The organism is Pseudomonas sp. B329, from assembly GCF_023127835.1.
GTDB classification, from domain to species: domain Bacteria; phylum Pseudomonadota; class Gammaproteobacteria; order Pseudomonadales; family Pseudomonadaceae; genus Aquipseudomonas; species Aquipseudomonas synxantha_A.
This window is the reverse complement of sequence record NZ_SPKP01000011.1, coordinates 115,605-171,752: the sequence shown is the minus strand read 5'-3', so window position 1 is coordinate 171,752 and position 56,148 is coordinate 115,605. Positions and strand designations below refer to the sequence as shown.

The 56,148-nt window shown below is 61.1% G+C and carries 58 protein-coding genes (1 of these 58 cut by a window edge); 47 read left to right on the top strand and 11 right to left on the bottom strand.

Going from position 1 to position 56,148, the window contains the following annotated elements; translation table 11 throughout:
• The 43 genes from E4P00_RS07215 to yegS form a co-directional block, all read left to right on the top strand.
• Positions 1 to 1,329, top strand: the 3' portion of a protein-coding gene (locus tag E4P00_RS07215; RefSeq protein ID WP_078821975.1) for a flagellin. 384 nt of this gene lie to the left of the window's left edge; the window shows 1,329 of its 1,713 coding nt (coding positions 385-1,713); its start codon lies off the left edge, out of view; it ends in the stop codon at positions 1,327 to 1,329.
• Between the two features lie 76 nt (positions 1,330 to 1,405).
• Positions 1,406 to 1,753 (top strand): flagellar protein FlaG, encoded by a 348-nt coding sequence (locus E4P00_RS07210; RefSeq protein ID WP_248131045.1) that lies wholly within the window; start codon positions 1,406 to 1,408, stop codon positions 1,751 to 1,753.
• Positions 1,754 to 1,836: 83 nt separating this feature from the next.
• Entirely contained in the window at positions 1,837 to 3,204 is a 1,368-nt protein-coding gene (fliD, locus tag E4P00_RS07205) for a flagellar filament capping protein FliD (RefSeq protein WP_032880058.1), read from the top strand.
• Between the two features lie 128 nt (positions 3,205 to 3,332).
• Positions 3,333 to 3,722, top strand: a complete 390-nt coding sequence (fliS, locus tag E4P00_RS07200; RefSeq protein WP_248131043.1) for a flagellar export chaperone FliS — start codon at positions 3,333 to 3,335, stop codon at positions 3,720 to 3,722.
• Positions 3,723 to 3,747: 25 nt separating this feature from the next.
• Positions 3,748 to 4,044, top strand: a complete 297-nt coding sequence (locus E4P00_RS07195) for a hypothetical protein (protein WP_014719354.1) — start codon at positions 3,748 to 3,750, stop codon at positions 4,042 to 4,044.
• A 169-nt stretch (positions 4,045 to 4,213) separates the two neighbouring features.
• Positions 4,214 to 5,686, top strand: a complete 1,473-nt coding sequence (locus tag E4P00_RS07190; protein WP_122732108.1) for a sigma-54 dependent transcriptional regulator — start codon at positions 4,214 to 4,216, stop codon at positions 5,684 to 5,686.
• A gap of 110 nt (positions 5,687 to 5,796) precedes the next feature.
• Entirely contained in the window at positions 5,797 to 7,008 is a 1,212-nt protein-coding gene (locus E4P00_RS07185; RefSeq protein ID WP_005790086.1) for an ATP-binding protein, read from the top strand.
• A 7-nt stretch (positions 7,009 to 7,015) separates the two neighbouring features.
• Positions 7,016 to 8,392, top strand: a complete 1,377-nt coding sequence (locus tag E4P00_RS07180) for a sigma-54 dependent transcriptional regulator (RefSeq protein WP_005790084.1) — start codon at positions 7,016 to 7,018, stop codon at positions 8,390 to 8,392.
• A 131-nt stretch (positions 8,393 to 8,523) separates the two neighbouring features.
• A complete protein-coding gene (gene fliE, locus E4P00_RS07175) occupies positions 8,524 to 8,853 on the top strand; it encodes a flagellar hook-basal body complex protein FliE (RefSeq protein WP_005790083.1) in 330 nt (109 codons plus the stop codon).
• 16 nt (positions 8,854 to 8,869) lie between these two features.
• Positions 8,870 to 10,645, top strand: a complete 1,776-nt coding sequence (fliF, locus tag E4P00_RS07170) for a flagellar basal-body MS-ring/collar protein FliF (protein ID WP_248131041.1) — start codon at positions 8,870 to 8,872, stop codon at positions 10,643 to 10,645.
• Positions 10,638 to 11,654: a flagellar motor switch protein FliG gene (gene fliG, locus E4P00_RS07165; protein ID WP_003192957.1), complete on the top strand. Its 1,017-nt coding sequence runs from the start codon at positions 10,638 to 10,640 to the stop codon at positions 11,652 to 11,654. The genes fliF and fliG overlap by 8 nt, the downstream gene beginning before the upstream one ends.
• Positions 11,655 to 11,664: 10 nt before the next feature.
• Complete coding sequence (fliH, locus tag E4P00_RS07160) at positions 11,665 to 12,429, top strand: flagellar assembly protein FliH (protein WP_032880062.1); 765 nt, start codon at positions 11,665 to 11,667, stop codon at positions 12,427 to 12,429.
• On the top strand, positions 12,419 to 13,777 hold the full coding sequence (fliI, locus tag E4P00_RS07155) for a flagellar protein export ATPase FliI (RefSeq protein ID WP_005790078.1): 1,359 nt from the start codon (positions 12,419 to 12,421) through the stop codon (positions 13,775 to 13,777). Before fliH ends, fliI begins: the two co-directional genes overlap by 11 nt.
• A 3-nt stretch (positions 13,778 to 13,780) precedes the next feature.
• Positions 13,781 to 14,230: a flagellar export protein FliJ gene (gene fliJ, locus E4P00_RS07150; RefSeq protein WP_005790077.1), complete on the top strand. Its 450-nt coding sequence runs from the start codon at positions 13,781 to 13,783 to the stop codon at positions 14,228 to 14,230.
• Between the two features lie 185 nt (positions 14,231 to 14,415).
• Positions 14,416 to 14,721: an STAS domain-containing protein gene (locus tag E4P00_RS07145; protein WP_248131039.1), complete on the top strand. Its 306-nt coding sequence runs from the start codon at positions 14,416 to 14,418 to the stop codon at positions 14,719 to 14,721.
• Positions 14,718 to 16,436: a fused response regulator/phosphatase gene (locus tag E4P00_RS07140; protein ID WP_248131037.1), complete on the top strand. Its 1,719-nt coding sequence runs from the start codon at positions 14,718 to 14,720 to the stop codon at positions 16,434 to 16,436. Before E4P00_RS07145 ends, E4P00_RS07140 begins: the two co-directional genes overlap by 4 nt.
• 30 nt (positions 16,437 to 16,466) lie before the next feature.
• Entirely contained in the window at positions 16,467 to 16,823 is a 357-nt protein-coding gene (locus tag E4P00_RS07135; protein WP_078821970.1) for an Hpt domain-containing protein, read from the top strand.
• A 69-nt stretch (positions 16,824 to 16,892) separates the two neighbouring features.
• On the top strand, positions 16,893 to 18,191 hold the full coding sequence (locus E4P00_RS07130; protein WP_248131035.1) for a flagellar hook-length control protein FliK: 1,299 nt from the start codon (positions 16,893 to 16,895) through the stop codon (positions 18,189 to 18,191).
• A 210-nt stretch (positions 18,192 to 18,401) separates the two neighbouring features.
• Entirely contained in the window at positions 18,402 to 18,905 is a 504-nt protein-coding gene (gene fliL, locus E4P00_RS07125; RefSeq protein WP_005790069.1) for a flagellar basal body-associated protein FliL, read from the top strand.
• A gap of 9 nt (positions 18,906 to 18,914) precedes the next feature.
• The gene (fliM, locus tag E4P00_RS07120) at positions 18,915 to 19,883 is read left to right on the top strand and encodes a flagellar motor switch protein FliM (RefSeq protein ID WP_005790068.1); all 969 of its coding nucleotides are present in this window, start codon (positions 18,915 to 18,917) and stop codon (positions 19,881 to 19,883) included.
• 43 nt (positions 19,884 to 19,926) lie between these two features.
• Complete coding sequence (gene fliN / locus E4P00_RS07115; protein WP_005790067.1) at positions 19,927 to 20,394, top strand: flagellar motor switch protein FliN; 468 nt, start codon at positions 19,927 to 19,929, stop codon at positions 20,392 to 20,394.
• Between the two features lies 1 nt (position 20,395).
• Positions 20,396 to 20,830 carry a flagellar biosynthetic protein FliO gene (fliO, locus tag E4P00_RS07110; protein WP_148852731.1) on the top strand — a complete coding sequence of 145 codons (435 nt, stop codon included), beginning with the start codon at positions 20,396 to 20,398 and terminating at the stop codon, positions 20,828 to 20,830.
• On the top strand, positions 20,830 to 21,573 hold the full coding sequence (fliP, locus tag E4P00_RS07105; RefSeq protein ID WP_248131033.1) for a flagellar type III secretion system pore protein FliP: 744 nt from the start codon (positions 20,830 to 20,832) through the stop codon (positions 21,571 to 21,573). Before fliO ends, fliP begins: the two co-directional genes overlap by 1 nt.
• A 4-nt stretch (positions 21,574 to 21,577) precedes the next feature.
• Positions 21,578 to 21,847: a flagellar biosynthesis protein FliQ gene (fliQ, locus tag E4P00_RS07100; RefSeq protein WP_003192936.1), complete on the top strand. Its 270-nt coding sequence runs from the start codon at positions 21,578 to 21,580 to the stop codon at positions 21,845 to 21,847.
• A 4-nt stretch (positions 21,848 to 21,851) separates the two neighbouring features.
• On the top strand, positions 21,852 to 22,637 hold the full coding sequence (fliR, locus tag E4P00_RS07095) for a flagellar biosynthetic protein FliR (RefSeq protein WP_005790062.1): 786 nt from the start codon (positions 21,852 to 21,854) through the stop codon (positions 22,635 to 22,637).
• Positions 22,638 to 22,640: 3 nt separating this feature from the next.
• Positions 22,641 to 23,777, top strand: coding sequence for a flagellar biosynthesis protein FlhB (flhB, locus tag E4P00_RS07090; RefSeq protein ID WP_005790061.1), 1,137 nt, complete (start codon positions 22,641 to 22,643; stop codon positions 23,775 to 23,777).
• Between the two features lie 419 nt (positions 23,778 to 24,196).
• Positions 24,197 to 24,421, top strand: coding sequence for a hypothetical protein (locus tag E4P00_RS07085; protein ID WP_032880067.1), 225 nt, complete (start codon positions 24,197 to 24,199; stop codon positions 24,419 to 24,421).
• A gap of 18 nt (positions 24,422 to 24,439) precedes the next feature.
• Positions 24,440 to 24,643: a cold-shock protein gene (locus E4P00_RS07080; protein ID WP_032880068.1), complete on the top strand. Its 204-nt coding sequence runs from the start codon at positions 24,440 to 24,442 to the stop codon at positions 24,641 to 24,643.
• Positions 24,644 to 25,187: 544 nt separating this feature from the next.
• On the top strand, positions 25,188 to 27,302 hold the full coding sequence (gene flhA / locus E4P00_RS07075) for a flagellar biosynthesis protein FlhA (protein WP_032880069.1): 2,115 nt from the start codon (positions 25,188 to 25,190) through the stop codon (positions 27,300 to 27,302).
• Positions 27,303 to 27,313: 11 nt separating this feature from the next.
• Positions 27,314 to 28,630 (top strand): flagellar biosynthesis protein FlhF, encoded by a 1,317-nt coding sequence (flhF, locus tag E4P00_RS07070; protein WP_005790047.1) that lies wholly within the window; start codon positions 27,314 to 27,316, stop codon positions 28,628 to 28,630.
• Between the two features lie 105 nt (positions 28,631 to 28,735).
• Positions 28,736 to 29,569 (top strand): flagellar synthesis regulator FleN, encoded by an 834-nt coding sequence (gene fleN / locus E4P00_RS07065; protein ID WP_003192912.1) that lies wholly within the window; start codon positions 28,736 to 28,738, stop codon positions 29,567 to 29,569.
• Complete coding sequence (fliA, locus tag E4P00_RS07060; RefSeq protein ID WP_005790042.1) at positions 29,566 to 30,306, top strand: RNA polymerase sigma factor FliA; 741 nt, start codon at positions 29,566 to 29,568, stop codon at positions 30,304 to 30,306. Before fleN ends, fliA begins: the two co-directional genes overlap by 4 nt.
• 167 nt (positions 30,307 to 30,473) lie before the next feature.
• The gene (locus E4P00_RS07055; protein ID WP_005790040.1) at positions 30,474 to 30,848 is read left to right on the top strand and encodes a chemotaxis response regulator CheY; all 375 of its coding nucleotides are present in this window, start codon (positions 30,474 to 30,476) and stop codon (positions 30,846 to 30,848) included.
• An 18-nt stretch (positions 30,849 to 30,866) separates the two neighbouring features.
• Positions 30,867 to 31,655 (top strand): protein phosphatase CheZ, encoded by a 789-nt coding sequence (locus E4P00_RS07050; protein WP_032880071.1) that lies wholly within the window; start codon positions 30,867 to 30,869, stop codon positions 31,653 to 31,655.
• 11 nt (positions 31,656 to 31,666) lie between these two features.
• Positions 31,667 to 33,853, top strand: coding sequence for a chemotaxis protein CheA (locus E4P00_RS07045; protein WP_248131031.1), 2,187 nt, complete (start codon positions 31,667 to 31,669; stop codon positions 33,851 to 33,853).
• A 48-nt stretch (positions 33,854 to 33,901) separates the two neighbouring features.
• Entirely contained in the window at positions 33,902 to 35,032 is a 1,131-nt protein-coding gene (locus tag E4P00_RS07040) for a chemotaxis response regulator protein-glutamate methylesterase (protein ID WP_216091904.1), read from the top strand.
• Entirely contained in the window at positions 35,032 to 35,772 is a 741-nt protein-coding gene (locus E4P00_RS07035) for a flagellar motor protein (RefSeq protein ID WP_005790033.1), read from the top strand. The genes E4P00_RS07040 and E4P00_RS07035 overlap by 1 nt, the downstream gene beginning before the upstream one ends.
• Positions 35,773 to 35,788: 16 nt before the next feature.
• Entirely contained in the window at positions 35,789 to 36,676 is an 888-nt protein-coding gene (gene motD, locus E4P00_RS07030; RefSeq protein WP_248131029.1) for a flagellar motor protein MotD, read from the top strand.
• Positions 36,677 to 36,727: 51 nt separating this feature from the next.
• Positions 36,728 to 37,516 (top strand): ParA family protein, encoded by a 789-nt coding sequence (locus E4P00_RS07025; RefSeq protein ID WP_005790028.1) that lies wholly within the window; start codon positions 36,728 to 36,730, stop codon positions 37,514 to 37,516.
• Complete coding sequence (locus E4P00_RS07020; protein ID WP_248131027.1) at positions 37,516 to 38,307, top strand: CheW domain-containing protein; 792 nt, start codon at positions 37,516 to 37,518, stop codon at positions 38,305 to 38,307. The genes E4P00_RS07025 and E4P00_RS07020 overlap by 1 nt, the downstream gene beginning before the upstream one ends.
• Positions 38,308 to 38,386: 79 nt before the next feature.
• Positions 38,387 to 38,869 (top strand): chemotaxis protein CheW, encoded by a 483-nt coding sequence (locus tag E4P00_RS07015; protein WP_005790025.1) that lies wholly within the window; start codon positions 38,387 to 38,389, stop codon positions 38,867 to 38,869.
• A complete protein-coding gene (locus E4P00_RS07010; RefSeq protein WP_005790023.1) occupies positions 38,870 to 39,262 on the top strand; it encodes a DUF2802 domain-containing protein in 393 nt (130 codons plus the stop codon).
• 243 nt (positions 39,263 to 39,505) lie between these two features.
• Positions 39,506 to 40,426: a lipid kinase YegS gene (gene yegS, locus E4P00_RS07005; protein ID WP_032880078.1), complete on the top strand. Its 921-nt coding sequence runs from the start codon at positions 39,506 to 39,508 to the stop codon at positions 40,424 to 40,426.
• On the opposite strand, the gene E4P00_RS07000 is transcribed toward yegS, so the two are convergent.
• The 3 genes from E4P00_RS07000 to E4P00_RS06990 form a co-directional block, all read right to left on the bottom strand.
• Complete coding sequence (locus E4P00_RS07000) at positions 40,385 to 41,044, bottom strand: response regulator transcription factor (protein WP_005790019.1); 660 nt, start codon at positions 41,042 to 41,044, stop codon at positions 40,385 to 40,387. The two genes, yegS and E4P00_RS07000, sit on opposite strands and share 42 nt — an antisense overlap.
• The gene (locus E4P00_RS06995) at positions 41,041 to 41,934 is read right to left on the bottom strand and encodes a sensor histidine kinase (protein ID WP_248131189.1); all 894 of its coding nucleotides are present in this window, start codon (positions 41,932 to 41,934) and stop codon (positions 41,041 to 41,043) included. The genes E4P00_RS07000 and E4P00_RS06995 overlap by 4 nt, the downstream gene beginning before the upstream one ends.
• A gap of 325 nt (positions 41,935 to 42,259) precedes the next feature.
• Complete coding sequence (locus tag E4P00_RS06990) at positions 42,260 to 42,709, bottom strand: hypothetical protein (protein WP_103733692.1); 450 nt, start codon at positions 42,707 to 42,709, stop codon at positions 42,260 to 42,262.
• A gap of 548 nt (positions 42,710 to 43,257) precedes the next feature.
• On the opposite strand from E4P00_RS06990, the gene E4P00_RS06985 reads away from it, so the two are divergent.
• Both E4P00_RS06985 and E4P00_RS06980 read left to right on the top strand, forming a co-directional pair.
• Complete coding sequence (locus E4P00_RS06985) at positions 43,258 to 44,193, top strand: chemotaxis protein CheV (protein ID WP_005790014.1); 936 nt, start codon at positions 43,258 to 43,260, stop codon at positions 44,191 to 44,193.
• A 38-nt stretch (positions 44,194 to 44,231) separates the two neighbouring features.
• The gene (locus E4P00_RS06980; RefSeq protein ID WP_005790011.1) at positions 44,232 to 45,038 is read left to right on the top strand and encodes an MOSC domain-containing protein; all 807 of its coding nucleotides are present in this window, start codon (positions 44,232 to 44,234) and stop codon (positions 45,036 to 45,038) included.
• A gap of 48 nt (positions 45,039 to 45,086) precedes the next feature.
• Here E4P00_RS06980 and E4P00_RS06975 read toward each other — a convergent pair whose 3' ends face one another.
• The 8 genes from E4P00_RS06975 to E4P00_RS06940 form a co-directional block, all read right to left on the bottom strand.
• Positions 45,087 to 45,368 carry a pyrimidine/purine nucleoside phosphorylase gene (locus E4P00_RS06975; protein ID WP_032880083.1) on the bottom strand — a complete coding sequence of 94 codons (282 nt, stop codon included), beginning with the start codon at positions 45,366 to 45,368 and terminating at the stop codon, positions 45,087 to 45,089.
• 64 nt (positions 45,369 to 45,432) lie between these two features.
• Positions 45,433 to 45,975 carry an exonuclease domain-containing protein gene (locus E4P00_RS06970; RefSeq protein WP_005790007.1) on the bottom strand — a complete coding sequence of 181 codons (543 nt, stop codon included), beginning with the start codon at positions 45,973 to 45,975 and terminating at the stop codon, positions 45,433 to 45,435.
• Positions 45,976 to 46,049: 74 nt separating this feature from the next.
• Entirely contained in the window at positions 46,050 to 47,933 is a 1,884-nt protein-coding gene (locus E4P00_RS06965) for an acetyl/propionyl/methylcrotonyl-CoA carboxylase subunit alpha (RefSeq protein ID WP_248131025.1), read from the bottom strand.
• Positions 47,934 to 48,041: 108 nt separating this feature from the next.
• On the bottom strand, positions 48,042 to 48,803 hold the full coding sequence (locus tag E4P00_RS06960; protein ID WP_216091899.1) for an enoyl-CoA hydratase-related protein: 762 nt from the start codon (positions 48,801 to 48,803) through the stop codon (positions 48,042 to 48,044).
• On the bottom strand, positions 48,800 to 49,957 hold the full coding sequence (atuD, locus tag E4P00_RS06955; RefSeq protein WP_032880087.1) for a citronellyl-CoA dehydrogenase: 1,158 nt from the start codon (positions 49,955 to 49,957) through the stop codon (positions 48,800 to 48,802). Before atuD ends, E4P00_RS06960 begins: the two co-directional genes overlap by 4 nt.
• A gap of 17 nt (positions 49,958 to 49,974) precedes the next feature.
• Positions 49,975 to 51,591, bottom strand: coding sequence for an acyl-CoA carboxylase subunit beta (locus E4P00_RS06950; RefSeq protein WP_248131023.1), 1,617 nt, complete (start codon positions 51,589 to 51,591; stop codon positions 49,975 to 49,977).
• A gap of 4 nt (positions 51,592 to 51,595) precedes the next feature.
• Positions 51,596 to 52,468, bottom strand: a complete 873-nt coding sequence (locus E4P00_RS06945) for an SDR family oxidoreductase (RefSeq protein ID WP_103733698.1) — start codon at positions 52,466 to 52,468, stop codon at positions 51,596 to 51,598.
• A gap of 12 nt (positions 52,469 to 52,480) precedes the next feature.
• A complete protein-coding gene (locus E4P00_RS06940; protein ID WP_248131021.1) occupies positions 52,481 to 54,259 on the bottom strand; it encodes an acyclic terpene utilization AtuA family protein in 1,779 nt (592 codons plus the stop codon).
• 153 nt (positions 54,260 to 54,412) lie between these two features.
• Here E4P00_RS06940 and E4P00_RS06935 point away from each other — a divergent pair, with 153 nt between their 5' ends.
• The gene (locus E4P00_RS06935; protein WP_005789994.1) at positions 54,413 to 55,036 is read left to right on the top strand and encodes a TetR/AcrR family transcriptional regulator; all 624 of its coding nucleotides are present in this window, start codon (positions 54,413 to 54,415) and stop codon (positions 55,034 to 55,036) included.
• Between the two features lie 92 nt (positions 55,037 to 55,128).
• Positions 55,129 to 55,917, top strand: a complete 789-nt coding sequence (locus tag E4P00_RS06930) for a transporter substrate-binding domain-containing protein (protein WP_078821952.1) — start codon at positions 55,129 to 55,131, stop codon at positions 55,915 to 55,917.
• Positions 55,918 to 56,148 lie beyond the last annotated feature (231 nt).

Here is a 56,148-nt window from a genome sequence, read left to right as displayed (position 1 = left end):
ACCACCACCTTCGGTGGTCGTAACCTGCTCGACGGCTCGTTCAGCAACGTAGCCTTCCAGATCGGCGCCAACGCCAACGAGACTATCTCGTTCGGTATGACCGACATCAGCTCGACTGCGCTGAAGGGTAACTACAAAGAAGCTGCTGTCGACGGTGCTGCGATGACTGGCCTGGCTGCTACTGCTACCGGTTCCGTATTGGGCAATAGCGCCCAAAGAACTGGTACAGCCGCAGCAGGGGCGACTGTTGCTACCGACGCATTCACCATCAACGGCACTGAAATTGCCCTCGGTGTTGCCGCTGCCGGTGTTCCAGCAGCTACCGCTGCACTGAACGCCATCAACGCTCAAACCGCAACCACTGGCGTTACTGCTACTGCCGATGCTGCGGGCGTCGTAAGCCTGACCTCGAAAAATGCCATCGTTCTGGGCGCCTCGGCAACCGGTGGTGCAACAGACGGCTTGGCCAAGCTCAATCTGGGTGCAGCGGGCACCGTTGCTTCGAACAACAACCTCAAGTCTGCCGGTGCTGTCTCGGTTAATGGCACTGCCGTGACTTGGGCTGCTAACGACACCATGGCAGCTGTGCTGACCAAGCTAGAAAACGCGGCAGGCGGCGCAGCTGCTGGTGCTTCGGCCACTTTTACTGACGGCCGTGTCAAGCTGACTTCGGGTAATGGCGCAGACATTAAACTGTCCAACACCTCCAGTGGTTCTCTGACGCAGTTGGGTCTGTCGGCTGGTACTACTCAAGCCAAGTTGACCGCTGATACCTCTATTGACGTGAACGGCGTTGAAGTCAAGTTCAAGAAAGGTGACACCGCTGACGCGATCGTCTCTTCGATCAACAGCGCCAGCACCGGTGTTCAAGCCAGCAAAAACGCTGACGGCACCCTGAACCTGTTCGCTGACAAAGACATCACCATCAAGGATGGTAGCGCCGGTACTGGCCTGGCTGCACTGGGTCTGACCGCTGTTGCAGCGGCCGGCACCAAAACCGCCGTCACCATGGAAACCAGCGTTTCTGACCTGAACATCCTGACTGCCGCTGCTTCGCAGCAGGCTACCCAGGCTCTGGACGATGCCATGCAGCAGATCGACAGCCAGCGTTCGCAGCTGGGTGCCGTACAAAACCGCTTCACCAGCACCGTGGCCAACCTGCAGAGCATTTCGCAGAACTCCTCCGCTGCCAAAGGCCGCGTAGAAGACGCTGACTTCGCTTCTGAAGCCGCTGAGCTGACCAAGCAACAAACCCTGCAACAGGCTTCCACTGCGATCCTGTCCCAGGCCAACCAACTGCCATCCGCTGTACTGAAGCTGCTTCAGTAATAGCGCTAGCGGTTAAATAACGGGAGGGTGCGTTTAACGACGTGCCCTTCCGTTTTTTCAGTTTGGAGGTGGTGACATGGACATGAGCATCAAGCTGACCTCGTCTTACCCCGCAGCCACGGCTTCGGCCAACCTTGGCGCAGTGGTGACCCAGGCCAAGCCTGTGGCCAGCAATGAGCCGATCAAGAGTGAAGAGCCTCAGCGCGTGGCGCTGGAGAAGGCTGTTACCGATATGCGTGAGTTTGTGCAGGCTTCACAGCGCAACCTGGATTTTTCCATCGATGACTCTACCGGCAAGGTAGTGGTCAAGGTGATCGCCACCGACAGTGGCGAAGTGATTCGACAGATTCCATCGGAGACCGCGCTGAAATTGGCGCAGAGCCTGAGCGATGCCGGCAGCCTGTTGTTTGATAGCAAGGCTTGAGTTGGCACGAAACATGTTTCTGATTGCGGTCTAGGCGTTTAAGCGCCAAAAAAACGGCCGCCGCAGGACAAGGAGAATGAAAAATGGCTAGTTCAACGATTTCCGGCCCTGGTTCGGGCTACGACACGCAAGCTATCGTCAAGGCGTTGGTGGGGGCTGAACAAGCGCCTAAACAACAGCAGATCACCAACGAGCAGAAAACTGCCACCGTCCAGTTGTCGGCAGTTGGTTCGATCAAGACGGCGTTGGAGGCCTATCAGGCGGCGATCACCAAGTTGAATAACCCCTCCGCGTTCAATGGGCTGGCGGCAAGTTCTTCGGAAGAGAAAAACGCCAAGGTCACGTTGGGTGACGGAGCATCCAGTGGCAAGTACGTGTTGCAAGTCGATAACCTGGCAACCGCTTCAAAAGTTACCACTGCGGTGAATGCTGAGGGTGCCTCGGGCAAGGCCAACACTACAGACGAAGACCAGACGCTGACCATCAACCAGTCGGGTAAAAGCTTCGATGTGGTGATTCCAGGTGGCGCGACCCTGCAACAGGTGCGAGAGTCAATCAATACCCAGCTCTCGTCGCAGGGTATCAGTGCCAACGTATTGAGCGACTCCAATGGTGCGCGACTGGTACTGACCTCGACCAATATGGGCGAAGGCACCGACATCACCCTCAGCGGTGATTCGCAACTGGCCAGCGGGTATGACAAAGGCACGCCGCCGACCAACGCCAAGTACTCCATCGACGGCATTGCAATGTCATCCAGCAGCAACAAAATCACGTCGGCGATCAGTGGCGTCACGTTGGAGCTGTTGGACACCATTGATGTGAAAAAACCGACGACCATTACCGTGGCCAGTAACACTGACACGTTGAAAACCTCGGTACAGTCCTTCGTCAGTGCGTACAACACGCTGATGACCGCCATCAATACCCAGACCAAAGTTACTGCAACCGGTGACGCGTCGACTACCACCGCAGGTGCCTTGACCGGCGATGCGTCAATGCGCCAATTGGTGAACAGCCTGCGCTCCGAACTGGTCAACGGCTCCGGCGCGGGCACCATGACCAGCCTGGCCCAGATGGGTATCACCACCGATCAGAAAACCGGCCTGCTGAGCCTGGATGACAAGACGTGGGACAAGGCGGTAGTCAAAGGCGCTGGCGATATTGCCAAGCTGTTCACCGGCGACACTGGTTTGATCACGCGCATGAACAAGGCGACGAAGAGCTACGTGGGCACCACCGGCACCCTGGCAACCCGGGCGACGGATCTCAACAACAAGTTGACCGACTTGACCAAAGAGACGGCCGACCTGACACGACGTATGGACGCCTTGCAAAAATCCCTGACCGCCAAGTACACGGCCATGGACACCATGATCGCGCAGATCAACGCCAGCAGCTCCAGCATCCTGACCACCCTCAACTCGCTGAACAATCCGAAATCGAACTGATGGGCGGCGCGCTTTCAGGCCCTGATTCAGGGCCTTGGCGTATGGTTGGGAATTAAAGTTTTCGTCGCCACGGTCGAAAAACTGGTTAAGCAAACCTATTCGATTGTCGCCAGTTACGAGGTAGCAACATGAACCCGATGAGAGCCCTTCGCCAATACCAGAAGGTCAGTTCCCATGCCCAGGTCTCCGAAGCCAGCCCGCACCGCCTGGTGCAGATGCTGATGGAAGGAGGCCTTGATCGCATGGCGCAGGCCAAGGGCGCATTGAACCGTGGGGATATTGCCCAGAAAGGGCTGATGCTGGGCAAGGCGATTGAAATTATCTCTGGCCTGCGTGACGGCCTGGAGCCAGAAAAGGCCGAAGATCCGTCGGCAGTGCACCAGTTGGACGCCTTGTATGGCTATATGAGCAATCGTTTGGTCGAGGCCAACCAGGTGAATGACGCCGAGATAATCGACGAAGTCGCCCGCCTGCTGATCACCGTCAAGACCGGCTGGGATGCCATCGCTCCACAATAAGGCCGATCGCCTTGAGGGACACATCATGAGCCATGCACTGCAACGCATCGACGAAACCCGCGAAGCCCTTCTCGGCGCGCTGGCTGAGCGCAATTGGGAAGCCGTGGGCGAGTTGGACCTGGGTTGCCGCGCGGTGATTGATGAGGTGCTCAGCGAAGCGCCGGTGGACGAGGGCGCCTTGCGCGAGAAACTGGAAAGCCTGTTGGTGGTGTATCAGCAGTTGCTGGAGGTCACGACCGGCGAGCGCCAGGCGATTTTCGAAGAGATGTCGCAGATCAACCAAGCGAAAAATGCGTCAAAGGTTTACCATCTCTTCGGTTGAACGGGCGCAGTTAATCCGCACGGCGCGTCATATATTTGACTGTGCCAGCATTTTTGACTTAACTAGTGCTGTTTTCAGATTTCAGACGTCTAGTAGGTAACAAATCTTACAGGCGTCTTGATTGCCCTCATTCCGGGGCAGGAAGTTTTACTAGGGAAGTTGCTATTGCATGTGGCGTGAAACCAAAATTCTGCTGATCGATGACGATAGCGTCCGCCGCCGCGATTTAGCGGTGATTTTAAATTTTCTCGGTGAAGAAAATTTACCCTGCGCCAGCCACGATTGGCAGCAGGCAGTTAGCTCGTTGGCGTCGAGCCGTGAAGTCATCTGTGTATTGATCGGGACGGTAAACGCTCCTGGCGCAGTTCTGGGCCTGTTAAAGACACTGTCAACCTGGGATGAGTTCCTTCCGGTGTTGCTGATGGGCGATATTTCTTCTGTGGACCTGCCGGAAGACCAGCGCCGCCGCGTGCTTTCCACCCTGGAAATGCCGCCCAGCTACAGCAAATTGCTCGATTCGCTGCACCGCGCCCAGGTCTATCGCGAGATGTACGACCAGGCCCGCGAACGTGGCCGTCACCGTGAACCCAACCTGTTTCGCAGCCTCGTCGGCACCAGCCGGGCGATCCAGCACGTGCGTCAGATGATGCAGCAAGTGGCCGACACCGACGCCAGCGTGCTGATCCTCGGCGAGTCGGGCACCGGCAAGGAAGTGGTCGCACGTAACCTGCACTATCACTCCAAGCGTCGCGACGGGCCTTTTGTGCCGGTCAACTGCGGGGCGATCCCGGCAGAGCTGCTGGAAAGCGAGCTGTTCGGCCACGAGAAGGGCGCCTTTACCGGGGCGATCACCAGCCGTGCCGGGCGTTTCGAGCTGGCCAATGGCGGCACGCTGTTCCTTGATGAAATCGGCGACATGCCGTTGCCGATGCAGGTCAAGTTGCTGCGCGTATTGCAGGAGCGCACCTTTGAGCGCGTGGGCAGCAACAAGACCCAGAGCGTGGACGTGCGCATCATTGCCGCCACCCACAAGAACCTCGAAAGCATGATCGAGGTCGGCAGCTTCCGCGAAGACCTGTACTACCGCCTCAACGTATTCCCCATCGAGATGGCCCCGCTGCGCGAGCGCGTGGAAGACATTCCGTTGCTGATGAACGAGCTGATCTCGCGCATGGAGCACGAAAAACGCGGCTCCATTCGTTTCAACTCCGCTGCGATCATGTCCCTGTGCCGCCACGGCTGGCCGGGTAACGTGCGTGAGCTGGCCAACCTGGTGGAGCGCATGGCGATCATGCATCCGTACGGGGTGATCGGCGTGGTCGAGTTGCCGAAGAAATTCCGCTACGTCGATGATGAAGACGAGCAGATGGACAGCCTGCGCAGTGACATGGAAGAGCGCGTGGCCATCAACGGTCATACCCCGGACTTCGGTGCCACCGCCATGCTGCCGCCCGAAGGTCTTGACCTCAAGGACTACCTCGGCAACCTGGAACAAGGGTTGATCCAGCAGGCTCTGGACGATGCGCATGGCATCGTTGCCCGCGCCGCCGAGCGTCTGCGCATCCGCCGCACCACCCTGGTGGAGAAGATGCGCAAGTACGGTATGAGCCGCAAAGAAGGTGATGAACAGGCGGATGATTGACGCCTGTTTTTCAACTAGCTGATTTATAGGTAGATTTTTTTCGGCACGGGTATTGCTACAGCCCTCGCAACGTTCCGTTTAACTGACGGTCAGCCAAGCGAGAGAGCATCATGCCCCACGCCGCCCAACTATCTTCGGCCCCTGCCATCCAGGGGCTGGTTTCGCCTGTAGAACCGCCGACCCGCCAGGGCCTGGAACAAGCGTTCTCGCAGTTCAACCAGATGTCGAGCCAACTGACCGACTCCTACAGTCTGCTTGAGGCGCGGGTGTCCGAGCTTAAAGGCGAGCTGGCGGTGGTCAGCGCCCAGCGCATGCAAGAGCTGGCGGAAAAAGAACGCCTGGCCAACCGTCTGCAAAATCTTCTGGACCTGTTGCCCGGTGGCGTGATCGTCATCGACGACCAGGGCCGTGTGCGCGAAGCCAACCCGGCGGCCTGCGACCTGCTGGGCCTGCCGCTGGAGGGCGAGCTGTGGCGCCATGTCATCACCCGCTGCTTTGCGCCGCGAGAAGACGACGGCCACGAAGTCTCCCTCAAGGACGGACGCCGCCTGTCTATCGCCACTCGCTCCCTGGATGCCGAGCCAGGCCAATTGGTGCTGCTCAATGACCTGACGCAAACCCGTCACCTGCAAGACCAGTTGGCCCGTCATGAGCGGCTGTCGTCGTTGGGCAGGATGGTCGCCTCGTTGGCGCATCAGATCCGCACGCCCTTGTCGGCGGCGTTGATCTACGCCAGTCATTTGACTGATGAGCAATTGCCTGTAGCCACTCAGCAACGATTTGCCGGGCGCCTCAAGGAGCGCTTGCATGAATTGGAGCACCAGGTGCGCGACATGCTGGTGTTTGCCCGCGGCGAATTGCCGCTGACCGACCGTGTCACGCCTGCCGGGTTGATGCAGGCCTTGCAAGCAGCGGCGGCGACCCATGTACAGGGCGCCAACCTGCGTTGGCAATGTGACAGCCACCAAGGCGAGTTGCTGTGCAACCGCGACACCCTGGTCGGCGCCTTGCTCAACCTGATCGAAAACGCCACTCAGGCCAGCGGCCCGGATGCACGCCTCAAAGTGCACCTCTACGCCCGCGAACAAACCCTGCGCCTGTGTATCAGCGACAGCGGCAGCGGCATCGACCCCCAGGTGCTGCAGCGCCTGGGCGAGCCGTTTTTTACCACCAAGACCAACGGCACTGGCCTGGGCCTGACCGTGGTCAAGGCAGTGGCACGCGCCCATCAGGGAGAATTGCAGTTGCGCTCCCGGTTGGGGCGCGGCACCTGTGCATTGATGACCTTGCCGCTGTTTTCCAGCGCGGCGAGCGCGGAGTAAAAGGATTATGGCTATCAAGGTTTTATTGGTGGAAGACGATCGCGCCCTGCGTGAAGCATTGGCTGACACGCTGCTGTTGGCGGGCCATGACTACCGGGCGGTCGGCTCTGCCGAGGAGGCCTTGGCGGCGGTCGAGCAGGAAGCCTTCAGCCTGGTGGTCAGCGATGTGAACATGCCCGGCATGGACGGCCACCAGTTGCTCGGCCTGCTGCGTGCGCGCCAGCCGCAGTTGCCGGTGCTGCTGATGACTGCCCATGGCGCCGTGGAGCGGGCGGTGGACGCCATGCGCCAGGGTGCGGCGGATTACCTGGTCAAACCGTTCGAGCCCAAGGCGTTGATCGAGCTGGTCGCCCGACATGCCCTGGGTGTGATGTCGGCGGGCGAGGGTGACGGCCCGATAGCCTTTGAACCGGCCAGCGCGCAATTGCTGGAACTGGCAGCGCGGGTGGCGCGCAGTGATTCCACTGTGCTGATTTCCGGCGAATCCGGCACCGGTAAAGAAGTGTTGGCACGCTACATCCACCAGCAGTCCAGCCGTGCCCAGCAACCGTTCATTGCGATCAACTGTGCGGCGATCCCCGACAACATGCTCGAAGCGACGTTGTTCGGCCATGAAAAGGGCTCGTTCACCGGCGCCATCGCGGCCCAGGCCGGCAAGTTCGAACAGGCCGACGGCGGTACCATCCTGCTCGACGAAATCTCGGAAATGCCCCTGGGCCTGCAAGCCAAGTTGCTGCGTGTGTTGCAGGAGCGTGAAGTGGAGCGCGTGGGGGCACGCAAGCCGATCCAGCTGGATATCCGCGTGGTTGCCACCACCAACCGCGATCTGGCGGGCGAAGTGGCAGCGGGGCGCTTCCGTGAAGACCTGTTCTACCGGCTGTCGGTGTTCCCGCTGGCCTGGCGCCCTTTGCGCGAGCGCCCGGCGGATATCATCCCCTTGGCTGAGCGCCTGCTGAACAACCACGTCAAAAAAATGAAGCATGCCCAGGCGCGGTTATCGCCGCAGGCTCAGGCGTGCCTGGTCAGCTATCCGTGGCCGGGCAACGTGCGCGAGCTGGACAATGCCATCCAGCGCGCGCTGATTTTGCAGCAGGGCGGGTTGATCCAGCCGCAGGATTTCTGCCTGGCCATGGGCAATGGCGCTGCGCCGTTGCCGAGCCTGGCCCCGGCTCCAGTGGTCGCCGAGGTTGAATCAGCTGGCGCCCTGGGCGATGACCTGCGTCGTCGCGAATTCCAGATGATCATCGACACCCTGCGCGCTGAGCGTGGCCGCCGCAAAGAAGCGGCCGAGCGCCTCGGCATCAGCCCGCGCACCTTGCGCTACAAGCTGGCGCAGATGCGCGATGCTGGTATGGATGTGGAAGCTTATCTTTTCGCCACATGACCGGTAACAAGTTCTACAAGCTTTGTCGCCTTTTCTTACGAGTTGCTCCAGAGCTGGCACCCTTGTTGCTACCACCCCTAGTAACCGCTGCGTAGTGTCAAAAAATTGCGGGTCGTCGGAGAGAGAAGGTCATGAGCCAGGGTATTGAGTTCAATCGGTTGATGTTGGATATGCGCGCCATGCAAATGGATGCCATGGCTCAACCGAAATCCGTCGCGCCAGCGCCGGAATTGGGCCAAAGCAGTTTTGCCGACATGCTCGGTCAGGCAATCAATAAAGTCAGTGATACCCAACAGGCCTCCAGCCAGTTGGCAACGGCGTTCGAGATCGGTAAAAGCGGCGTGGACCTCACCGATGTGATGGTCGCCTCGCAAAAGGCCAGTGTGTCCTTCCAGGCCTTGACTCAAGTGCGTAACAAGCTGGTTCAGGCTTATCAAGACATCATGCAGATGCCGGTTTAAGGACGAGATTTAAGTCATGGCAGAAGCACTCTCCGACAACCTCCCCGCCAAGGCAGACGGCAAGCCGCCGTTGTTTGGCCTGTCGTTCCTGGAAAACCTCTCGCAAATGACCATGCTGCGTCAGGTGGGCCTGATGGTCGGCCTGGCGGCCAGCGTGGCGATTGGTTTTGCCGTGGTGTTGTGGTCGCAACAACCCGATTACCGCCCACTGTACGGCAGCCTGTCGGGCATGGATTCCAAGCAGATCATGGAAACCCTCGCCGCTGCCGACATCGCTTACACCGTGGAGCCCAACTCCGGCGCCTTGCTGGTCAAGTCTGATGACGTGGCCCGTGCACGGATGAAACTGGCCGCCGCTGGCGTGGCGCCGTCCGACAGCAATATCGGTTTCGAGATTCTCGACAAGGACCAGGGCCTGGGCACCAGCCAGTTCATGGAAGCTACCCGTTATCGCCGTGGCCTGGAAGGCGAACTGGCGCGCACCATCTCCAGCCTGAATAACGTCAAGGGTGCCCGTGTGCACCTGGCGATTCCGAAAAGCTCGGTGTTCGTGCGTGACGAACGCAAACCCAGCGCTTCGGTACTGGTCGAACTGTTTGCCGGCCGCTCCCTGGAGACTGGCCAGGTGCTGGCGATCGTCAACCTGGTGGCCACCAGCGTTCCCGAATTGAGCAAGTCGCAAATCACCGTGGTCGATCAGAAGGGCAACCTGCTCTCCGACATGGCCGAAAACTCCGCGCTGACCCAGGCCGGCAAGCAATTCGACTACAGCCGCCGCATGGAAAGCATGCTCACCCAGCGCGTGCACAACATCCTGCAACCGGTGCTGGGCAACGACCGCTACAAGGCTGAAGTGTCCGCCGACGTAGACTTCAGCGCTGTCGAATCGACCTCCGAACAGTTCAACCCTGACCAGCCGGCGCTGCGCAGCGAGCAGTCCACCAGCGAGCAGCGCACCGCCGCCAATGGCCCGCAAGGTGTGCCGGGGGCCTTGAGCAACCAGCCACCGTCGGCCGCCTCGGCACCGCAGACCACTGGCGGCGCCGCTGCCACTGCTGGCGCGATCCAGCCTGGCCAGCCGCTGCTGGATGCCAACGGCCAGCAGATCATGGACCCGGCCACCGGCCAGCCGATGCTCGCACCGTACCCGGCGGACAAGCGTAACCAGTCCACCAAGAACTTCGAACTCGATCGCTCTATCAGCCACACCAAGCAGCAACAGGGCAAGATCAATCGCCTGTCGGTGTCGGTGGTGGTCGATGACCAGGTCAAGGTCAACCCAGCCGATGGCGCCGTGACCCGTGCGCCCTGGACCGCCGACGAATTGGCGCGCTTCACCCGCCTGGTACAGGACGCCGTCGGTTTCGACGCCAGCCGTGGCGACAGCGTCAGTGTGATCAACATGCCGTTCTCCGCCGAGCGCGCTGAAGTGATCAGCGACCCTGCGTTCTACACCCAGCCGTGGTTCTGGGACATCGTCAAGCAAGTGCTGGGGGTGTTGTTCATCCTGGTGCTGGTGTTCGGCGTGCTGCGCCCGGTGCTCAACAACATCACCGGCGGCGGCAAGAAACAGCTTGCGCTCGCAGGTGGCGACGTCGAGTTGGGTGGCATGGGCGGCCTGGATGGCGAACTGGCCAACGACCGCGTCAGCCTTGGCGGCCCGCAAAGCATCCTGTTGCCAAGCCCGAGCGAAGGCTATGACGCTCAGTTGAACGCAATCAAGAGTCTGGTGGCAGAAGACCCGGGCCGTGTGGCCCAGGTCGTGAAAGAGTGGATTAACGCTGATGAATGATCGAGCCGCTGTGGCCAAGCTCTCCCGGGTCGACAAAGCCGCCGTGTTGCTGCTGTCCCTGGGTGAAACCGACGCTGCCCAAGTGCTGCGCCACATGGGCCCCAAAGAGGTCCAGCGTGTCGGCGTGGCGATGGCGCAGATGCGCAACGTGCACCGCGAGCAAGTCGAGCAGGTGATGAGCGAGTTTGTCGAGATCGTCGGCGACCAAACCAGCCTGGGCGTCGGCTCCGACAGCTACATTCGCAAGATGCTCACCTCGGCGCTGGGCGAAGACAAGGCCAACGGCCTGATCGACCGTATCCTGCTGGGCGGCAACACCAGTGGCCTGGACAGCCTCAAGTGGATGGAACCACGTGCGGTCGCCGACGTGATCCGTTACGAACACCCGCAGATCCAGGCGATCGTTGTGGCTTACCTGGACCCGGACCAGGCCGGTGAAGTGCTTGGCCACTTCGACCACAAAGTGCGCCTGGACATCATCCTGCGCGTGTCGTCGCTCAACACCGTACAACCGGCGGCCCTCAAGGAACTCAACACGATTCTGGAGAAGCAGTTCTCCGGCAACTCGAATGCCTCGCGCACCACCCTGGGTGGCATCAAGCGCGCGGCCGACATCATGAACTTCCTCGACAGCTCGGTCGAAGGCCAGTTGATGGACTCGATCCGCGAGATCGACGACACCCTGTCCGGTCAGATCGAAGACCTGATGTTCGTCTTCAACAACCTTGCCGATGTCGACGACCGTGGCATCCAGGCGCTGTTGCGTGAAGTCTCCTCCGACGTGTTGGTGCTGGCCCTCAAGGGCTCGGACGAAAACGTCAAAGAGAAAATCTTCAAGAACATGTCCAAGCGTGCGTCCGAACTGTTGCGCGACGACCTGGAAGCCAAGGGCCCGGTGCGCGTCAGCGATGTGGAAACCGCGCAGAAGGAAATCCTCACCATTGCCCGCCGTATGGCCGAAGCCGGAGAAATCGTTCTCGGCGGGAAGGGCGGCGAAGAAATGATCTAAGGCGCCTTGCATGTCGAACAAAGATGAGACGCCCAGCGATCTGATTCGCGCGCGGGATGTCGGCGGGTTCGACATCTGGTCGTTGCCCAGCTTCGACCCCCATGTGCCGGAGCCCGAGCCTGAGCCGGTCGAAGAGCTTCCGGTGGAAATGGAAGAAGTGCCGCTGGATGAAGTCCAGCCACTGACCCTCGAAGAGCTTGAAGCCATCCGCCAGGAAGCCTACAACGAAGGCTTTGCGGCGGGTGAGAAAGACGGTTTTCGCAGCACCACCCTCAAGGTCCGCCAGGAAGCCGAGGCAGCGCTGGGCACCCAGCTGGCCAGCCTGGAACGCCTGATGGGCAACCTGTTCGACCCGATTGCCGAGCAGGACACCCAACTGGAAAAATCCATGGTCGACCTGGTGCAGCACATTGCCCGCCAGGTGATCCAGCGTGAACTGGTGCTGGACTCCAGCCAGATCGAAAGCGTGATGCGTGAAGCTCTTAAGTTGCTGCCCCTGGGCGTCGGCAATGTGCGGCTGTACATCAACCCCCAGGATTTCGAGCAGGTCAAAGCCTTGCGCGAGCGCCATGAAGAAACCTGGCGCATCGTCGAGGACGCTTCGTTGCAACCCGGTGGGTGCCGTGTCGAAACCGAACACAGCCGCATCGATGCCACGGTGGAAACCCGCATCAGCCAGATCATGGCCAAATTGTTGGATCAACTGCATGAGCAAGCCCTGCATCCGGCAGCGCCTGACGTGAGCGTTGACCTGGACGCTCCCGATGCGCCTTGATCGCACCAGCTTTGCCAAGCGCCTGAGCAGCTACGCCGAGGCAACCGAATTGCCCGGCCAGCCGATCCTTGAAGGGCGCTTGTTGCGCATGGTTGGCCTGACCCTTGAAGCCGAGGGCTTGCGCGCCGCCATGGGCAGCCGCTGCCTGGTGATCAATGACGACAGCTACCACCCGGTGCAGGTCGAAGCCGAGGTGATGGGTTTTTCCGGCAACAAGATTTTCCTGATGCCGGTGGGCAGCCTGGCCGGTATTGCCCCGGGTGCTCGCGTGGTGCCGCTGGCCGACACGGGCCGCCTGCCCATGGGCATGAGTATGCTCGGCCGCGTACTCGACGGCGCCGGGCGTGCGCTGGATGGCAAGGGCGGCATGAAGGCCGAAGACTGGGTGCCGATGGACGGCCCCACCATCAACCCGCTCAACCGCAACCCCATCAGCGTGCCGCTGGATGTGGGCATTCGCAGCATCAACGGTTTATTGACGGTCGGCCGCGGCCAGCGCCTGGGCCTGTTCGCCGGTACCGGCGTGGGTAAGTCGGTGTTGCTGGGCATGATGACGCGCTTTACCGAGGCCGACATCATCGTGGTCGGGCTGATCGGTGAGCGGGGCCGTGAGGTCAAGGAGTTCATCGAGCACAGTCTCGGTGAAGAAGGGCTCAAGCGCTCGGTGGTGGTAGCGTCGCCTGCGGACGATGCGCCACTGATGCGCCTGCGCGCAGCCATGTACTGCACACGCATCGCCGAGTATTTCCGTGACAAGGGCAAGAATGTGCTGCTGCTGATGGATTCGCTCACGCGTTTCGCCCAGGCCCAGCGGGAAATCGCCTTGGCCATTGGTGAGCCACCGGCCACCAAAGGCTATCCGCCGTCGGTGTTCGCCAAACTGCCCAAGCTGGTGGAGCGCGCCGGTAATGCCGAGGCCGGCGGTGGCTCGATCACTGCGTTTTATACCGTGTTGTCCGAAGGCGACGACCAGCAAGATCCGATTGCCGACTCGGCGCGGGGCGTGCTCGACGGCCACATTGTGCTGTCGCGACGCCTGGCAGAAGAAGGGCACTACCCGGCCATCGACATCGAAGCGTCCATCAGCCGGGTGATGCCGGCGGTGGTCACCCCTGAGCATATGGCCCGTGCGCAGCAGTTCAAGCAACTGTGGTCGCGTTACCAGCAGAGCCGCGACCTGATCAGCGTCGGCGCCTATGTGGCCGGCGGCGATCGCGACACCGACCTGGCCATTGCCTTGCAACCACAGCTGGTGAACTACCTGCGCCAGGGCCTCAATGACAAGATCAGCATGGGCGAAAGCGAAGCGCATCTGCAGTCCATCTTCGCCCCCGCGCCAGGCGGTTAAGCCATGGCCAACAGCCGCGCCGCGCGCCTGGCCCCGGTGGTGGAAATGGCCGAAAAGGCCGAGAAAACCGCCGTGCAACGCCTGGGTTACTTTCAAGGCCAGGTGCGCCTGGCAGAGAGCAAGCTGGGCGACCTGGAGCGCTTTCGCCTGGAATACCAACAACAGTGGATCGAGCGCGGCAGCAAGGGCGTGTCGGGCCAGTGGTTGATGGGGTATCAGGGCTTTCTCAATCAGCTTGAAACAGCCGTCGGCCAGCAGCGCCAGAGCCTGGCCTGGCACCAGAACAACCTCGATAAAGCCCGGGAAAGCTGGCAGCAGGCGTTTGCCCGCGTGGAAGGTTTGCGCAAGCTGGTGCAGCGCTATATCGACGAAGCGCGGGCGATTGAAGATAAGCGCGAGCAAAAGCTGCTTGATGAATTGTCCCAACGCCTGCCCCGCCAGGAACAATTCTAACTAACGACGCAGGATAAATGTGGGAGGGGGCTTGCTCCCGATAGCGGTGTGTCAGCCAGCAAATCCATTGCTGACACACCGCTATCGGGAGCAAGCCCCCTCCCACATTTGATTCGATGTGTTGCTCAGATCCGGTTCGCCTGCTAAACCTTGTTGCACAGTGCCAATGACAAGGAAGCAGTCACATGTCAATCGAGTCCGATGTATCCCTGGATGGGAAGAAGTTGACGATCGCAATCAAGGGCCGGTTCGATTTCGGCAGCCACCAGGCGTTTCGGGAGGCCTACGAGCGTTTCTACAAGGTGCCCGAGACCTATATTGTCGATCTCAAGGAGGCCACCTACATGGACAGTTCAGCCCTGGGTATGCTCCTGTTGCTACGTGATCATGCTGGCGGTGATGACGCCGAGGTCCGCGTGACGAACAGTAACTCCGACGTGCGCAAGATCCTCGCCATCTCCAACTTCGACAAACTGTTCGATATCAGTTGAGCGCCTTGGCCCCGGTCCTTGAGGCGCTGACTATCCTGATCGCCGAAGACAGTGCCGCCGATCGGCTGTTGCTGTCGACCATCATCCGTCGCCAGGGCCATCAGGTGCTGACTGCCAGCAACGGTGCCGAGGCGGTGGAGATCTTCCGTCATGAGGGCCCGCAACTGGTGCTGATGGATGCGCTGATGCCGGTGATGGACGGCTTTGAAGCCGCCCGGCAGATCAAGCAGTTGGCGGGGGAGGCGCTGGTGCCGATCATCTTCCTCACCTCCCTGCGCGAAAGCGAAGCGCTGGCCCAATGCCTGGACGCCGGCGGCGACGACTTCTTGCCCAAACCTTACAACCCCCTGATATTGGCGGCGAAGATCAACGCCATGGATCGCCTGCGCCGCCTGCAGGCCACGGTCTTGCAACAACGCGACCTGATCGCCAGGCACCACGAGCACCTGATGCATGAGCAGCGGGCAGCCAAGGCGGTGTTCGACAAGGTTGCCCACTCCGGCTGTATCAATGCCGCACCCAATATCCGCTACCTGCAATCGCCCTATGCCTTGTTCAACGGTGATTTGCTGCTGGCGGCCTACACGCCGTCCGGTGACATGCACGTGCTGCTCGGCGATTTCATCGGCCATGGCTTGCCGGCCGCCATTGGCGCCATGCCGTTGGCCGAAGTGTTCTACGGCATGACTGCCAAGGGCTACGGCCTTACGCAGACCTTGCGGGAGATGAACGCCAAGCTCAAGCGCATCCTGCCGGTGGACATGTTCTGTTGCGCCACCTTGTTGTGCCTGAGCGCCCAGCGGCGTGCGGTCGAGGTGTGGAACGGCGGTATGCCCGAAGGCTATGTGCATGAAGTCGCCACTGGCAAGCGCACGCCGCTGATGTCGCGGCATCTGCCCCTGGGCGTGCTGTCGGCGGAAAGCTTTGATGACAGCACCGAGGTCTGGCCCATGGCCTTGGGCGACCGGGTGTTTCTGCTCTCCGATGGCGTGCTGGATACGGCTGACGCCAATGATCAACTGTTCGGCGCCGAGCGGTTGCAACAGGTGTTCGCTGCCAACCGCGAGCCTGACCGCCTGTTTGAGGATATCGAGCACGCCCTGGCTACGTTTCGGGGGCTGGCGCGCGATGACGTCAGCATGGTCGAGATCACTTTGCTCTCCGGCCAGGCGCTGCGAGTGGCCGAGCCGATGTATGCCGACAGCGGCCAGTCGTGCCCGCTGGATTGGTCGGTGGGTTTTGAGTTTCGCGCCCAGACGCTGCAGCGCTACAACCCGCTGCCGTACCTGCTGCAACTGCTGCTGGAGATCCATGGGTTGCGCGAGCAGAGCGGCGCGCTGTACAGCGTGATGGCGGAGTTGTATTCCAATGCCCTGGAACATGGTGTGCTGGGCCTGGACTCACGGCTCAAGCGCGATGCGCAAGGTTTTGCGCAGTATTATCATCAGCGCAATGAGCGTCTGGCGCAGCTGAGCAGTGGCTACGTGCGCGTGGATGTGCAGGTGGTACCGACCGACAAGGGCGGCAAGATGACTCTGTGCATCGAAGACAGCGGGCCGGGTTTTGATGTCGAACAAGAGCTGGCGCGGCCCTTGGAAATTGACCGTCTGTCTGGCCGAGGGCTGAACCTGGTGCGTCAACTGAGCAGCGCTGTACGCTGGTCCGAGGGCGGGCGCCGTGTCTGCGTGGAGTTTTGCTGGGAAGCTCTGGCATAATCCGCTGATTCTTGATCAAGGAGCGAGCAAGTGGCTGAGATTCATCTGGACCCCGACGTGTTGTCGGGTTTGCAGGACGTCATGGAGGGTGAGTATCCCAAACTGCTCGACACCTTCCTCGATGACTCGCAAAAGCGCATCGAAGCGCTGCGCGACGCGCGCGACGATGCCAAGGCATTGGGACGGATTGCGCACAGTTTCAAGGGCAGCAGTGGCAACCTTGGGGCGGTGCGGCTGGCGCAGTTGTGTCAGCGGCTGGAGGCTGAGTCCGTCAAGCCATCATCGGATCTGGGTGAATTGGTTGACCAGATCGATCATGAGTTCGCGTTTGTCCGGCCGCTGTATGAGTCGGAGCGCCAACGTTCAGTTTCTGAATCATCGCGCTAAACCTGGCCCGAGTCTTGCTCTATCTCCACAGACTGCATCCCCGACCCCATGCAGTGGAGAGCCTTACCCATGCCAGTCGCCCCCAATTCGCTCCTTCAGGCTGCCCCTGCGGCCAAGCCGTCAGCGCCTGCCGCTAACCCGCCGGTAGCGGTTGCGGCCCCGCGAGACAAGGGCGCAGGCTTTGCTCAAGTGTTTGCCAACCAGGGCTCCAAGCCGACGCTGAAGGGCGACGACACCCCCAATAAAGTCACGCGTGACAAGCCTTCCGATACCGGCGCCAAACCGGCTGCCGGCAGCGACAAGCCTGCCGCCAGCACGCCGGCGGTTGCCGATAGCGGCAATCCCTTGCCTGCCAAGCCGTCGGCCAAGCCCGATGACAGCGCCGGCACCGAGGGCGATGAACCCAGCGATCCAGTTCTGGCGCAGTCACCTGCGGTAGACCCTGTTGTCGACCCTGCGGTAATCGCCGCCGCGACGCCGGTGGCGGTGCCTGTACAAGTGTCGGCGGTTGACGAGGACGCCAAGGCCCAGCCGGTGGTCGCCGTGGTCGAGGAGGCCTTCGACCCGCAGGCTGATCCCCTGGATGCGATGCCGGCCGTACGCCTGGCGATGGAGCAGGGTGGGCACGTGTCGGCCAGCAGCCAGACGCCGCAGAAAAGCGCAGCCGCCCCTACGGATCAACCGACCGCCGCGCAGAGCTTTGCCGCTGGCCTGGCCACGATGGTCGACCAGCAAGCCACCAAGGACAGCACCGACCAGGGTGGCGACAAGGCGTTTGGCGCGTTGATCGATGACGGCCTCAAGGACCTCAAGAACGCCAGCAGCGACACCCGCGTGGACGATTTCGCCAACCGCCTCGCCGCGCTGACCCAGGCCGCCACGCCCAAAACCGCCAACGCCTTGCCGCCGGTTGCCAATGCACCGCTGGCCATGCACCAGAGCGGCTGGACCGAAGAGGTCGTCAACCGCGTGATGTACCTGTCCAGCGCCAACCTCAAGTCGGCCGAGATCCAGTTGCAGCCGGCTGAGCTTGGGCGCCTGGATATCAAAGTCAACATGACGGCGGACCAGCAGGCCCAGGTCAATTTCATGAGCGGCCATGCGGTGGTGCGTGAAGCGCTGGAAAGCCAGTCTGGCCGCTTGCGTGAGATGTTTGCCCAGCAGGGGATGGGGCAGGTGGATGTGAATGTGTCCGACCAGTCCCGTGGGCAGGACCAGCAGCAACAGCAGGGCCAGGCGCGGGGGGTGAGCGGCAGCGGCAGGCGTGCTGACAGCGGCGACGCTGGTGGCCCTGTGGACGTGGCCGAAGTGGCGGGGCCCGTGAGCCAGAGCGTGATCGGCTCCAGCGCGGTCGACTACTACGCCTGACTTCCTGTCCAAACCCGGTCAGTGTGGGAGCTGGCTTGCCTGCGATGGCGGTGTATCAATGACACATATGTGAACTGACCCACCGCCATCGCAGGCAAGCCAGCTCCCACATTTGATTTGGGTTGCCTTCGCGCCAGACAACTCTGGCATAACACTTGCTCTTGCCTTCCCGTAGATCTATGAATTCCCGAATAGTGACGGATTATTGGCATGGCGAAGAGCGACGACGCAGCAACTCCCCCCGCAGCAGGCAAAGGCAAGCTCAAGCTGATCCTGTTGATTGTGCTGGGCCTGCTTTTGGCTATCGGTGCCTCGATTGGCGGCACCTGGTACATCATGCACAGCAGTGCAAGCAAGCCGGCACCCGCCGCCGATGCCGCCACCAACGTCAAGCAACCGGCAATCTTCGAGCAGATGCTCCCGGCGTTTGTTGCCAATTACAACGTCAACGGTCGCCAGCGCTACCTGCAAGTGAGCATTACCTTGCTGGCGCGCAACCAGGCGGACCTGGATGCCCTCAAGGTGCATATGCCGGTGATCCGCAACAACCTGGTGATGCTGTTCTCCGGGCAGGCCTTCGACAGCCTGGCCACCCCGGTCGGCCAGGAAATGCTACGCCAGAAGGTCACTGCCAGCGTGCAGGAAGTGGCCCAGAAAGAGCTAGGCAAAGTCGTGGTCGAGCAGGCGCTCTTCACTAACTTCGTATTGCAGTAGGATCACGACATGGCCGTGCAAGACCTGCTGTCCCAGGATGAAATCGACGCGCTGTTGCACGGCGTGGACGATGGTCTGGTACAGACCGAAATGGCTGCCGAACCCGGCAGCGTCAAAAGTTATGACCTGACCAGCCAGGATCGCATCGTCCGTGGACGTATGCCGACCCTGGAAATGATCAATGAACGTTTCGCCCGCTACACCCGTATCAGCATGTTCAACATGCTGCGCCGTTCGGCGGACGTGGCGGTGGGCGGCGTGCAGGTGATGAAGTTCGGTGAATACGTGCACTCGCTGTACGTGCCCACCAGCCTCAACCTGGTCAAGATCAAGCCGCTGCGCGGCACCGCGCTGTTCATCCTCGACGCCAAACTGGTGTTCAAGCTGGTGGACAACTTCTTCGGCGGCGACGGCCGTCACGCCAAGATCGAAGGGCGTGAATTCACCCCCACCGAACTGCGTGTCGTGCGCATGGTGCTGGAGCAAGCCTTCATCGACTTGAAGGAAGCCTGGCAGGCGATCATGGAAGTCAATTTCGAGTACATCAATTCGGAAGTGAACCCGGCCATGGCCAACATCGTCGGCCCCAGCGAGGCGATTGTGGTGTCGACCTTCCACATCGAACTCGATGGCGGTGGCGGTGACCTGCACGTGACCATGCCGTACTCGATGATCGAGCCGGTGCGCGAAATGCTCGACGCCGGTTTCCAGTCCGACCTCGACGATCAGGACGAGCGCTGGGTCAAGGCCCTGCGCGAAGACCTGCTGGATGTCGACGTGCCCCTGAGCGCCACCGTGGCCCGTCGGCAGTTGCGCCTGCGCGATATTTTGCACATGCAGCCCGGGGATGTGATCCCTGTCGACCTGCCGGAAGAACTGATCATGCGCGCCAATGGCGTGCCGTCGTTCAAGGTCAAGCTCGGTTCCCACAAAGGCAACCTGGCGTTGCAAGTGGTTGAGCCGATCAACCGACGCTGATTCAACCCTAATTCATGATTGTTTGCTGCGCCGAGGACATGTAATGGCTACCGAACACGAAAACACTTCCGCCGAAGACCAGGCCCTGGCTGACGAGTGGGCCGCGGCCTTGGAAGAAACCGGCGATGTTGGCCAGGACGACATCGACGCACTGCTGGCCGCCGACGCAGCCACTGCGCCTGCCGGCAAGCGCCTGCCGATGGAAGAATTTGGCAGCGTGCCGAAGAACAACGAGCCGGTGACCCTCGACGGTCCGAACCTGGATGTGATTCTTGACATCCCCGTGTCGATTTCCATGGAAGTGGGCAGCACCGAAATCAATATCCGCAACTTGCTGCAACTCAACCAAGGCTCGGTGATCGAGTTGGACCGCCTGGCCGGTGAGCCACTGGACGTGCTGGTCAACGGCACGCTGATCGCCCACGGCGAAGTGGTGGTGGTCAATGAGAAGTTCGGCATCCGCCTGACGGACGTGATCAGCCCGAGCGAACGCATCAAGAAGTTGCGCTGAGATGAAGTACTCGATGGCGGGACTGTTGCTGGCGCTGCCATTGAGCGCCCGGGCGGTGGAGCCGGTCGCGCAAGCGGCTGCGGCACCGGTGGTCGGCAGCGTCGGCGGGCAATTGACGCAGCTGGTGCTGGGCCTGTTGCTGGTGATCGGCTTGATCTTTGTGCTGGCCTGGCTGATGCGCCGCGTACAGCGCATCGGCCCGGGCAATGGCCAGGTGATCGAGCTGGTCGGTTCGCGCGCCCTCGGCCCGCGTGATCGGCTGGTGCTGGTGCAAGTCGGCGAGGAGCAGATCCTGCTTGGCATCACCCCCGGACGCATCACCCCGCTGCATGTACTCAAGACTCCGGTGGACGCGGCCAAGACCGAGACCGCCACGCCAGAATTCGCCCAGCGCCTGATGGAGTTGCTGGGCAAGGATCAGAAGGATAAGAAGTAATGCGCGTTTTGCTGACGCTCATGCTGTTGCTGGCCGCGCCGCTGGTCCTGGGCGCCGACCCGTTGTCGATCCCGGCGATCACCCTGGGCACCAACGCGGCCGGCGCGCAGGAATATTCGGTCAGTTTGCAGATCCTGCTGATCATGACCGCGCTGAGTTTTATCCCGGCCTTCGTGATGTTGATGACCAGCTTCACGCGGATCATCATCGTGTTCTCGATCCTGCGCCAGGCCCTGGGCCTGCAGCAGACGCCGTCGAACCAGATCCTCACCGGCATGGCCTTGTTCCTGACGCTGTTCATCATGGCGCCGGTGTTCGACAAGGTGAACCAGCAAGCCCTGCAACCTTACCTCGCGGAAAAGCTCAACGCCCAGGACGCCATCGACAAAGCCCAGGGCCCGATCAAGGACTTCATGTTGTCGCAAACCCGCTCCAGCGACCTTGAACTGTTCATGCGCCTGTCCAAGCGTACCGACATCGCCACTCCGGACCAGGCACCCTTGACCATTCTGGTGCCGGCGTTCGTCACCTCCGAATTGAAGACCGCGTTCCAGATCGGCTTCATGATCTTTATCCCGTTTTTGATCATCGACCTGGTGGTGGCGAGCGTGCTGATGGCCATGGGTATGATGATGCTGTCGCCGTTGATCATCTCGTTGCCGTTCAAGATCATGCTGTTTGTGCTGGTGGACGGCTGGGCGCTGATTATTGGCACCCTGGCCGGCAGTTTCGGAGGGGTATAGGGCCATGACCCCAGAAGTCGCCGTCGACCTGTTCCGCGAAGCACTGTGGCTGACCACCCTGATGGTCGCCGTGCTGGTGGTGCCGAGCCTGTTGGTCGGCCTGCTGGTGGCGATGTTCCAGGCGGCCACCCAGATCAACGAACAAACCCTGAGCTTTCTGCCGCGCCTGCTGGTGATGCTGGTGACCCTTATCGTCGCCGGCCCGTGGCTGGTGCAAACCTTCATGGAATACATCCTGCAGTTGTACGGCAGTATTCCGCAGTTGATTGGCTGAGCCGATGCAGTCCTTGCTGGCGTTGACCGACACCCAGATCAGCACCTGGGTGGCCTCGTTCATCCTGCCGTTGTTCCGCGTCACCGCGATGTTGATGGCTATGCCGGTGTTCGGTACCACCCTGGTTCCGCGTCGCGTGCGTTTGTACTTTGCCGTGGCGATCACCGTGGTGATCGTGCCGGGCCTGCCGCCGATGCCGCCGGTCAACGCGCTGGACCTCAGCGCCTTGCTGTTGATCGCCGAACAGATCCTGATCGGCGCCATGCTGGGGTTTTCCCTGACCTTGTTTTTCCAAGCCTTTGTGGTGGCCGGGCAAATCATCTCGATCCAGATGGGCATGGGTTTCGCCTCCATGGTCGACCCCACCAACGGCGTGTCGGCGGCAGTGATCGGGCAATTTCTGACCATGCTGGTGACCTTGCTGTTCTTGGCCATGAACGGACACCTGGTGGCGTTCGAGGTGCTGACCGAGAGTTTCACCACCTTGCCGGTGGGCGCAGGCTTGGTGGTCAACCACTTCTGGGAACTGGTGGGGCGCCTCGGTTGGGTACTCGGCGCGGCGCTGTTGCTGGTGTTGCCGGCGATCACGGCGCTGCTGGTGGTCAATATCGCGTTTGGCGTGATGACCCGTGCGGCGCCGCAACTGAACATCTTCTCGATTGGTTTCCCGCTGACCCTGGTGTTGGGCATGGGGATTTTCTGGGTCGGCCTGGCCGACATTCTCAATCAGTATCAACCGCTGGCCACCGACGCCCTGCAGTTCTTACGTGATCTGGCACGGGCGCGCTGAGCCATGGCCGAGAGCGAGAGTGGTCAGGACAAAACAGAAGACCCCACGGAGAAACGTAAAAAGGACTCCAGGGAAAAGGGCGAGATCGCGCGCTCCAAAGAGCTCAACACCTTTGCCACCATGATCGCCGGTGCCGGTGCCTTGCTGATCTACGGCGGGGGCCTGGCGCTGGATTTGCTGGAGATGATGAAACACAACTTCAGCTTGCCCCGCGAAGTGTTGCTCAACCCCGACGCCATGGGCCAGTACCTGCTGCACTCAGGCAAAATCGCCCTATTGGCGGTGCAACCGATCTTGATCACCTTGCTGCTCGCCGCGCTGATCGGCCCCGTTGCCCTCGGCGGCTGGTTGTTTGCCGCGGGCAGCATGGCGCCCAAGTTCAGCCGCATGAACCCGGGCGCGGGGCTCAAGCGCATGTTCTCCGCCAAGGCCTTGATTGAATTGCTCAAGGCCCTGGCCAAGTTTTTCCTGATTCTGTTCGTGGCGTTGGCGGTGTTGTCGTCCGACATCGACGACTTGTTGCGTATCGCCCATGAGCCGCTGGAGTCGGCGATCATCCACAGCGTGCAGGTGGTGGGCTGGAGCGCGCTGTGGATGGCCCTCGGGCTGATCCTGATTGCGGCCGTGGATGCGCCGATCCAGCTGTGGGAAAGCCACAAGAAACTGCTGATGACCAAGCAGGAAGTGCGTGACGAACACAAGGACCAGGAAGGCCGGCCCGAGGTCAAGCAACGCATTCGCCAACTGCAGCGCGAAATGTCCCAGCGCAAGATGATGGCTTCGGTACCCGACGCTGACGTGATCATCACCAACCCGACCCACTACGCCGTAGCGCTCAAGTACGACCCGGAGAAGGGTGGCGCACCGATGCTGTTGGCCAAGGGCAGCGACTTCACCGCCCTGAAAATCCGCGAAATCGCCGTGGCCAACGACATTCTGCTGCTGGAATCGCCGGCGCTGGCGCGCTCGATTTTCTATTCCACCGACCTCGACCAGGAAATCCCCGCCGGGTTGTACCTGGCCGTTGCCCAGGTACTGGCCTACGTTTACCAGATCCGCCAATACCGCGCCGGCAAGGGCAAGCGGCCTGATCCGCTCAAGGATTTGCCGATACCGCCGGATTTGCGTCGCGACACCTGATTCTTCTCTGACCTGTCAACTTTGACAGTAGCCATTACGCCGCCTTCACTGTTTGATACAGCGATGAGGCGCGCAGCCATGCGCGGCTCGGGAGGCGGTGATGGATAGGGGCACGGTCAGGTGGTTCGATGCGGTCAAGGGCATTGGTTTTATTGCTCGGGATCGCGATGGCAATGCGGTTGCCGTCCAATCGACGAATGTCAAATGCGCCGAACCCCCGCAAGCGCCTGCCAAGCAGCGCAAACCCCGCAAACGCAAAAAGTCAGGGGATGCATGATCCGCAACATTGCCATACCTACACTCACTGGAAGCCCGCGGCTACCTGTCAACTTTGACAGTAGCCAAAGGGCGCTGCCCGCTGTTTTATTACCCTCCATGCACTGCGCGTATGTAGTAAACGAGATGCAGGGAGAGCGGTTGTGAAGGTGGTTACGGGTACGGTCAGGTATTACGTTTGGCTCAGAGGCGATTGGTTGATCAAGCCCGATGGCGGGGGAGAGGATGTGTTTATCAATGGCAGAGACTGGCGTTGCACTGCGCTGTGGTTTGGCAAGCGCATGGAGTTCCAAATGGTCCATCGACCCGAGGGTATTTATGCGTTGCCCGTCAAACTGTGCAACCCAGGTGAACCGGGTCTCAAGTGAAGTGTAGGGAGAATGCCAATGGCAACTGGCACGGTGAAGTGGTTTAACGCGGAGAAGGGGTTTGGTTTTATTACCCAAGATGATGGAGGGCCCGATGTGTTTGCCCATTACTCGGCAATTGCGACGGCTGGGTACAAAAGCCTGGAGGAGAATCAAAAAGTAGAGTTTGACATCACGCAAGGTCCAAAAGGCCCACAGGCTGAGAATATACGGCCAGTTTAGAAACTGAATCACAGGTGGGAGCTGGCTTGCCTGCGATGGCTGACTCACAGCCAATATCCCAGTGGCTGACACACCGCAATCGCAGGCAAGCCAGCTCCCACCCTGCCCGTATTATCCGCTGCTTGCTTTGCCCGCCATTGCGGCGCCAAGGTGCAGGCGATCAGCCAGTAATTGCGCCAGTTCGATCAACTGCGCAACGCCAGTGGTGTACGGAGACTAGAGAGCCGGTTTCCTAGGGGCAACCCCAAATCCTTGTCAGAAATTTCCTCGATAGCCCCGGCTGTACACAGATCAAATGTGGGAGGGGGCTTGCTCCCGATAGCGGTGAATCAGCCAAACATCAGTGCCTGACACTCAGCAATCGGGAGCAAGCCCCCTCCCACATTTGGATTGATTTACACCCGGTGGCCCGGGGTGTTTGTGAGGTTCTCCGGGCCCAAAAGCAAAGTTGGAAGGCTTCTTGCAACCCCGCCTCCAAGTCGCCTTCCAGCGTCAAAACTTTGCTTCAAGGACCCGAGGAATACCGGTGGTAGATCGCTCTCAAATGCTCAACACGGCCCGTGGCACCCTGACTGACCTGTCGCGGGGCAATCTGGGTGTGCCGTTGTTGTTGCTGGTGATGCTGGCAATGATGATGTTGCCGATGCCGCCGTTCCTGCTCGATGTGTTCTTCACCTTCAACATTGCCCTGTCTGTCGTCGTGCTGCTGGTCTGCGTGTACGCGCTGCGGCCGCTGGATTTCGCGGTATTCCCGACCATTCTGCTGGTGGCGACCCTGCTGCGCCTGGCGCTGAACGTGGCGTCCACGCGGGTGGTGATGCTTCACGGCCAGGACGGCCATGCCGCTGCCGGTAAGGTGATCCAGGCGTTCGGCGAGGTGGTGATCGGCGGCAACTACGTGGTCGGTATCGTCGTGTTCGCGATCCTGATGATCATCAACTTCGTGGTGGTAACCAAGGGCGCCGGGCGGATTTCCGAGGTGAGCGCGCGGTTTACCCTCGACGCTATGCCCGGTAAGCAGATGGCCATCGACGCCGACCTCAACGCCGGCCTGATCGACCAGAACCAGGCCAAGTCACGCCGGGCGGAAGTCGCCCAGGAAGCCGAGTTCTACGGCTCCATGGACGGTGCCAGCAAATTTGTGCGCGGTGACGCCATCGCCGGCCTGCTGATTCTGTTTATCAACCTGATCGGCGGCATGGCCGTCGGTATCTTCCAGCACGGCATGACCTTCGGTGATGCGGGCAAGGTGTACGCCTTGCTGACCATCGGTGACGGTTTAGTGGCGCAATTGCCATCACTGTTGTTATCGACAGCTGCGGCCATCATGGTTACCCGCGCTTCGGGCTCCGAAGACATGGGTAAGCAGATCAGCCGCCAGATGTTCGCCTCGCCCAAGGCCCTGGCCGTGGCGGCGGGCATCATGGCGATCATGGGCATAGTGCCGGGTATGCCCCACTTCTCGTTCCTGAGCATGGCGGCCCTGGCCGGCGGCGCAGCTTACCTGTTCTGGAAAAAGCAGAACGCGGTCAAGGTCCAGGCCCAGCAAGAGATTGCCCGCCAGCAGGATCTGCTGCCATCCCCGGCCCGCGCCCAGGAAACCAAGGAGCTGGGCTGGGACGATGTGACCCCGATCGACATGATCGGCCTGGAGGTCGGCTACCGCCTGATCCCGCTGGTGGACCGCAACCAGGGCGGGCAATTGCTGGCGCGGATCAAGGGCGTGCGCAAGAAGCTGTCCCAGGACCTGGGCTTTTTGATGCCCACCGTGCATATCCGCGACAACCTCGACCTGGCCCCCAGTGCCTACCGCCTGACCCTGATGGGCGTGATCCTGGCCGAAGCCGAGATCTACCCGGACCGCGAGCTGGCGATCAACCCCGGGCAGGTGTTCGGCACGCTCAACGGCATTACCGCCAAAGATCCGGCTTTTGGCCTGGAAGCGGTGTGGATCGAAGTCAGCCAGCGCAGCCAGGCGCAATCGCTGGGTTACACCGTGGTGGATGCCAGCACCGTGGTTGCCACGCACCTCAACCAGATTCTCTACAAGCACTCCCACGAGCTGATCGGTCATGAGGAAGTCCAGCAATTGATGGGCTTGCTGGCCAAATCCTCACCGAAACTGGCCGAAGAGCTGGTGCCGGGTGTCCTGACACTGTCGCAGTTGCTCAAGGTGCTGCAAGCGCTGTTGGCCGAGCAGGTGCCGGTACGTGACATTCGCAGCATTGCCGAGGCCATCGCCAACAATGCCGCCAAGAGTCAAGATACTGCCGCTCTGGTGGCGGCGGTGCGCGTCGGATTGTCCCGTGCAATCGTGCAAAGCATTGTAGGCATTGAGTCCGAGCTGCCTGTGATCACCCTGGAACCCAGGTTGGAACAAATATTGCTCAATAGTATTCAGAAGGCAGGGCAAGGCCAGGAAGAGGGCGTTTTGCTGGAGCCGAGCATGGCTGAAAAGCTGCAGCGTTCGTTGATCGACGCCGCACAGCGCCAGGAAATGCAAGGCAACCCGGTGATCCTGCTGGTGGCCGGCCCGGTTCGGGCGATGTTGTCGCGGTTTGGACGCCTGGCTGTACCGAATTTGCACGTGTTGGCTTACCAGGAAATTCCTGACAATAAGCAAGTGACTATCGTCGCGACAGTTGGGCCCAATGGCTGAGGTAGTGGGTTATGCAAGTTAAGCGTTTTTTCGCCGCCGATATGCGTCAGGCCATGAAACTGGTCCGTGATGAGCTGGGCGCCGATGCCGCGATTATCGGTAACCGTCGGATTGCCGGCGGTGTCGAGCTGACGGCTGCCCTGGATTACACCCCCCAGGCGCTGGCCCCGCGCGTGCCGAACATGGAACTCGAAGACGAGCTGCGCAAGACCGCCTCGCGCATTGTGTCGGCCCAGGCTGAACTGAGTATGCGTGGCGACAGCGATGCCAGCACCAATCGTCAATTGTTCGCCGGCCTGCCGTTGACCGCCGCCGAGCCGCTGGTAGAGCCGACATTTGTCGAACCGCCGCGTCCAGCCGCGCCCGCCCCGGCTGCTGCTGTCGACCAGCGTGTGTTCGATTCGATGCGCTTTGAACTCAATGGCCTGCGTGAACTGCTGGAAGTGCAGCTGGGCTCGTTGGCCTGGACGCAACTGCAAGGCAGCAAGCCCCAGCAAGCCAACCTGTGGCGCCGCCTGCAACGCATCGGCTTGTCCGGCCCTTTGTCCCGCGACCTGCTGGCCTTGACCGCCGAAGTCGAAGAGCCGCGTCAGGCCTGGCGCATGTTGCTGGCGCACTTGGCGCGCATGATCGCCACCCCGGAAATCGAACCCCTGGAAGAGGGCGGTGTGATTGCCATGGTCGGCCCCGCCGGCATGGGCAAGACCACCACCCTGGCCAAGCTGGCCGCACGCTACGTACTCAAGTACGGCGCACAGAATATCGCCCTGGTGAGCATGGACAGCTACCGCATCGGCGCCCAGGAGCAGCTCAAGACCCTGGGCCGCATCCTCAATGTGCCGGTGACGCACGTCGATCCGGGCCAGTCCCTGGCCAATGCCCTCGACCCGTTGCTGCGCAAGCGCGTGGTGCTGATCGATACCGCCGGCCTGCAAGCCAGCGACCCGGCCCTGCGTATGCAGCTCGAAAGCCTGGCCGGGCGTGGCATCAAGTCGAAAAACTACCTGGTGCTTGCAACCACCAGCCAGAAACAGGTTCTTACCGCCGCGTACCATAGTTACAAACGCTGCGGTCTGGCCGGCTGCATCCTCACCAAGCTCGACGAAACCGCGAGCCTGGGCGAAGTGTTGAGCCTGGCCATCAGTCATGAATTACCGGTCGCCTACCTGACCGACGGGCCGCGGATCCCGGATGATCTGCATCTGCCGCGCCGTCATCAGTTGGTCAGCCGTGCCGTCAGTGTGCAAATGCAAGAAGAGCCTAGCGAGGAAGCGATGGCCGATATGTTCGCCGACCTTTACCACCACCCGGCAAAACGGGTCGGTTGAGGCAGGATGAACACCGTGAAATGTACCTACATCGATGGTCTGCAAGCGTTTCAAGCGGCCAAGCCATGTAGCCTGCGTCTAAGCAAGACAAGGTAAAGAAATAAAATGGGCAGCATGCATCCCGTACAGGTGATCGCGGTGACCGGCGGCAAAGGTGGCGTCGGCAAAACTAACGTGTCAGTGAATTTGTCCCTGGCCCTGGCAGAGCTTGGCCGTCGCGTCATGCTGCTGGATGCTGATTTGGGCTTGGCGAACGTGGACGTTCTGCTGGGGCTGACACCCAAACATACCCTTGCCGATGTGATCGAGGGCCGCTGTGAGCTGCGCGATGTGCTGCTCCAGGGGCCCGGAGGCATTCGTATCGTGCCGGCTGCCTCGGGCACCCAGAGCATGGTGCACCTGAGCCCCGCGCAACATGCCGGGCTGATCCAGGCCTTCAGTGATATCGGCGACAACCTCGACGTGCTGGTGATCGACACCGCCGCCGGGATCGGCGAATCGGTGGTCAGCTTTGTGCGCGCCGCGCAGGAGGTGCTGCTGGTGGTGTGCGACGAACCCACTTCCATCACCGACGCCTACGCGCTGATCAAACTGCTTAACCGTGACTACGGCATGAACCGCTTTCGCGTGCTGGCCAACATGGCCCAGAGCCCGCAGGAAGGGCGCAACCTGTTCGCCAAGTTGACCAAGGTCACGGATCGCTTCCTCGATGTGGCTTTACAATACGTCGGCGCAGTTCCCTATGACGAGTGTGTGCGCAAGGCCGTGCAAAAGCAGCGTGCGGTCTACGAAGCGTTCCCTCGTTCGAAATGCGCACTGGCGTTCAAGGCCATTGCCCAGAAGGTCGATACCTGGCCGTTGCCCGCCAATCCGCGTGGGCATCTGGAGTTTTTCGTCGAGCGTTTGGTGCATCAGACGAGTGCGGGACCGGTGCTATGACATCCAGCGGCTACAACCTTTACAAAAAGTCGGCACGTGACAGCCAGGGCGAATTGATCGAGCGCTATGCGCCTCTGGTCAAGCGCATTGCCTATCACCTGTTGGCGCGCCTGCCGGCGAGCGTGCAGGTCGAAGACTTGATCCAGGCCGGCATGATCGGCCTGCTTGAAGTGTCGACCAAATACGACGCGAGCAAGGGTGCGAGTTTCGAGACGTATGCGGGTATCCGTATTCGTGGCGCAATGCTCGACGAGGTGCGTAAAGGCGATTGGGCGCCGCGTTCGGTACACCGCAATACCCGCATGGTCAGTGATGCAATTCGTGCAATTGAAGCAAAAACCGGTCGTGACGCTAAAGATCATGAAGTTGCGGCCGAACTCCAATTGAGTCTCGACGATTACTACGGGATTTTGAACGATACCTTGGGCAGCCGCCTGTTCAGTTTCGACGACCTTTTACAGGACGGCGAACACGAAGGGCTGCACGAGGACGGCGCGAGTGCACATCTTGAACCGTCGCGCGATCTGGAAGATGAACGTTTCCAGAAAGCGTTGGCGGACGCGATTGCCAACTTGCCGGAGCGTGAGCGCCTGGTGCTGGCGCTGTACTACGACGAAGAGCTGAACCTCAAGGAAATCGGTGAGGTCCTGGGGGTCAGCGAGTCGCGTGTCAGCCAATTGCATAGCCAGTGCGCAGCCCGCTTGCGGGGGCGATTGGGAGAGTGGCGCGCGCGCTGACAGGCAGTGTGGGGACACTGCAGACGCTACCGCGAAACCGCAGGGTTTTGCGGGTGAGTACCGTGGTGCCCTGGGCAGTCCTTTTTGTGTAACGCCTGTTGATTGAAATGGCGCGTCCAGGTGCTGGGCGCGTTTAAGACTGCTTGGAGGTCGAATTGGACAAGAACATGAAAATCCTCATCGTTGATGACTTCTCAACGATGCGGCGGATCATTAAAAACCTGTTGCGTGACCTTGGGTTCACCAACACGGTCGAGGCGGATGACGGCATTACGGCGATTCCGATCCTCAACAGTGGCAGCATCGACTTTCTGGTAACCGACTGGAACATGCCGGGTATGACTGGTATTGACCTGCTGCGCCACGTGCGCGCCGATGAAAAGCTGCGCAGCCTGCCTGTGCTCATGGTGACCGCCGAAGCCAAGCGTGAACAGATCATCGAAGCCGCCCAAGCCGGGGTCAACGGTTACGTGGTCAAGCCATTCACGGCGCTGGCCTTGAAAGAGAAGATTGAAAAAATCTTCGAACGCATCGGTCATTGATGTCGCCACGGGGGAGCTATGGAGCATAACGAAACGTCACAGGGCGACTTTGAGTCGACCCTGAAAAAACATGCTCACCAGTTGGTCGACAGCCTGGAAAAAGGCCAGTTCGCCGATGCGGTGCAGTTGATCCATGAGCTTAACCAGACCCGTGACCGCGGCCTGTACCAGGAAGTGGGCAAGCTCACACGCGAGCTGCACAGTGCGATCGTCAATTTCCAGATTGACCCGCGCATGCCCCAGGCCGAAGAAATTTCGCAAATCACCGATGCCACTGAGCGGCTGTCCTACGTGGTCAGGCTGACCGAGGCCGCTGCCAACCGCACCATGGACCTGGTGGAAAACGCCACGCCTCTGGTCAACGGCATGGCCAGCGAAGCCCAGGCCCTGAGCCTTGACTGGGGCCGCTTCATGCGCCGTGAAGTGGGCGCTGAGGAATTTCGTGAGTTGGCGCGTCGGGTCGACGGTTTCCTGTCGCGCAGCGAGCAAGAGAACCGCACGGTGGCCAGCAACCTCAACGACATCCTGCTGGCCCAGGATTACCAGGACCTCACCGGCCAGGTGATCAAGCGCGTGACCCAGTTGGTCACCGAAGTGGAAAGCAACTTGCTCAAATTGGTGCTGATGGCCGGCCAGGTCGACCGTTTTGCCGGCATCGAACACGACCGCGAAGCGATCCTCTCGGAAAAAGATCCACAAAAACATCTCGCCAAGGGTGAAGGTCCGCAGATTCATGCCGATAAACGTGAAGACGTTATGTCAGGTCAGGATGACGTAGATGACCTGTTATCCAGTTTAGGCTTCTAAGGAGCACACCCATGAGCTTCGGCGCCGATGAAGAAATCCTTCAGGATTTCCTTGTAGAGGCCGGCGAAATTCTAGAGCAACTGTCCGAGCAACTGGTCGAGCTGGAAAGCCGACCGGATGATGCGAACCTGCTCAATGCAATTTTTCGCGGTTTTCACACTGTAAAAGGGGGCGCCGGCTTCCTCCAGCTCCATGAGCTGGTGGAGTGCTGCCACATCGCCGAGAACGTGTTCGACATCCTGCGCAAGGGTGAGCGTCACGTTGATTCGGAATTGATGGACGTGATTCTCGAAGCACTGGATGCGGTCAACGGCATGTTCAGCCAGGTGCGTGAACGTGCGCCGATCACGGCGGCTACCCCGGAACTGCTGGCCGCCCTGGCGCGCCTGGCTGAACCGGCTGCTGCTGCTGCTGCTGCGCCGGTTGTGCAAGCGGCGCCTGAGCCGGTGGTAGAAGCCGAGCCGGACGTGACCGACAGCGAGTTCGAACAGCTGCTCGACTCGCTCGATGCGGTCAAGGCCGAAGCCGAAGGCCCGGCGGCGCCTGTCGCCACGCCGACCAGCGAAGACATTACAGACGCAGAATTCGAATCCTTGCTCGACCAGTTGCATGGCAAGGGCCAGTTCGCGGCCGATGCCGTGGCCCCTGTGGCGCCGCCGCAAGTGCCGGATGCCAATGCCAGCACCGACATTACCGACGATGAGTTCGAAGCACTGCTCGACCAACTGCATGGCAAAGGCACCTTTGTGGCCGAAGCCCTGCCGGAAGTCGCAGCCACGGCTGCCGCCCCGACCACCAAGGCTGGGCCTGCCGACGACGGGCTGATCTCCGATCACGAGTTCGAAGCGCTGCTGGACGAGCTGCACGGTAAAGGCAAGTTCACCGAAGTGGCCCCGGCTGCCGCCGCAGCGGTCGCCACTGCCGCACCGGCGGCTGCCAAAGCGCCTGCGCCAGTCGCCAAACCGGCACCCGCGCCGGCACCTGCCCGTGCAGCGGCACCGGCCGCGGCGGAAAAGCCCGCCAGTGAAGCCGAAACCACCGTGCGCGTCGATACCGCACGCCTGGACGACATCATGAACATGGTCGGCGAACTGGTGCTGGTGCGTAACCGTCTGGTGCGCCTGGGCCTGAACAGCGGCGACGAAGCCATGCAAAAGGCCGTGTCGAACCTCGATGTGGTCACCGCCGACTTGCAAACCGCCGTGATGAAAACGCGGATGCAGCCGATCAAGAAAGTCTTTGGCCGCTTCCCGCGCCTGGTCCGCGACCTGGCGCGCCAGCTCAAGAAAGAAATCAACCTGGAACTGGTGGGCGAAGAAACCGACCTGGATAAAAACCTGGTCGAGGCCCTCGCCGACCCGCTGGTCCACTTGGTGCGCAACGCGGTCGACCATGGGGTAGAAACCCCGGAAGAACGCGAAGCCGCCGGCAAGTCGCGTAACGGCAAAGTGATTTTGGCGGCGGAGCAAGAGGGCGACCACATCCTGCTGTCGATCACCGATGACGGCAAAGGCATGGACCCGACCATCTTGCGCAATATCGCGGTCAAGCGCGGCGTGATGGACAAGGACGCCGCCGACCGCCTGACTGACACCGAGTGCTACAACCTGATCTTCGCCCCGGGCTTCTCGACCAAGACCGAGATTTCCGACGTGTCCGGCCGTGGCGTCGGCATGGACGTGGTGAAAACCAAGATCAGCCAGCTCAACGGCTCGATCAACATCTACTCGACCAAGGGCCAGGGCTCCAAGATCGTCATCAAGGTGCCGTTGACCCTGGCGATCATGCCGACCCTGATGGTGATGCTGGGCAACCAGGCGTTCGCTTTCCCGCTGGTCAACGTCAACGAAATTTTCCACCTCGACCTGTCGCGCACCAACGTGGTGGACGGCCAGGAAGTGGTGATCGTGCGCGACAAGGCATTGCCATTGTTCTACCTCAAGCGTTGGCTGGTGGCGTCGGCCAAGCATGAAGAGCAGCGTGAAGGCCATGTGGTGATTCTGTCCGTGGGCACCCAGCGCATCGGCTTTGTGGTCGATCAACTGGTGGGCCAGGAAGAAGTGGTGATCAAGCCTTTGGGCAAGATGCTGCAGGGCACCCCGGGCATGTCGGGCGCGACCATTACCGGTGACGGTCGGATCGCGTTGATTCTCGATGTTCCAAGCATGCTCAAGCGTTACGCCGCACGGCGTATTTGATTCTGGTGGGGCAGGGCGGTCATGCCCGCCCCACCTAACGGAGTGTTTATGGCAGTCAAGGTCCTGGTGGTGGACGATTCGGGTTTCTTCCGCCGCCGCGTCTCGGAAATTCTTTCCGCCGATCCAACGATCCAGGTGGTCGGCACGGCCACCAACGGTAAAGAGGCGATCGATCAGGCCATCGCGTTGAAGCCGGACGTGATCACCATGGACTACGAGATGCCAATGATGGACGGCATTACCGCCGTGCGTCACATCATGCAGCGCTGCCCCACCCCGGTATTGATGTTCTCGTCGCTGACTCACGAAGGCGCACGGGTGACCCTCGACGCGCTGGATGCCGGCGCGGTGGACTTTCTGCCGAAGAATTTCGAAGACATCTCGCGCAACCCCGACAAGGTCAAGCAGATGCTGTGCGAGAAGGTGCACAGCATTTCCCGCAGTAACCGTCGTAGCCTGTTCAGTGCACCTGCGCCGGCACCTGCGCCTGCGCCCGTAGCGGCTGCACCGACCTCATCGTTTGCACGCCCGGCCCCTGCGCCGGTGGCTCGGCCTGCGGTGGCGCCGGTACGTGCCGCCGCTGCACCGAGCACCCATTCGCCAGCGCCCAAGCGCAAGGCTTACAAGCTGGTTGCCATCGGTACCTCCACCGGCGGCCCGGTGGCCTTGCAGCGGGTGTTGACCCAGCTGCCGGCCAACTTCCCGGCGCCGATTGTGCTGGTGCAGCACATGCCCGCGGCGTTCACCAAGGCGTTCGCCGAGCGCCTGGACAAGCTGTGCCGGATCACCGTCAAGGAAGCCGAGGATGGCGACATCCTGCGTCCTGGCCTGGCGCTGCTGGCGCCGGGTGGCAAGCAGATGATGGTGGACGGCCGTGGTGCGATCAAAATCCTGCCGGGCGACGAGCGCTTGAACTACAAGCCGTGTGTGGATATCACCTTCGGTTCGGCGGCCAAGTCCTACGGTGACAAAGTTCTGGCGGTGGTGCTCACCGGCATGGGCGCCGATGGCCGTGAAGGCGCACGCCTGCTCAAGCAAGGTGGCAGCGCCATCTGGGCCCAGGACGAAGCCAGCTGTGTGATCTATGGCATGCCCATGGCCATCGTCAAGGCTGACCTGGCTGACGCGGTCTACAGCCTGGACGACATCGGCAAGCATCTGGTGGAGGCCTGCCTCTGATGGATGTCTTGAGCCTGATCGGGATCACCATGGCGTTTGTCGCCATCATCGGCGGCAACTACCTCGAAGGCGGCCACCTCGGCGCCCTGGCCAATGGCCCGGCAGCGCTGATCGTGATTGGTGGCACCGTGGGCGCGGCGCTGTTGCAGTCGCCGCTGAGCTCGTTCAAGCGGGCCATGCAGATCCTGGTGTGGATCATTTTCCCGCCACGGGTCGACCTGCCCGGCGGCATCGACCGCGTGGTCAACTGGAGCCTCACTGCCCGCAAGGAAGGTTTGCTGGGCCTGGAAGGCGTGGCCGATGCCGAGCCCGACAGCTACGCACGCAAGGGCCTGCAATTGCTGGTGGACGGCGCTGAGCCGGAAGCGATCCGCAGCATCCTGGAGGTGGATTTCTACACCCAGGAAAGCCGTGACATCAATGCGGCCAAAGTCTTTGAAAGCATGGGTGGCTACGCGCCGACCATCGGCATCATCGGCGCGGTGATGGGCCTGATCCACGTGATGGGCAACCTGGCTGATCCTTCGCAACTGGGCAGCGGTATTGCCGTGGCGTTTGTGGCGACCATCTACGGCGTGGCCAGTGCCAACCTGGTGCTGTTGCCGGTGGCCAGCAAGCTCAAGTCAATTGCCATGCGCCAGTCGCGTTATCGCGAAATGCTGCTCGAAGGCATCCTCTCGATTGCCGAGGGCGAGAACCCGCGCTCCATCGAATTGAAGCTCCAGGGCTTCATGGATTGATGGGGAGGAACCGCCTGTGAGCCGTCGCCGTCGCGAGCCTGAAGAACATGTCAACCACGAGCGCTGGCTGGTGTCCTACGCGGACTTCATCACCTTGTTGTTTGCGTTTTTCGTGGTGATGTATTCGATTTCGTCGGTCAACGAAGGCAAGTACAAGATCATTTCCCAGGCACTGGTGGGCGTGTTCAACGATACCGAGCGTGCGCTCAAGCCGATTCCCATCGGTGACGAGCGGCCCAAGACCGTCACCCCGGCCAAGTCGCTGGTTAACGACAGCGATGAGATCGCTGCCGGTGTCGGCGGCACCAGTGACCCGCTCAAAAGCATCGCCGATGACATCAGTGCCGCCTTTGGTGACCTGATCAGTTCCAATCAGATGACCGTACGCGGCAACGAGTTGTGGGTGGAGATCGAACTCAACTCCAGCCTGTTGTTTGCCAGTGCCGATGCGTTGCCCAGTGACCAGGCGTTCACCATCATCGACAAGGTGGCGGCGATCCTTAAACCGTTTGAAAACCCGATCCATGTGGAAGGCTTCACCGACAATTTTCCCATCAGCACCGCGCAGTACCCGACCAACTGGGAACTGTCATCGGCCCGTGCATCGAGCATCGTGCGCATGTTGGCCATGCAGGGTGTGAACCCTCAGCGGCTGGCGTCGGTGGGCTATGGTGAATTCCAGCCGGTGGCCAATAACGCCACGGTGGAAGGGCGGGCACGCAACCGCCGGGTGGTGCTGGTGGTGTCGCGCAACCTGGATGTACGTCGCAGCCTGACCGGCACCGGCACGGCCAATGCAACACCGGATGCGGCGTTGAAGCGCGCTGGCACACAAACTGCACCGGCCCCTGTAAAGTCGCCGGTTCGGGCAAGCGCCGTCAATTCTCCGTCACCGGCTCAATAACCTTATGCCATGTCTCGGTCGCGCCTGTGCCCGCCGGGAGGAACCAACCGAATGAGAGTCTGGGCAGTTGCCAATCAAAAGGGTGGAGTGGGCAAGACCACCACCTCCATCGCCTTAGCCGGCTTGCTGGCCGAAGCGGGCAAGCGTGTGGTCGTGGTCGACCTCGACCCCCACGGTTCCATGACCAGCTATTTCGGTTACGACCCGGATGCGCTGGAACACAGCTGCTATGACCTGTTCCTGCACAAGGGCAGCGTGCCGGCGGATTTGCCCGGGCAATTGCTGCTACCCACCAGCAACGAGAGCATTTCGCTGTTGCCATCGAGCACCGCGCTGGCCACCCTTGAGCGCCAGTCGCCGGGGCAGAGCGGCCTGGGCCTGGTGATCGCCAAAACCCTGGCGCAGCTGTGGCAGGATTTCGACTACGCGATCATCGACAGCCCGCCGTTGCTGGGCGTGCTGATGGTCAACGCCCTGGCGGCCAGCCAGCAATTGGTGATCCCGGTACAAACCGAGCACCTGGCGGTCAAGGGCCTGGAACGCATGGTCAGCACCCTGGCGATGATCAACCGTTCGCGCAAACAGGCGCTGCCGTTCAGCATCGTGCCGACGTTGTTCGACCGCCGTACCCAGGCATCCCTCAGCACTTTGCGTGTATTGCGCGATGCCTATCCGGACACCATCTGGAACGGCTACATCCCCGTGGATACGCGCCTGCGTGATGCCAGCCGTGCGGGGCTCACGCCGTCGCAGTTCGATGGCAAGAGCCGTGGTGTGCTGGCCTACCGTGCGTTGCTCAAGCATCTGCTGTCGCAGCAGCTTGTGGCGCAGGTGGCGTGATGAACCGTCCTGTCGAATTCAAGACCCGGCCGCAACTGGCGCTGGAATCCTACCTGGATGCCCTGCTGCAGGATGCGACTGACGAAGCGCTGCCGGAACCGATTCTGATACTTGAGCCTGCTGTCGAGCCTGACACTACGCTGGACGATTTCCAGCAGGCCGTCATGGAAGAGCAGGCGCGCGATGCGCAGGTGGTGGAGGCTCCAGTCGTGGTGCCGATCACCCCTGCGGTGGTGGCGCCGATGGTGGTCGAACCGGTGGTGGACGTGCACCTGCCGCCGAGTATCACGCCACCGCCGGTAACCGGTGACGGCCGCCCGGCGTGGGCGGCCGAGCCGTTCGAGTGCCTGCTGTTCGACGTCGCCGGCTTGACCCTGGCAGTGCCGCTGGTGTGCCTGGGCTCGATCTATTCTTTGGAAGGCCAGGAGCTGACACCGCTGTTTGGTCAGCCGGAGTGGTTTCTCGGCATCCTGCCCAGCCAGGCCGGCAACCTCAAGGTGCTGGACACCGCGCGCTGGGTGATGCCCGACCGCTACCGCGACGATTTCCGCCAGGGCCTGCAATACGTGATTTCGGTGCAGGGCTACGAGTGGGGGCTGGCGGTGCATCAAGTCAGCCGCTCGTTGCGCCTGGACCCCAATGAAATCAAATGGCGCAGCCACCGCGGCCAGCGCCCCTGGCTGGCGGGCACCGTGATTGAGCACATGTGCGCATTGTTGGATGTCGCTGAACTGGCCGAGTTGATTGCCAGCGGTGCGGTCAAGGCGATGCCACAGAACAAACGTAGTTGATTGAACAATAAGGGCCGTGCGGTTGCGCGGCGCAATAGCATACACGCCGTCGATAGCGGCATTTGAAGGGGTTACACGAATGAACAAGTCAGCGTCCGCACAAGGTTTGGATGATCCGATCCTGCAATGGGTTACCTTCAAACTCGACAACGAGACCTACGGCATCAACGTGATGCGCGTGCAGGAAGTGCTGCGCTACACCGAGATCGCTCCGGTACCGGGTGCACCGAGCTATGTGCTGGGCATCATCAATCTGCGTGGCAATGTGGTGACAGTCATCGACACCCGCCAGCGTTTTGGCCTGGACACGGTTGAAGTCAGCGACAACACCCGTATTGTGATCATCGAAGCCGACAAGCAAGTGGTCGGGATCATGGTCGACAGCGTGGCCGAAGTGGTTTACCTGCGCCAATCGGAAGTGGAAACCGCACCGAATGTCGGTAACGAAGAATCGGCCAAGTTCATCCAGGGCGTGTGCAACAAGAACAACGAACTGCTGATCCTGGTTGAGCTGGACAAGATGATGAGCGAAGAAGAGTGGTCGGAACTGGAGAGCATCTGATTGTTCCTTGAGGCAGCGGTGATTGTCCTGGCCCTGTTGTGGGCCGGGACCTTGGCGTTTGTACTGCGCTATATGCGTCAGCAACGGGAATTGGCCTTGCAACAGGCCGAACGCGATGCCGTGCGTGATCGGCGCATTCTGGAGCTGGTCAAGCGCGTGGATCATTACCAGCAGAGTGCGGTGCGGGTCGGCGATGAAGTGCATGAACTGCGCGCGATTCTCGGGCCTTTGCCGGATAAGTTGGTGCAACTGGAACAACGTGACCCTTCGAACCTGTCCTTTGCCCAGGCGGCCAAGCTGGTGGGGATGGGGGCGACGGTGGACGAACTGACCCAGTCGTGCGGCTTGACCCAGGCCGAGGCGCAGTTGATGAGCAAGTTGCACAAGAGCTGATTCGGTTGGTCAGGTTCAATGTAGGAGCGAGCTTGCTCGCGAAAAACCTCAACATGACGCGTGCTTCCTGCATAAACACGGCGCCTATGGGTTTCTCGCGAGCAAGCTCGCTCCTACAGTGGACATTGGAGGTTGCCCCCTCCCACCTGTTGATCATCAGTCAATTTTTCTCCAGCCACAGACTTTTCCCGTTCTCCAAGGGTCAACATCCTTCAAGCACCTTGACCCAGGAGATACCCTCAAATGACTACCCCCAAAGCCCTGTTGATCCTTCACGGCAAACAAGCCCTGAACGAGGACGTGCGTGCCGCCGTGCTGGCCCGACGTGAGCAGGGTTGGGAGTTGGCGGTGCGGGTGACGTGGGAGGGTGGTGATGCCCAGCGGCTGGTCGATGAAGCCCTGGCTGACGGCTACACCCATATCATCGCCGGCGGCGGCGACGGTACGCTGCGCGATGTGGCCGAGGCCATGGCGCTGGCCAAGGCCGACGCCAGCCTGGTGTTGATGCCCCTGGGCACCGCCAATGACTTTGCCAAGGCCGCGGGCGTGCCGTTGGAACCGGCCGGCGCCCTGGCGTTGCTTGACGTCGAGCCCAAGGCCATCGACCTCGGCCAGGTGGGCGGGCAGATCTTCCTGAACATGGCCACCGGCGGTTTCGGTAGCCAGGTCACGGCCAACACCTCCGAAGACCTGAAGAAAGTCCTAGGCGGCGCCGCCTACCTGTTCACCGGTTTGTCGCGCTTCAGTGAATTGAAGGCCGCCTACGGGGAGCTGGAAGGCCCGGATTTCCACTGGAAAGGCGAGCTGCTCGCGCTGGGTATCGGCAACGGTCGCCAGGCCGGTGGCGGGCATGTCCTGTGCCCCGGCGCATTGGCCGATGATGGATTGCTCGACGTCAGCATCCTGCCAGCCCCCCAGGAAGTGGTCGGCACCCTGCGTGAATTGATGAACAATGGCTGGGGGCTGGACACCATGTTCGTTCGCGCACGTCTGCCATGGGTCAATATCAAGGTCGCCCAAGGCTTGTACATCAATCTCGATGGCGAGCCGCTGGAAGGCGACGACCTGCATTTCGAAGCGTTGCCCAAGGCGCTTCGCGTGCATCTGCCGCTGGGTTCGCCGTTAGTCGTCCAGGCTGATGATTTGCTCACGCACGGCGAATAACACCAGGCCCGCCACGTCGAAAATCTGCAAGCGCTTCATGATCTGCGAGCGATGGGCCTCCACTGTCTTGATGCTCAAGCCCAGGCCATGGGCAATTTCCCGGGTGGACTTGCCACGTACGATCAAACGCAAAATCTCCAGTTGCCGCGCCGTCAGGTTATGGCTGTGGGCAACGGGGGCGCTGGGGCTCTGGCTGCGGATCAGCGCCTGGTTGATCACCGTGTGGGCGATGGCGGGGCTCAGGTAGCGTTCGTTGTTACGCAGGGCCAGCAGCGCATGTTCCAGCTCGTTGGCGGTGGTGTCCTTGAGCAGGTAGCCGTGGGCTCCGGACTCCAGCGCGCGCATGATCAGGTCTGGTTCGGTGTGCATCGACAGAATCAGCACCTTGCAGTTGGGGTAAAAGCGCTTGAGTTGCTGCAAGGCATCCAGCCCACCGGTGTGCCGCATCGACAGATCGAGCAGCACGATATCCGGCTGCAAGGCGCTGTATTGCGCCAGCAGTTGTGCGCCATCGCTGGCTTCGCCGATGACGCTGTAGCCGGGAATATCCAGAATCAGCGCACGCACACCGGCGCGAATCAGTGCGTGGTCATCCACCAGGAGTAAATTGCAGGTCACTCGAGAACCTTAGGGGCGCTGGCCCGTTCGAGAGCGCGGGGCGCCCAGGGGAAAAGTGCGTTGATACGGGTGCCGTTGCCAGGCTGGCTGCTGATGGAAAAGGTGCCCCCCAGCTGGTGTGTCCGTTCGCACATACCGGCCATGCCCCGTTGGCCTTCCCGGCCCGGGTCGGGGGCAGGCGAGAACCCCTGGCCGTCATCGCAGATCATCAGCGACAGGCCTTCAGGCAGGCGTTGCAGGCGCACCAGCAGGTTGCGCGCCTTTGCATGGCGAAGCATGTTGGTCACCGCTTCCTGGGTGATGCGAAAGACCGCCACGGCCACTTCTTCGGGGATGCCGGTGAGCCGTTGCTGACACTCCAGGCTCCAGCACACCTGGGTGTTTTCCAGGGTCTTGAGCAGGTGCGCGCGCAGGCTGGCTTCCAGGCCCAGGCTGGTCAGTTGGCGGGGGTTGAGGATGGCGCAGACGTCGCGCACCTTGGCCAGGGTTTCATTGAGCGTATTGCACAGCACCGTGCAATGGGTGTTCAGGTCCGGGGGCAGGCGGCGCTGCAACCATTCGCTTTGCAGTTTGGCGGCGGTCAGCAGTTGGCCGATATCGTCATGCAGTTCGCGGCTGAGCCGGTGGCGTTCGTTCTCCTGCACTTGCAGCAAGCGGTCGGCCAGCTCCTGGGGCTCGAACTTGATGGCTTTGCGCGAATTCCACTGTTGCAGTCCCACCACCACCAGCGTGGCGAAGTTGAGCAGCAGGATCGGCAACGGCAGCGGCGCGTCCTGCAGATAGGCCCACAGGCTGCCCAGCAATGAGCACAGGCACAGCGCAAGGGTGAGTCGGCGCACATGGCTGCGGGACACGGACCTGGCGATAAGTGACTTGAAACTCGCGTACATAGCGGATGGAGCCAATGAGGGTTCACTGCGGTGAGGCCGGTTGACCGGGCTCTGTTTGGAGTGCGCTGCCAAATCGTCTTTAAGCATGTTGAAGTTAAATCACTTCGAGCGGGGCATAGTACCACCCCGCTTACCGTTGGTCGCCTGATTGGTTTATGGCCCACACAAATACTCTGGCCGTTAATCCCAGAGTTGAAAGCGGAAAGTTGTATTAACGAAGTTGGTTTGTATAATTATTACATTGATGGCTAATTGATATTTTCCCATTGCGTCCAAGCCGGTCGTTTTTAGATAACTCGGCAGTTAAATACGACCTGCACGACGCTCACGACCCATGATGCAGATGCTGCGGCGGTGTACGGCTCAAATCCTTTTGCGGGATCTGCAAGGCAACCGTTGCGATCAATGAAGTTTGCTCGCTGTCATCCAGGCTCAGTTCACCGGTGCGGGTGTCGATCAGTTCCAGTTGCCAGGCCAGCAGGGTCAGGCAGTCATGCAGCGCGTCCAGCGCCTCGTCATGCAACTGCAGAGGGCTTTGGGCATTGGCGATCAGATTTTGCAGATGCCCCGAGAACTCGCTGATTGCCTGCAGCGCCAGGCCATCGGCTTTTTCAGCCAGTTTGGCCAAGCTGGCTTTCATGCAGTCGATGGCGTCGCTGTCGTTGCGGATCAAATGCAGATGGCTCAAACACTCTTCGGATTTGCCCAGAAGCAGTTGAGCCTCGCCCAGAAATGCGAGAAGTGCTGTTTGCCATTCGTTTGCGCTATTCATCATGCAAGTCTCCGCAACGTAAGGTCGGGTGATGAGATGTCGCACCGGGTGAATGGCTTAAAACTAGCGCTGAAATACGACTTGGACTTGTAGGTCGCTTCCGATGTTTCAGTAGGACGTTTATTGAAATGCTCACGAAAGTCGTATGTAGCCCCTGGGGTACGGGATGACACGACTTCAGTTGCCGATACGTGAGTGCCTGAAAGGCCCGTGGGCCAAGGGCTGGGGATGGCAAACAAAAGCCTGACTCCATTCATGCAATGAGAATGGCGTCACATTAATGGCTATTAGATATCGCGAATATCAGGTTGGGCCTGATTGCGTATAGGGGAACCCCCTATATGGTGGAACTGCACGTCGGTTCGACTGTCGCGCACGGCGCCTTGAAACAGTATTAAGGGCCGAAGCAGTAAAGCATGATGTCAGTGTGACATCAATGGATTTACATGGCATTTTATTGGGGTCAAGGTCCGGCGCTTGCCGCCGATAATGTACCTATACGACTGCACACCCTCTCAACGCGCCTGCGGCGTGTACACCAGGAGCTTTTAATGGCCGGCATTCTCGACACGGTAGATCAACGCACGCAATTGGTGGGTGAGAATCGCCTGGAAATTCTCATGTTCCGCCTCTTCGGTCGGCAGTTGTTCGCGATCAACGTGTTCAAAGTGCAGGAAGTGCTGCAGTTACCCAAGCTGACCCTGATGCCCCAGCGCCACCCATTCGTGTGCGGGGTGGTCAACCTGCGGGGCCAGACCTTGCCGGTGATCGACTTGTCCCAGGCCATCGGTATGCGCCCTTTGGTGCCGGGGCCCAACAGCACCATCATCGTCACCGAATACAACCGTTCGGTGCAGGCGTTTCTGGTGGGCGGCGTTGACCGCATCGTCAACATGAACTGGGAAGCCATCCTGCCGCCGCCGACCAGCGCCGGTCGCCAGCACTACCTTACTGCCATCAGCAAGGTCGATGACCAGTTGGTGGAAATCATCGACGTGGAAAAAGTCCTCGCCGAGATCGTGCCCTATAACGCCAAGGTCTCGCGGGAAAAACTCGAAGACCCGGTGCTCGAACGTGCCCGTGGTCGCGAAGTGCTGTTGGTGGACGACTCCAACGTGGCCCTGTCGCAGTTGCGCGATACCCTGGGACAGTTGGGGGTGAAGATGCACATCGCCAGCGACGGTCTCAAGGCGTTGAACATGCTCAAAGCCTGGGCCGACAGCGGCCAGGTGATGACCGACAAGCTGCTGATGATCTTCACCGACGCCGAAATGCCCGAGATGGACGGCTACCGCCTCACCACCGAAATCCGCAACGACCCGCGCCTGCGCGGCCTCTATGTGGTGCTGCACACCTCGCTGTCGGGCAGCTTCAATGAGTCAATGGTGAAAAAGGTCGGCTGCGACAATTTCCTCTCCAAATTCCAGCCGGACAAGCTGGTGGATGTGGTGCGCGAGCGACTGATGTTGGACGAAGTGCCCGCCTGACTTTAGGATGACACTTTGTTTCCCAGGAAGGCAGGCCCATGCTTCGTCTCAGCGCGTTGTACCGTTACCCCCTCAAATCCGGCAAGGCCGAAGCCTTGCAGCACATCGGCCTGGATAAACTCGGCCTGCAAGGGGATCGACGTTGGATGCTGGTGGACGAAGCCAGTGGGCGGTTCCTGACGCAGCGGGCGGTGGCGAAGATGAGCCAACTGTCGGCGCTGTGGAACGACGCGGGCGGCCTGACCTTGAGTTCGCCGGGCTACTCATCGTTGGAGGTGGCGTTGCCGGAGGGTGCCAGTGAACTGCGCGGCGTGACCATCTGGCGCGACACCCTGCGCGTACCCGATGCTGGCGATGAGGCGGCCGCCTGGGTCAGCGAGTTTATCGGCAAGCCTACGCGCCTGGTGCAGCTTCCCCTGGAACGTGCGCGCACCACCGAAGCCGGCTACGGCAAGGATGACGACAAGGTCGGCTTTGCCGACGGCTACCCGCTGTTGCTGATCGGCCAAGGCTCCCTGGATGACTTGTGTGAGAAGATCGGCCGCCCGATGGAGATGCTGCGTTTTCGTCCCAACCTGGTGATCGAAGGCGCCCAAGCCTTTGCCGAGGATGGCTGGAAGCGCTTGCGCATCGGCGATGTGGAGTTCCGGGTGGTCAAGCCGTGCTCGCGTTGCATCCTCACCACCATTGATCCCCGCACCGGCGAGCGCAGCCCCGACCGCGAACCCTTCGCGACGCTGGAGACCTATCGCAAGACCGAGAAGGGCGCGATGTTCGGCCAGAACCTGGTCAACGATGGCATCGGCCACTTGGAAGTCGGGATGCCGGTGACGGTCCTGGAATAAAAAATGCCCGTCTCGCTGGAGACGGGCATTTTTGTTTACCGGTGATACTTAGCCGCGGTATTCACACAGGTAAGCGGTGTCTACGGCGACCTTCAACTGGAACTTGCTGTTGGCCGGTACGTTGAACTGGCTGCCGGCGGCGAAGGTTTCCCACTCGGCGTCGGGCAGTTTGACGATCAGTGCGCCGCAGACCACATGCATGATTTCACGCTGGGCGGTACCGAATTCGTATTCACCCGGAGCCATCACGCCGATGGTCGCCGGACCTTCTGCAGTGCCGAAAGCGATCGACTTGACGGTGCCGTCGAAGTACTCGTTGACTTTGAACATGGGTGAATCCTCGGAAAAAGGGTCTGGAAAGGTCGGCCAGTATGCCCAAGCCCACGGGAGCTGCCTAGACCGGCAAAATCAACGGTAACAGGCGTGCGGTGTTACGCGCGTCTTCCAGGGCGCGATGCTGTTGGCCATTGAACTGCATCCCCGCCAATTGCAGCGCACCATTGAGCCCCAGTGGTTTGTCCAGGCGCCGGGCCTTGGCAAAGCGTTGCTTGAGGTTTACATGGGGCGTTTGCCCCAGGGCGCTGGACAGGCCATGGCGCTGCCATTCGAGTTCAAGTTGCACGCGATCGTAATCACCCCAGCTGGCCCAGCCTTCCAGGCGTGCCTGGTGCTGGCCCAGCCAGCGCTCGAACAGCGGCCACACCTCGGTGATCGGTGTGGCTGCATCGATATTGGCTTGGGTGATATGGGTCAGCTTGCGGCAAAAGGGCGTCAGCAACGGCCGTCGCAGTGGCCGCACAAAGCGCTGAAAGTGATCCAGTTCGCGGCCCTGGCGGTTGACCAGGCTGGCGCCGATCTCGATGACTTCCATCTCCGTCACGGGCCAACCGCCGTCATCCGTTGTGGCTTCAAGGTCAATAATCAGCCAATGAGGCATGGTGCAGGTTCCCGTACTCGTCCCTTTCTGATGGGGATAGAGCGTAGCCCGGCCCTGTAGTTCCGCCTAGGGCGTTATTCGATCTGTAGCAAAACCTGACGATTGCGCACCTGATCGCCCGCCATGACCTGCACCGCCTTGACGATGCCGTCGATCCCGGCCTTCAGCGGGTGCTCCATTTTCATCGCTTCGAGCACCAGCAACAGTTGGCCTTTGGTGACTGTGTCGCCGACGCTGACCTGGATATCGACAATGGCGCCATCCATCGGCGCCTTGACCGTGCCACTGCTGGCATCCACCTGGCGGCTGGCGACCTGCTGGGTGCGGTTGGTCACCTTCACGCCGGGCAGCCACAGTTGGGTATCGTCGATGTAGTAGGCGGTACGCCGCCGGATGCCGTTGAGCACCCAGGTGGCCCAGCGACCGTCGATGGTGAATTGCAGGTCGTCGACACTCACGGTGTGGGTTTGGCCATTGACCTCCAGGCGGTAGGTGCACGGCACATTGGCGGTGTTGCGCCATCCCGCCAGGCCTTGGGGATGCTGGTCGGCGCTGTGCCGGTAAAACAGCGCTGCGGCCAGGCTGAGCTGTTCAGTCGATGGCGCCTGGGGCGGTAGCTGGCCGAAGCGTTCGGCGATAAAGGCGGTGCTGAACTCGCCGGCGATAAAATCCGGCTGCTTGAGCAAATCAACCAAAAACCGCTGATTGGTGGTGACACCCAGTAGCACGGTGTCTTCCACTGCCCGCAGCAACTTTCGGCGAGCTTCTTCGCGAGTGGCGCCGTGGGCGATGATCTTGCCCAGCATCGGGTCGTAGAACGGGCTGATGGTTTCGCCTTCGCGTAGGCCATGGTCGATGCGCACGCAGGCGGCAGGCTCCCAGCGCAGCACGTCACCGGTTTGCGGCAGGAAGCCCTGGGCCGGGTCTTCGGCGTACAGGCGCACTTCCATGGCGTGGCCGCTCAGCACCACATCGGCTTGTGCCAGCGGCAGCGGCTGGCCGGCGGCGATGTGCAGTTGCCAGGCCACCAGATCGAGGCCGGTGATCAGCTCGGTCACCGGGTGTTCGACTTGCAGGCGCGTGTTCATTTCCAGGAAATAAAACCGACCATTGCGATCGAGCAGAAACTCCACGGTACCGGCGCCGACGTAGCTCACCGCCCGCCCGGCCTTGAGCGCCGCGTCGCCCATGGCCTGGCGCAGTTCGGGCGTCATCACGGGGCAGGGCGCTTCTTCGATGACTTTCTGATGGCGGCGCTGGATCGAGCAGTCGCGCTCGCCCAGGTAGATCAGGTTGCCATGGCGATCGCCGAACACTTGCACCTCAACGTGGCGCGGGTCGATCAGGGCCTGCTCAAGAATCAGTTCGTCGCTGCCAAAAGCGTTCATTGCCTCAGAGCGCGCAGTGCGCAGTTGCTCCAGCAGCTGTTCAGGTTGGTGTACCAGGCGCATGCCACGCCCGCCGCCACCGGCGCTGGCCTTGATCATCAGCGGGAAGCCGATGCGCTCGGCTTCCTGTTGCAGCGTGGCGTCGTCCTGGGCGCTGCCTTGGTAACCGGCGATACAGGGCACACCGGCGTCGAGCATGGCGATCTTCGACAGGCGCTTGCTGCCCATCAGCTCGATGGCTTCGCTGCTGGGGCCGATGAAAACGATATGGGCGTTCTGACAGGCGCGGGCGAAGTCGGGGTTTTCCGAAAGGAAGCCGTAGCCGGGGTGGATGGCGTCGGCGCCGGTGCGTCGGGCGGCGTCGAGGATGGCGGCGATGTTCAGGTATGACTGTTGTACGGGAGCCGGGCCGATATTCACGGCTTCGTCGGCCATCTGCACGTGCAGGGCATGGGTGTCGGCGTCGCTGTACACGGCCACGGTGCGGTAGCCCAGGGCTTGGGCAGTGCGCTGGATACGGCAGGCGATCTCGCCGCGGTTGGCGATCAGGATTTTGGTGAAGGCGGGCATTGGGTTATCCCTTACTGGATGTGGCGTGTGTTGGGGCCTCTTCGCAGGTAAGCCAGCTCCCACATTTGAAATGTGTTCCCTGTGGGAGCTGGCTTGCCTGCGATGGCGTCATCGAGACCAACCCGGCTTTCGCTTCTGCACAAACGCCTGCGTCCCCTCAATCCCTTCCTCGCTTCTCACCGCCTCGGCAAACCACTGCGCCCCGCGGTCCAGTACTGCATCAAGCGGCTCATCCACGCTTGCCAGCAACAGGGATTTGGTTCGCGCATTGGCCCCCGGCGCGCACTGCAATACCTGCCCCAACACTTCATCCAGCCGCTGCGCCAGTGCCTGGGCATCGTGCTCGACAAAATGCACCACGCCCAAACGGCCAGCCTCGACCCCATCAAACCGCGCCGCCGTCAGCGCCAGCCGCCGTGCCTGGGTCAAGCCGATGCGCTTGACCACAAACGGCGCTATCTGCGCCGGCAACAACCCCAGGGTGGTCTCCGGCAAGCCGAACTGCGCCTTGTGTTCGGCGATCGCAATATCGCTCACACAGGCCAACCCAAACCCACCGCCCAGCACCGCGCCTTGCAGCACTACGATCACCACCTGCGGCAGCGCTTGCACCTCTTGCAGCAAGGTGCCAAACGCGCGGTTCAACGCGTGTAACTGATCCCCCGCGCCGACCAGGTCCTTCACATCGGCCCCCGCGCAGAAATGCCCCCCCGCACCGCTGATCACCACGGCGCGTACCTGTCTGTCCAATTGCGCCAGTACTGCACGCAGTTCCTTGACCATGGCCAGGCTCATTGCATTGCGGCATTCGGGCCGGTTGAGGGTGATATGCAGCACGCCGTTATGGGCTTCCAGCAGCAGGGTACTCATGGTTTTTTACCGGGCAGGGTGCCCATCAGTTTGCAGATGATGCCCAGCATGATTTCGTCGGCACCGCCGCCAATCGATACCAGGCGCACGTCGCGGTAGGCGCGGGCCACCGGGTTGTCCCACATGAAGCCCATGCCGCCCCAATATTGCAGGCAACTGTCGCTGACCTCACGGCCCAGGCGTCCGGCCTTGAGCTTGGCCATGGACGCCAGGCGAGTCACGTCCTGGCCCTTGATGTACTGCTCGGTAGCCTGGTAGACCAACGCACGCAGACACTCGATTTCGGTGGCCAGTTCGGCCAGGCGGAAGTGGATCACCTGGTTGTCGATCAGCGCCTTGCCGAAGGTCTGGCGCTCTTTGCAGTATTCGATGGTGCTGTCGATGCAGTACTCCAGGCCCTTGATCATATTGGCCGCGCCAAATAGGCGTTCTTCCTGGAACTGCAGCATCTGCATCATGAAGCCTGCGCCTTCATGGCCGATGCGGTTGCGCTGAGGCACACGCACGTCGTCGAAGAACACCTGGGCGGTTTCGGAGCTGTGCATGCCGAGCTTTTCCAGGGGCGGGCTGACGCTGATGCCCGGCGTGTTCATCGGCACCATGATCAGCGACTTGTTGATATGCGGCTTGTCATCGGAGGTGTTGGCGAGCAGGCAGATAAAGTCGGCGCTGGGCGAGTTGGTGATCCACATCTTGCTGCCGTTGATCACATAGTCTTCGCCGTCTTTACGCGCATGGGTCTTGAGCCCGGCCACGTCGGAGCCGGCGCCGGTTTCCGACACGCCGATGCAGCCGACCTGTTCACCGCTGATGGCCGGGCGCAGGAACTCTTCGCGCAATTCATCGGAGCCGAAGCGAGCCAGGGCCGGGGTGCACATGTCGGTCTGCACGCCGATGGACATGGGGATGCCGCCACAGCGGATGCTGCCGAACGCTTCGGCGGCGACGATGGAGTAGCTGTAGTCCAGGCCCATGCCGCCGAACTGCTGCGGCTTGGAAATGCCCAGCAGGCCCAGGTCGCCGGCCTTGCGGAAGATCTCATGGATGGGAAAGCGCCCGGCTTTTTCCCACTCGTCGACATGGGGGTTGATCTCGCGGTCGACGAAGGCGCGCACGGTGCGGCGCAGTTCCTGGTGTTCCTGGGTGAAGATCATTTTTATTGTTCTCCTGATTAGAATCGCGCCACACCAAAGCTGTTCGGTTGCAGTTGCCTTAGTTCAGCCTCATGGCAGATATCCAGCAGGAACCCAAGCAAGGTGCGGGTATCCCGTGGATCGATCAACCCGTCATCCCACAGATTGGCGCTGCCGTAGAGCGCCGTGGACTGGCTGTCGAGCTTCTGCGCGGTGACCTGTTCGAGCATGTCCAGCACCTTTGGGTCGGGCACCAGGCCGTCCTTCAACTGCTTGGCCTCGGTGACGATGCGCAGCACCTTGCCGGCTTGCGCGCCGCCCATGACCGCTGTGCGGCTGTTGGGCCAGGCGAATATAAAGCGGGGGTCAAGGCCGCGCCCGCACATCGCATAGTTACCGGCACCGTAGGAGCCACCGACCACCACCGTGAGCTTGGGCACGCGGGCGTTGGCCACCGCCTGAATCATCTTTGCACCGTGCTTGATCACCCCTTGCTGTTCGGACTCGGTGCCAACCATGAAGCCGGTGGTGTTGTGCAGGAACAGCAGCGGCGTACGGCTCTGATCACACAGCTGGATAAACTGCGCGGCCTTGCTCGCGCCTTTCGGCGTGATAGGGCCGTTGTTGCCGATCACACCAACGGCGCGGCCCTGGATATGCAGATGGCCGCAGACGGTATGGGCGTCGAACTCGCTTTTGAACTCCAGGAAATGAGAGGCGTCGGCCAGGCGCGCGAGGATTTCGCGCACGTCGTAGGGCTTTTTCGGATCATCGGGGATCAGCCCCAGTAACTCGTCGATGGGGTACAGCGGCTCGGCATAGGTGTTTTTTACCGCTGGCGGCTGCCGGTCATTCCACGGCAGCAGGCCGACAATTTCTCGCACGATACGCACGCCATCGGCATCATTTTCCGCCAGGTATTCAGCGGTGCCGGCGGTTTGCGCGTGCATCTGCGCACCGCCCAAATCTTCGTCGCTGGCGACTTCGCCGGTGGCGGCCTTGAGCAGTGGTGGCCCGGCAAGGAACAGCTTGGCCTTGCCGCGCACCACCACCACGTAATCCGACAAGCCCGGCTGATAGGCACCGCCTGCCGTGGCCGAGCCATGCACCACGGTGATCTGCGGCAGGCCCATCGCCGACATGCGCGCCTGGTTGGCAAAGCTGCGCGCGCCTTCGACGAAAATATCGGCGGCATAATTGAGGTTGGCGCCGCCGCTTTCGGCGAGGGTCACCACCGGCAGTTTGTTCTCCATGGCGATCTGTTGCAGGCGCAGGGATTTCTTCAGGCCCGATGGGGAAATGGTGCCGCCCTTGATCGCGCTGTTGTTGACCACCACCAACATACGCACGCCGCTGACATAGCCGATGCCGGCGATCAGCCCGCCACCGGCGGCGCTGCCGTCCTTGTCGTCGTGGAGTTTGTAGCCGGCCAGGCTGGCCAGTTCCAGAAACGGCGCGCCCGGGTCGAGCAGCAGGTTGAGGCGCTCGCGGGGCAGCAATTGGCCGCGCTTGTCGAACTTGGGCTTGGCCTCCTCAGCCTTGGCCAGCAGGTTGTGTTCCAGTTGATGCAACTGGGCAATGGCGGCCAGCATGGCGGCGCGATTCTGTGCGAACTGTGGGCTGTGGGGATCGACCAGGGTTTCAATCGTCGGCATCGTGTTATTGCTCCGTCTTGAGCACATCCGGCAGATAGGCGCGGTGGAACCCATTGAAGGGTTGGCTCGGCGCCTGCGCCTTGTGCAGCGGCCATGCCCGACTGCCCAGGCTGGCGGCACCGTCGATGCGCAGCGTGCTGCCGCTGACAAAGGCCGCGGCCGGGCTGAGTAGAAAAACGATGGCCGCGCTGACTTCCGACTCGGTGCCGATGCGTTTGAGCGGCACATGCTCGCGCAAGGTGGGGATCACGGCCTTGAACGCGCCTTCATAGGTGTCCATGCCGCTGGAGGCAATCCAGCCGGGCGCCACGGCGTTGACGCGCACCCCGGCATAGCCCCATTCAAACGCGGCGGTCTTGGTGAAATTATCCATGCCCGCGCGCGCTGCGCCGGAATGGCCCATGCCGGGCATACCGCCCCACATGTCGGCGAGCATGTTGACGATTGATCCACCGTGCTTGCTCATCGACTGGTTGAACACTTCCCGCGCCACCAGGAAACCACCCACCAGGTTGGTGCGCAGTACGGTTTCAAAGCCCTTTTGGTTGATGGCGGCCAGGGGCGAGGGGTATTGGCCGCCGGCGTTATTGACCAGGCCATGGATGGGGCCATGGTCGTGCAGAATCTGCGTGACCAGCGCCTTCACCGCCTCTTCATCACGAATATCACAGACATGCCAATGGGCGACGCCGCCATCTTCGACAATTTCCGCTGCGACCTTCTGCAGTTTTTCCGGCTTGCGACCCACCAGGATCACGCGAGCGCCCAAGGCCGCCAGCTCATGGGCGGTGCAGCGGCCAATGCCACTGCCGCCTCCGGTGACAATCACGGTTTGCCCCTGGAACAGGTCGGCTTTGAAGATCGAGTCGAAGGCCACGGCGACGGTCCTTTAGGTGAGTTGGTCGGCAATGTGTTGCGGCACGGCGATGGGGATTTCCAGCAGTTGCTGGGCAAAGGCTTTGCCTTGCGGGTCGATGCGCAGGCTGGCGATACCACCGCCGCCCAGGGCATTTTCCAGCAGGAAATTCAGGCTGTGGCTGCCGGGTAGATACCAGCGCTCGACGCGGCCGTGACGGGGGTCGAGCACGTGGCTCATCCAGTCGACGATCACCTCCCGGGTCAGCGTTTCGGCGATCCATGGCAGGTAGTCGGGGTGGCGGGCGATCACGCCGATATTGCTGTGGTTGCCCTTGTCACCGGAGCGCGCCACGGCAAGTTTCACCAGGGGCACGCTGGCGTCGGCGCGGCCTTGGGGTTTGGGCGGTTCGATGGGGGCAGCGGGCGTGCGTAGGGGGAGCGCGGCGGGCAGTTCGACGGCATGGCGTTGGCCTTGATAATCGATGCTCAGTGCACAGGCCGCCTTGTCGATCAGAAACGAAAACAGCCGAATCAACGGGTAGACCGTAGGCCGCCCGCCGACGATGCCGGTGAGCCCCGGCGCCATGCCGGTGGCCGCTTGCGCGATCTCGCGGGCGAACAGCACCAGGGCCTGTTTGCTCGGGTGCCTCACGGCCAGTTTCATCACCACTTCGCGGCAATCCTCACGCCGGGCATGGGCGCCGTAGGTGGCTTCGCTGCCCAGCAGCTCAATGTTCACGTCGGTGTAGGGCGCCCAACCGCGTTGGCTGAACAGTTGCTCGGTCTTGTTGATGATCGCCTGGCTGACCCGCTCGGCCTTGGCCACCGCGTCGATCCCGGCAAGCAGGCAACTGGCGGTACAGCGGAAACCATCAGGATAGGTGGCGCTGACCTTGTACTGATCGGTGGGTGGCAGCCCCTTGGCGCCGTGCACGCGCACTGAATGCTTGCCTTGCTGCTGCAACTTGACCTGGCTGAAATCGCAGATCACATCCGGCAGCAGATAGGCGCGCGGATCAGCGATTTCATACAGCAGTTGTTCGGCCACGCTGAGTTCACTGATCAGGCCGCCGCTGCCTTCGACTTTGTTGACGGTGAACTGGCCGTCGGCGCTGACTTCGACGATGGGGAAGCCGATGTGCTCGTAGTCCGGTACGTCGCGCCAATCGGTGAAATTGCCGCCGGTGCACTGGGCACCGCATTCGATGATATGCCCGGCCAGGGCGGCCTGGGCCAGATGATCGTAGTTCTGCCATGACCAGTTGAACTCATGCACCAGGGCCGCGCTGACCACCGCGCTGTCGACCACCCGGCCGGTGATGACGATGTCGGCGCCGAGTTCCAGGGCCTGGGCAATCCCCGGCGCGCCGAGGTAGGCATTGGCGGACACGCACAAAGGTGGCAGCGGGGTGCCGTTGAACATGTCGGTGACGTTGGGCAGGTGTTTGAGTTGGGGGTGCAGGTCATCGCCGAGCAGCACCGCGATTTTCAGCGCAATGCCGGCCTGGTCGCAGGCCGCTTGCAAGGCGGCGGCGCAGGCCTTGGGGTTGATGCCGCCGGCATTGCTGATCACGCGGATGCCCTGGCGTTGGAGATCCGCCAGCAAGGGCGTGAGGACCTCGACAAAGTCCGTGGCGTAACCGGCCTTGGGGTCTTTCATGCGTGCTCCGGCGAGAATCGACATGGTGACTTCCGCCAGGTAGTCGAACACCAGGTAATCCAGGGCGCCGCCGTGCACCAATTGAGCGGCCGCCGTGCAGGTGTCGCCCCAGAAGGCGCTGGCGCAGCCGATACGAACCGTTTTGCTCATGAGAAATCCGTCCTCCAGGGGCTGGCGTCGAGACTACCAAGCAAGCGCTTGGTTTGTAAACTGTGCGCACAAGTTTTACCCAAGCGCTTGCTTGGGTGGCGGCCACGGCCTAAATTGCCGCCCAAGATGTCAGCACAAGTGAAGGAGAGCAGCATGGATGAGCACAAAGCCCTGGGGGTGATGCGCGCCATGGTCGCCGGTGGCCGATTGACCGACCCCGAGAGCGCCCGGGGCAAATTGCTGCAAACCGCGGCTCACCTGTTTCGCAACAAGGGTTTTGAGCGCACTACCGTGCGTGACCTTGCCAGCGCCGTGGGCATACAGTCGGGCAGCATCTTTCATCATTTCAAGAGCAAGGACGAGATTCTGCGGGCGGTGATGGAAGAAACCATCCACTACAACACCGCAATGATGCGCGCCGCGCTGGAGGAGGCGAGCACTGTGCGCGAGCGTGTGCTGGCGCTGATTCGCTGCGAGTTGCAGTCGATCATGGGCGGCAGCGGCGAGGCCATGGCGGTGCTGGTCTACGAATGGCGTTCGCTGTCGGCCGAGGGCCAGGCCCAGGTGCTGGCCTTGCGCGATGTTTATGAAGATATCTGGTTGCAGGTATTGGGTGAGGCCAAGACCGCCGGGTATATCCGCGGTGACGTGTTTATTACTCGGCGCTTCCTGACGGGCGCGTTGTCCTGGACCACTACCTGGTTCCGTACCCAGGGCAGCCTGACCCTTGAAGAATTGGCCGAAGAGGCCCTGCTGATGGTGTTAAAGGCGGATTGAGGTGCACGCTATTAATTTGAGGGCGAACGTTGTCTCCCCCGATAAAAACGCCTAGCTTAGCGCCATCAGAATATTCAACGGTGTGTGCCTCGATGTTTTCGCCATGGCGGCTGGCTGCAGGACTTGCATTATGGGCACTGGGCAGCGCCGCGTGGACGCAGGCGGGCGCTGCGCAATTGGTGAGGATCGGCGCGGCGCACTTTCCGCCTTACACCGTACGTCCTGAACAAGGTGCCGATACCGGTTTGCTGCCGCAATTGATCGAGGCCCTGAACGCTGCGCAAACCGACTACCAGTTTGTCTTGGTACCCACATCTATTCCCCGGCGTTTCCGTGATTTCGAGCAAGGCCGGGTCGACATGGCGATCTTCGAAAACCCGTCCTGGGGCTGGCGGGATATTGCCCATACCAGCGTCGACATGGGCCTGGAAGACGCAGAAATCTTCGTCGCCCAACGTCAGCCCGGTCGCGACGAAAGCTATTTTGCCGACCTTGCCGGCAAGCGCCTGGCAGTCTTCAGCGGCTATCACTATGCCTTTGCGGGTTTCAACCCGGATCCCAGGAACATGGCCCAGCACTTCAACGCCACCTTGACTTATTCCCATGACAGCAACCTGTTGATGGTCGCGCGTGGGCGGGCTGATATTGCCTTGGTGACGCGTTCGTACCTGAGTGATTTTCTGGTGCGCAATGTGGACATGGCCGGGCAATTTCTGGTGTCCGAGCGCATTGACCAGGTGTATCACCATTACGCGTTGCTGCGGCCCAAGGCACCGATCACGGCAGAGGCGTTTTCCGCATTGCTCAAGGGCTTGCGGGACAATGGGCAGATGCTGAAGATTTTCGAGCCGTATCGTATTGATCTGACGCCAGTGCCCTGAGGGGGATTTGAAACCTTTTTGATGGGGCCGAGGGAGCTGGCTCCCGTGACGGTCGGATAGCTGGCGCATATCTACCTGACACGCCAAGATCCAAATGTGGGAGGGGGCTTGCCCCCGATGGCGGCCTAAGAGCCGACCAGGATGTTGGATCAGACCGAGTACATATCCATTCCTGCGGTAACGGCCACTTAGGGTTCCGCTTTTACAGCGGGTCACTTTTGAAAAGCGCAG

What these genes read in the sequence shown, in the direction of transcription:
- E4P00_RS07210 (WP_248131045.1), top strand. Translation starts at nt 1,406, where the DNA reads ATGGACATGAGCATCAAGCTGACCTCGTCTTACCCCGCAGCCACGGCT.
- fliD (WP_032880058.1), top strand. Translation starts at nt 1,837, where the DNA reads ATGGCTAGTTCAACGATTTCCGGCCCTGGTTCGGGCTACGACACGCAA.
- fliS (WP_248131043.1), top strand. Translation starts at nt 3,333, where the DNA reads ATGAACCCGATGAGAGCCCTTCGCCAATACCAGAAGGTCAGTTCCCAT.
- E4P00_RS07195 (WP_014719354.1), top strand. Translation starts at nt 3,748, where the DNA reads ATGAGCCATGCACTGCAACGCATCGACGAAACCCGCGAAGCCCTTCTC.
- E4P00_RS07190 (WP_122732108.1), top strand. Translation starts at nt 4,214, where the DNA reads ATGTGGCGTGAAACCAAAATTCTGCTGATCGATGACGATAGCGTCCGC.
- E4P00_RS07185 (WP_005790086.1), top strand. Translation starts at nt 5,797, where the DNA reads ATGCCCCACGCCGCCCAACTATCTTCGGCCCCTGCCATCCAGGGGCTG.
- E4P00_RS07180 (WP_005790084.1), top strand. Translation starts at nt 7,016, where the DNA reads ATGGCTATCAAGGTTTTATTGGTGGAAGACGATCGCGCCCTGCGTGAA.
- fliE (WP_005790083.1), top strand. Translation starts at nt 8,524, where the DNA reads ATGAGCCAGGGTATTGAGTTCAATCGGTTGATGTTGGATATGCGCGCC.
- fliF (WP_248131041.1), top strand. Translation starts at nt 8,870, where the DNA reads ATGGCAGAAGCACTCTCCGACAACCTCCCCGCCAAGGCAGACGGCAAG.
- fliG (WP_003192957.1), top strand. Translation starts at nt 10,638, where the DNA reads ATGAATGATCGAGCCGCTGTGGCCAAGCTCTCCCGGGTCGACAAAGCC.
- fliH (WP_032880062.1), top strand. Translation starts at nt 11,665, where the DNA reads ATGTCGAACAAAGATGAGACGCCCAGCGATCTGATTCGCGCGCGGGAT.
- fliI (WP_005790078.1), top strand. Translation starts at nt 12,419, where the DNA reads ATGCGCCTTGATCGCACCAGCTTTGCCAAGCGCCTGAGCAGCTACGCC.
- fliJ (WP_005790077.1), top strand. Translation starts at nt 13,781, where the DNA reads ATGGCCAACAGCCGCGCCGCGCGCCTGGCCCCGGTGGTGGAAATGGCC.
- E4P00_RS07145 (WP_248131039.1), top strand. Translation starts at nt 14,416, where the DNA reads ATGTCAATCGAGTCCGATGTATCCCTGGATGGGAAGAAGTTGACGATC.
- E4P00_RS07130 (WP_248131035.1), top strand. Translation starts at nt 16,893, where the DNA reads ATGCCAGTCGCCCCCAATTCGCTCCTTCAGGCTGCCCCTGCGGCCAAG.
- fliL (WP_005790069.1), top strand. Translation starts at nt 18,402, where the DNA reads ATGGCGAAGAGCGACGACGCAGCAACTCCCCCCGCAGCAGGCAAAGGC.
- fliM (WP_005790068.1), top strand. Translation starts at nt 18,915, where the DNA reads ATGGCCGTGCAAGACCTGCTGTCCCAGGATGAAATCGACGCGCTGTTG.
- fliN (WP_005790067.1), top strand. Translation starts at nt 19,927, where the DNA reads ATGGCTACCGAACACGAAAACACTTCCGCCGAAGACCAGGCCCTGGCT.
- fliO (WP_148852731.1), top strand. Translation starts at nt 20,396, where the DNA reads ATGAAGTACTCGATGGCGGGACTGTTGCTGGCGCTGCCATTGAGCGCC.
- fliP (WP_248131033.1), top strand. Translation starts at nt 20,830, where the DNA reads ATGCGCGTTTTGCTGACGCTCATGCTGTTGCTGGCCGCGCCGCTGGTC.
- fliQ (WP_003192936.1), top strand. Translation starts at nt 21,578, where the DNA reads ATGACCCCAGAAGTCGCCGTCGACCTGTTCCGCGAAGCACTGTGGCTG.
- fliR (WP_005790062.1), top strand. Translation starts at nt 21,852, where the DNA reads ATGCAGTCCTTGCTGGCGTTGACCGACACCCAGATCAGCACCTGGGTG.
- flhB (WP_005790061.1), top strand. Translation starts at nt 22,641, where the DNA reads ATGGCCGAGAGCGAGAGTGGTCAGGACAAAACAGAAGACCCCACGGAG.
- E4P00_RS07080 (WP_032880068.1), top strand. Translation starts at nt 24,440, where the DNA reads ATGGCAACTGGCACGGTGAAGTGGTTTAACGCGGAGAAGGGGTTTGGT.
- flhA (WP_032880069.1), top strand. Translation starts at nt 25,188, where the DNA reads ATGCTCAACACGGCCCGTGGCACCCTGACTGACCTGTCGCGGGGCAAT.
- flhF (WP_005790047.1), top strand. Translation starts at nt 27,314, where the DNA reads ATGCAAGTTAAGCGTTTTTTCGCCGCCGATATGCGTCAGGCCATGAAA.
- fleN (WP_003192912.1), top strand. Translation starts at nt 28,736, where the DNA reads ATGGGCAGCATGCATCCCGTACAGGTGATCGCGGTGACCGGCGGCAAA.
- fliA (WP_005790042.1), top strand. Translation starts at nt 29,566, where the DNA reads ATGACATCCAGCGGCTACAACCTTTACAAAAAGTCGGCACGTGACAGC.
- E4P00_RS07055 (WP_005790040.1), top strand. Translation starts at nt 30,474, where the DNA reads ATGAAAATCCTCATCGTTGATGACTTCTCAACGATGCGGCGGATCATT.
- E4P00_RS07050 (WP_032880071.1), top strand. Translation starts at nt 30,867, where the DNA reads ATGGAGCATAACGAAACGTCACAGGGCGACTTTGAGTCGACCCTGAAA.
- E4P00_RS07045 (WP_248131031.1), top strand. Translation starts at nt 31,667, where the DNA reads ATGAGCTTCGGCGCCGATGAAGAAATCCTTCAGGATTTCCTTGTAGAG.
- E4P00_RS07040 (WP_216091904.1), top strand. Translation starts at nt 33,902, where the DNA reads ATGGCAGTCAAGGTCCTGGTGGTGGACGATTCGGGTTTCTTCCGCCGC.
- E4P00_RS07035 (WP_005790033.1), top strand. Translation starts at nt 35,032, where the DNA reads ATGGATGTCTTGAGCCTGATCGGGATCACCATGGCGTTTGTCGCCATC.
- E4P00_RS07025 (WP_005790028.1), top strand. Translation starts at nt 36,728, where the DNA reads ATGAGAGTCTGGGCAGTTGCCAATCAAAAGGGTGGAGTGGGCAAGACC.
- E4P00_RS07020 (WP_248131027.1), top strand. Translation starts at nt 37,516, where the DNA reads ATGAACCGTCCTGTCGAATTCAAGACCCGGCCGCAACTGGCGCTGGAA.
- E4P00_RS07015 (WP_005790025.1), top strand. Translation starts at nt 38,387, where the DNA reads ATGAACAAGTCAGCGTCCGCACAAGGTTTGGATGATCCGATCCTGCAA.
- yegS (WP_032880078.1), top strand. Translation starts at nt 39,506, where the DNA reads ATGACTACCCCCAAAGCCCTGTTGATCCTTCACGGCAAACAAGCCCTG.
- E4P00_RS06995 (WP_248131189.1), bottom strand. Translation starts at nt 41,934, where the DNA reads ATGTACGCGAGTTTCAAGTCACTTATCGCCAGGTCCGTGTCCCGCAGC.
- E4P00_RS06990 (WP_103733692.1), bottom strand. Translation starts at nt 42,709, where the DNA reads ATGATGAATAGCGCAAACGAATGGCAAACAGCACTTCTCGCATTTCTG.
- E4P00_RS06985 (WP_005790014.1), top strand. Translation starts at nt 43,258, where the DNA reads ATGGCCGGCATTCTCGACACGGTAGATCAACGCACGCAATTGGTGGGT.
- E4P00_RS06980 (WP_005790011.1), top strand. Translation starts at nt 44,232, where the DNA reads ATGCTTCGTCTCAGCGCGTTGTACCGTTACCCCCTCAAATCCGGCAAG.
- E4P00_RS06975 (WP_032880083.1), bottom strand. Translation starts at nt 45,368, where the DNA reads ATGTTCAAAGTCAACGAGTACTTCGACGGCACCGTCAAGTCGATCGCT.
- E4P00_RS06970 (WP_005790007.1), bottom strand. Translation starts at nt 45,975, where the DNA reads ATGCCTCATTGGCTGATTATTGACCTTGAAGCCACAACGGATGACGGC.
- E4P00_RS06965 (WP_248131025.1), bottom strand. Translation starts at nt 47,933, where the DNA reads ATGCCCGCCTTCACCAAAATCCTGATCGCCAACCGCGGCGAGATCGCC.
- E4P00_RS06960 (WP_216091899.1), bottom strand. Translation starts at nt 48,803, where the DNA reads ATGAGTACCCTGCTGCTGGAAGCCCATAACGGCGTGCTGCATATCACC.
- atuD (WP_032880087.1), bottom strand. Translation starts at nt 49,957, where the DNA reads ATGATCTTCACCCAGGAACACCAGGAACTGCGCCGCACCGTGCGCGCC.
- E4P00_RS06950 (WP_248131023.1), bottom strand. Translation starts at nt 51,591, where the DNA reads ATGCCGACGATTGAAACCCTGGTCGATCCCCACAGCCCACAGTTCGCA.
- E4P00_RS06940 (WP_248131021.1), bottom strand. Translation starts at nt 54,259, where the DNA reads ATGAGCAAAACGGTTCGTATCGGCTGCGCCAGCGCCTTCTGGGGCGAC.
- E4P00_RS06935 (WP_005789994.1), top strand. Translation starts at nt 54,413, where the DNA reads ATGGATGAGCACAAAGCCCTGGGGGTGATGCGCGCCATGGTCGCCGGT.
- E4P00_RS06930 (WP_078821952.1), top strand. Translation starts at nt 55,129, where the DNA reads ATGTTTTCGCCATGGCGGCTGGCTGCAGGACTTGCATTATGGGCACTG.